47 protein-coding genes, 1 pseudogene, 2 riboswitches and 1 other annotated feature (1 of these 51 only partly in view) are annotated in these 55,124 nt (G+C 54.8%); of the genes and pseudogenes, 34 read left to right on the top strand and 14 right to left on the bottom strand.

The features are described from left to right. Positions 1-227 precede the first annotated feature (227 nt). Together KXG62_RS20325 and KXG62_RS20320 are read right to left on the bottom strand one after the other, a co-directional pair. Complete coding sequence (locus KXG62_RS20325) at positions 228-1,892, bottom strand: sensor histidine kinase (RefSeq protein ID WP_246627549.1); 1,665 nt, start codon at positions 1,890-1,892, stop codon at positions 228-230. A gap of 5 nt (positions 1,893-1,897) precedes the next feature. Then, positions 1,898-2,581, bottom strand: coding sequence for a response regulator transcription factor (locus KXG62_RS20320; protein ID WP_218093836.1), 684 nt, complete (start codon positions 2,579-2,581; stop codon positions 1,898-1,900). A gap of 110 nt (positions 2,582-2,691) precedes the next feature. Between KXG62_RS20320 and KXG62_RS20315 the strand changes: the two genes are divergently transcribed. The 8 genes from KXG62_RS20315 (at position 2,692) to KXG62_RS20280 (ending at position 11,708) form a co-directional block, all read left to right on the top strand. Further along, complete coding sequence (locus KXG62_RS20315; RefSeq protein WP_218093848.1) at positions 2,692-3,555, top strand: carbohydrate ABC transporter permease; 864 nt, start codon at positions 2,692-2,694, stop codon at positions 3,553-3,555. An 80-nt stretch (positions 3,556-3,635) separates the two neighbouring features. Further along, complete coding sequence (locus tag KXG62_RS20310; protein ID WP_218093835.1) at positions 3,636-4,493, top strand: carbohydrate ABC transporter permease; 858 nt, start codon at positions 3,636-3,638, stop codon at positions 4,491-4,493. A gap of 56 nt (positions 4,494-4,549) precedes the next feature. Next, a complete protein-coding gene (locus KXG62_RS20305) occupies positions 4,550-5,713 on the top strand; it encodes an efflux RND transporter periplasmic adaptor subunit (protein ID WP_218093834.1) in 1,164 nt (387 codons plus the stop codon). A 16-nt stretch (positions 5,714-5,729) separates the two neighbouring features. Beyond that, a complete protein-coding gene (locus KXG62_RS20300) occupies positions 5,730-7,070 on the top strand; it encodes an ABC transporter substrate-binding protein (RefSeq protein ID WP_218093833.1) in 1,341 nt (446 codons plus the stop codon). Between the two features lie 157 nt (positions 7,071-7,227). Next, complete coding sequence (locus tag KXG62_RS20295; RefSeq protein ID WP_218093832.1) at positions 7,228-8,682, top strand: amino acid permease; 1,455 nt, start codon at positions 7,228-7,230, stop codon at positions 8,680-8,682. Positions 8,683-8,842: 160 nt separating this feature from the next. Then, a riboswitch (SAM riboswitch) is annotated at positions 8,843-8,976 on the top strand. A 74-nt stretch (positions 8,977-9,050) separates the two neighbouring features. Next, positions 9,051-10,082, top strand: a complete 1,032-nt coding sequence (locus KXG62_RS20290; RefSeq protein WP_218093831.1) for a methionine ABC transporter ATP-binding protein — start codon at positions 9,051-9,053, stop codon at positions 10,080-10,082. Further along, positions 10,063-10,731: a methionine ABC transporter permease gene (locus tag KXG62_RS20285; RefSeq protein ID WP_218093830.1), complete on the top strand. Its 669-nt coding sequence runs from the start codon at positions 10,063-10,065 to the stop codon at positions 10,729-10,731. The genes KXG62_RS20290 and KXG62_RS20285 overlap by 20 nt, the downstream gene beginning before the upstream one ends. Positions 10,732-10,868: 137 nt before the next feature. Beyond that, on the top strand, positions 10,869-11,708 hold the full coding sequence (locus KXG62_RS20280; protein WP_218093829.1) for a MetQ/NlpA family ABC transporter substrate-binding protein: 840 nt from the start codon (positions 10,869-10,871) through the stop codon (positions 11,706-11,708). Between the two features lie 221 nt (positions 11,709-11,929). On the opposite strand, the gene KXG62_RS20275 is transcribed toward KXG62_RS20280, so the two are convergent. Further along, on the bottom strand, positions 11,930-12,556 hold the full coding sequence (locus KXG62_RS20275; RefSeq protein ID WP_218093828.1) for a CAP domain-containing protein: 627 nt from the start codon (positions 12,554-12,556) through the stop codon (positions 11,930-11,932). Between the two features lie 6 nt (positions 12,557-12,562). Beyond that, a riboswitch (cyclic di-AMP (ydaO/yuaA leader) is annotated at positions 12,563-12,698 on the bottom strand. Positions 12,699-12,962: 264 nt separating this feature from the next. On the opposite strand from KXG62_RS20275, the gene KXG62_RS20270 reads away from it, so the two are divergent. Further along, the gene (locus tag KXG62_RS20270; RefSeq protein WP_218093827.1) at positions 12,963-13,730 is read left to right on the top strand and encodes a sugar phosphate isomerase/epimerase family protein; all 768 of its coding nucleotides are present in this window, start codon (positions 12,963-12,965) and stop codon (positions 13,728-13,730) included. Between the two features lie 80 nt (positions 13,731-13,810). Here the strand turns inward: KXG62_RS20270 and KXG62_RS20265 are convergent, their stop codons facing one another. From KXG62_RS20265 to KXG62_RS20255, 3 genes are all read right to left on the bottom strand, one after another. Next, positions 13,811-14,236: a hypothetical protein gene (locus tag KXG62_RS20265; protein ID WP_218093826.1), complete on the bottom strand. Its 426-nt coding sequence runs from the start codon at positions 14,234-14,236 to the stop codon at positions 13,811-13,813. A 115-nt stretch (positions 14,237-14,351) separates the two neighbouring features. Next, positions 14,352-15,167 (bottom strand): glycerophosphodiester phosphodiesterase, encoded by an 816-nt coding sequence (locus tag KXG62_RS20260; RefSeq protein ID WP_218093825.1) that lies wholly within the window; start codon positions 15,165-15,167, stop codon positions 14,352-14,354. 90 nt (positions 15,168-15,257) lie between these two features. Beyond that, a complete protein-coding gene (locus tag KXG62_RS20255; protein ID WP_218093824.1) occupies positions 15,258-16,826 on the bottom strand; it encodes a glycoside hydrolase family 26 protein in 1,569 nt (522 codons plus the stop codon). A gap of 197 nt (positions 16,827-17,023) precedes the next feature. On the opposite strand from KXG62_RS20255, the gene KXG62_RS20250 reads away from it, so the two are divergent. Further along, positions 17,024-17,536, top strand: a complete 513-nt coding sequence (locus KXG62_RS20250; protein WP_218093823.1) for a metal-dependent hydrolase — start codon at positions 17,024-17,026, stop codon at positions 17,534-17,536. 59 nt (positions 17,537-17,595) lie between these two features. Here the strand turns inward: KXG62_RS20250 and KXG62_RS20245 are convergent, their stop codons facing one another. Continuing rightward, complete coding sequence (locus KXG62_RS20245) at positions 17,596-17,976, bottom strand: MmcQ/YjbR family DNA-binding protein (RefSeq protein WP_218093822.1); 381 nt, start codon at positions 17,974-17,976, stop codon at positions 17,596-17,598. Positions 17,977-18,003: 27 nt separating this feature from the next. Beyond that, positions 18,004-18,921 (bottom strand): SGNH/GDSL hydrolase family protein, encoded by a 918-nt coding sequence (locus KXG62_RS20240; RefSeq protein WP_218093821.1) that lies wholly within the window; start codon positions 18,919-18,921, stop codon positions 18,004-18,006. A 143-nt stretch (positions 18,922-19,064) separates the two neighbouring features. Here KXG62_RS20240 and KXG62_RS20235 point away from each other — a divergent pair, with 143 nt between their 5' ends. The 4 genes from KXG62_RS20235 to KXG62_RS20220 all read left to right on the top strand — a co-directional run bounded on the left by KXG62_RS20235 (position 19,065) and on the right by KXG62_RS20220 (position 28,220). Next, positions 19,065-19,580 (top strand): L,D-transpeptidase, encoded by a 516-nt coding sequence (locus KXG62_RS20235; RefSeq protein WP_246627548.1) that lies wholly within the window; start codon positions 19,065-19,067, stop codon positions 19,578-19,580. Positions 19,581-20,148: 568 nt separating this feature from the next. Beyond that, positions 20,149-22,206, top strand: coding sequence for an efflux RND transporter periplasmic adaptor subunit (locus tag KXG62_RS20230; protein WP_218093820.1), 2,058 nt, complete (start codon positions 20,149-20,151; stop codon positions 22,204-22,206). Then, on the top strand, positions 22,203-25,346 hold the full coding sequence (locus KXG62_RS20225; RefSeq protein ID WP_218093819.1) for an efflux RND transporter permease subunit: 3,144 nt from the start codon (positions 22,203-22,205) through the stop codon (positions 25,344-25,346). The genes KXG62_RS20230 and KXG62_RS20225 overlap by 4 nt, the downstream gene beginning before the upstream one ends. A gap of 48 nt (positions 25,347-25,394) precedes the next feature. Continuing rightward, complete coding sequence (locus tag KXG62_RS20220; RefSeq protein WP_218093818.1) at positions 25,395-28,220, top strand: RCC1 domain-containing protein; 2,826 nt, start codon at positions 25,395-25,397, stop codon at positions 28,218-28,220. 171 nt (positions 28,221-28,391) lie between these two features. Here the strand turns inward: KXG62_RS20220 and KXG62_RS20215 are convergent, their stop codons facing one another. Then, positions 28,392-29,654, bottom strand: coding sequence for a glucuronate isomerase (locus tag KXG62_RS20215; protein WP_218093817.1), 1,263 nt, complete (start codon positions 29,652-29,654; stop codon positions 28,392-28,394). 314 nt (positions 29,655-29,968) lie between these two features. Then, entirely contained in the window at positions 29,969-30,175 is a 207-nt protein-coding gene (locus KXG62_RS20210; protein WP_218093816.1) for a DUF1657 domain-containing protein, read from the bottom strand. A 169-nt stretch (positions 30,176-30,344) separates the two neighbouring features. Between KXG62_RS20210 and KXG62_RS20205 the strand changes: the two genes are divergently transcribed. From KXG62_RS20205 to leuS, 17 genes are all read left to right on the top strand, one after another. Then, complete coding sequence (locus tag KXG62_RS20205; protein WP_218093815.1) at positions 30,345-31,205, top strand: DUF421 domain-containing protein; 861 nt, start codon at positions 30,345-30,347, stop codon at positions 31,203-31,205. Between the two features lie 49 nt (positions 31,206-31,254). After that, positions 31,255-31,716, top strand: coding sequence for a stage V sporulation protein AC (gene spoVAC, locus KXG62_RS20200; RefSeq protein WP_218093846.1), 462 nt, complete (start codon positions 31,255-31,257; stop codon positions 31,714-31,716). Position 31,717: 1 nt separating this feature from the next. Next, positions 31,718-32,734 carry a stage V sporulation protein AD gene (gene spoVAD, locus KXG62_RS20195; protein ID WP_218093814.1) on the top strand — a complete coding sequence of 339 codons (1,017 nt, stop codon included), beginning with the start codon at positions 31,718-31,720 and terminating at the stop codon, positions 32,732-32,734. Positions 32,735-32,739: 5 nt separating this feature from the next. Further along, entirely contained in the window at positions 32,740-33,105 is a 366-nt protein-coding gene (spoVAE, locus tag KXG62_RS20190; protein WP_218093845.1) for a stage V sporulation protein AE, read from the top strand. Positions 33,106-33,371: 266 nt separating this feature from the next. Beyond that, entirely contained in the window at positions 33,372-34,331 is a 960-nt protein-coding gene (locus KXG62_RS20185; RefSeq protein WP_218093813.1) for an AAA family ATPase, read from the top strand. A 2-nt stretch (positions 34,332-34,333) separates the two neighbouring features. Next, entirely contained in the window at positions 34,334-35,581 is a 1,248-nt protein-coding gene (locus tag KXG62_RS20180; RefSeq protein WP_246627547.1) for a DUF58 domain-containing protein, read from the top strand. After that, the gene (locus KXG62_RS20175) at positions 35,578-37,803 is read left to right on the top strand and encodes a transglutaminase TgpA family protein (protein WP_218093812.1); all 2,226 of its coding nucleotides are present in this window, start codon (positions 35,578-35,580) and stop codon (positions 37,801-37,803) included. The genes KXG62_RS20180 and KXG62_RS20175 overlap by 4 nt, the downstream gene beginning before the upstream one ends. A 113-nt stretch (positions 37,804-37,916) precedes the next feature. Further along, complete coding sequence (locus KXG62_RS20170) at positions 37,917-38,411, top strand: YqeG family HAD IIIA-type phosphatase (protein WP_218093811.1); 495 nt, start codon at positions 37,917-37,919, stop codon at positions 38,409-38,411. A 7-nt stretch (positions 38,412-38,418) separates the two neighbouring features. Continuing rightward, positions 38,419-39,549 (top strand): ribosome biogenesis GTPase YqeH, encoded by a 1,131-nt coding sequence (gene yqeH / locus KXG62_RS20165; RefSeq protein WP_218093810.1) that lies wholly within the window; start codon positions 38,419-38,421, stop codon positions 39,547-39,549. A gap of 64 nt (positions 39,550-39,613) precedes the next feature. After that, a complete protein-coding gene (gene aroE, locus KXG62_RS20160) occupies positions 39,614-40,483 on the top strand; it encodes a shikimate dehydrogenase (RefSeq protein WP_218093809.1) in 870 nt (289 codons plus the stop codon). 55 nt (positions 40,484-40,538) lie between these two features. Next, positions 40,539-40,832, top strand: coding sequence for a ribosome assembly RNA-binding protein YhbY (yhbY, locus tag KXG62_RS20155; RefSeq protein WP_218093808.1), 294 nt, complete (start codon positions 40,539-40,541; stop codon positions 40,830-40,832). Positions 40,833-40,848: 16 nt separating this feature from the next. Beyond that, positions 40,849-41,436 carry a nicotinate-nucleotide adenylyltransferase gene (locus KXG62_RS20150; protein WP_218093807.1) on the top strand — a complete coding sequence of 196 codons (588 nt, stop codon included), beginning with the start codon at positions 40,849-40,851 and terminating at the stop codon, positions 41,434-41,436. Continuing rightward, positions 41,426-42,004: a bis(5'-nucleosyl)-tetraphosphatase (symmetrical) YqeK gene (gene yqeK, locus KXG62_RS20145; RefSeq protein WP_218093806.1), complete on the top strand. Its 579-nt coding sequence runs from the start codon at positions 41,426-41,428 to the stop codon at positions 42,002-42,004. The genes KXG62_RS20150 and yqeK overlap by 11 nt, the downstream gene beginning before the upstream one ends. A gap of 22 nt (positions 42,005-42,026) precedes the next feature. Next, positions 42,027-42,374, top strand: a complete 348-nt coding sequence (gene rsfS, locus KXG62_RS20140) for a ribosome silencing factor (protein WP_218093805.1) — start codon at positions 42,027-42,029, stop codon at positions 42,372-42,374. Then, on the top strand, positions 42,371-43,273 hold the full coding sequence (locus KXG62_RS20135; protein ID WP_218093804.1) for a CvfB family protein: 903 nt from the start codon (positions 42,371-42,373) through the stop codon (positions 43,271-43,273). Before rsfS ends, KXG62_RS20135 begins: the two co-directional genes overlap by 4 nt. A 184-nt stretch (positions 43,274-43,457) precedes the next feature. Then, positions 43,458-44,249 (top strand): class I SAM-dependent DNA methyltransferase, encoded by a 792-nt coding sequence (locus tag KXG62_RS20130; protein ID WP_218093803.1) that lies wholly within the window; start codon positions 43,458-43,460, stop codon positions 44,247-44,249. Positions 44,250-44,591: 342 nt separating this feature from the next. Next, positions 44,592-44,826 (top strand) — a binding site (T-box leader). A gap of 55 nt (positions 44,827-44,881) precedes the next feature. Further along, a complete protein-coding gene (gene leuS / locus KXG62_RS20125; RefSeq protein ID WP_218093802.1) occupies positions 44,882-47,332 on the top strand; it encodes a leucine--tRNA ligase in 2,451 nt (816 codons plus the stop codon). Between the two features lie 69 nt (positions 47,333-47,401). Here leuS and comER read toward each other — a convergent pair whose 3' ends face one another. Then, positions 47,402-48,235 (bottom strand): late competence protein ComER, encoded by an 834-nt coding sequence (gene comER, locus KXG62_RS20120; RefSeq protein ID WP_218093801.1) that lies wholly within the window; start codon positions 48,233-48,235, stop codon positions 47,402-47,404. 102 nt (positions 48,236-48,337) lie between these two features. On the opposite strand from comER, the gene KXG62_RS20115 reads away from it, so the two are divergent. After that, entirely contained in the window at positions 48,338-48,970 is a 633-nt protein-coding gene (locus KXG62_RS20115) for a ComEA family DNA-binding protein (protein ID WP_218093800.1), read from the top strand. Between the two features lie 68 nt (positions 48,971-49,038). Here the strand turns inward: KXG62_RS20115 and KXG62_RS34690 are convergent, their stop codons facing one another. The 3 genes and pseudogenes from KXG62_RS34690 to KXG62_RS20105 form a co-directional block, all read right to left on the bottom strand. Continuing rightward, entirely contained in the window at positions 49,039-49,908 is an 870-nt protein-coding gene (locus KXG62_RS34690) for an ATP-binding cassette domain-containing protein (protein WP_425517364.1), read from the bottom strand. 111 nt (positions 49,909-50,019) lie between these two features. After that, positions 50,020-50,580: pseudogene (locus KXG62_RS34685) on the bottom strand (ATP-binding cassette domain-containing protein); the annotation flags it as partial. A gap of 445 nt (positions 50,581-51,025) precedes the next feature. After that, on the bottom strand, positions 51,026-51,823 hold the full coding sequence (locus KXG62_RS20105; protein ID WP_218093798.1) for a helix-turn-helix domain-containing protein: 798 nt from the start codon (positions 51,821-51,823) through the stop codon (positions 51,026-51,028). A 130-nt stretch (positions 51,824-51,953) separates the two neighbouring features. Here KXG62_RS20105 and KXG62_RS20100 point away from each other — a divergent pair, with 130 nt between their 5' ends. After that, complete coding sequence (locus KXG62_RS20100) at positions 51,954-53,795, top strand: FAD-dependent oxidoreductase (RefSeq protein ID WP_218093797.1); 1,842 nt, start codon at positions 51,954-51,956, stop codon at positions 53,793-53,795. 28 nt (positions 53,796-53,823) lie between these two features. Further along, positions 53,824-55,124: the 5' portion of an ABC transporter substrate-binding protein gene (locus tag KXG62_RS20095; protein WP_218093796.1), read on the top strand. Its footprint extends 4 nt past the window's final position; only the first 1,301 of its 1,305 coding nucleotides appear in the window; its start codon is at positions 53,824-53,826; its stop codon lies beyond the right edge, outside the window.

Below are 55,124 nucleotides of genomic sequence, written 5' to 3'. Positions count from 1 at the left end.
TAGGGCGATTGCAACTTAACAGCTTACAAAAACCATATTTTACCATTAGGTCATCGCTTGGGTGGCTTGTTTGCTATGCCATTCTACTTGGGTGCGGTAAAGCAACGTCAATTTCAGACTTCCACCTCAGTTGTCCAAGTTATCGTGCGGCTGTTATCGTAACGCCGCTTTGTGACAACCGGGTGACAATTCGTTTCGTTTGTGCGATCAAGCGGCATCCATAGCCATTAGCGGCCTGCGCTCTTTAGGGGCAGCGTAAAGGTAAACCGTACGCCGCCGTCATCGTTGCTTACGCCGAAGTGGCTCCCGTGCCGCAGCAAAATCGCTTTGACGATGGATAGCCCGATGCCGGTTCCGCCGTATTCGCGACTGCCCGAGCGGTCAGCCCGATAAAACGTATCCCAAATATAGGGTAAATGCTGCTCCGGAATCGGAAGCCCTTCGTTGAAAACCTCGATACTTACGGCATCCGGCCCGGTCGTCACACGAAGCTCGACGCGCCCTTGCGCCGGAACATGGCGTATCGCATTGCCGAGCAGATTCATCAGTACTTGCTCCAGCCGCTGCCGGTCCGAGCGCACCCAAATTTCATCCCCGTCAATTCCCGCAAGCCGGAGCCGAATGTCCTTATCGTTCAAGAGCGGTGCCATCTTGCCGAGTACGGACCGAACGGTTTCCTGCACGGGGACGTCCGCCCAGTGCAGAGCGAACCGGCCGCTTTCCAGTTGGGACAAATCCAACAGATCGGAGACGAGACGAGCCATTCGCTCCGATTCCTCCATAATGATGCCTGCGTATTTATCTCTTTTCATACCATGACCGACGTTATCCTTCAGCGCCTCCGCGTACCCTTGGACCAGACTGACCGGCGTTTTCAGCTCATGCGACACGCTGGCGACGAATTGCTTGCGCAGCTGTTCGAGCTGCTTCTCTTTCTCAATATCGGCGAGCAGCTTGACATTCGCTTCCTGCAGTTCATCCATCGTTTGCCGCAAGTTAAGGGCCATCCGGTTCATTGTTCCTGCGAGCTGCCCGATCTCATCCTTGCGATCGATCTGTACGGGAGCAGTAAAATCCAGCGTCGCCAGCCGTTTGGCCGCATTGTTCAGCTGAACGAGCGGATGCGCGATCGTACGGGAGAAAATATAGGCAAACATGAGGACGAGCAATACCGCGAGTACGTACAAGAATGCATAAAACTGACTCATGACGCGGACGGCATCGCCGATAGGCTGGAGCGTGGCCAGCGCAATCAAGTAGGCGTCTCCCCCCGTATGATTTACCGCATTCGGAAGTTTTACGGCAGCCAGCAGCAAGTTCTCGGATGCATCGTAAGGAGACTTCATCTTGGTTACGATGACTTGTCCCTCCTGCGAGATGGAGGCGAACCGATCGTTGTCTTGCAGCCAGAAGTGTAAAATGGTGGCCATCCGGTTACTGTAGGTGTCTGCAAAGTTCGTCGAAGCGGAAGGGATCGCTGCTCGGTTTCCTGCGTTTTCAGGAGAGGACGGCACAGTCGAGGAGTATCGGTTATGGACGTTAATCTCATAAGCGGGAAGCTGCATCGACGGATACACCGGCACGACAGACATCGCCAGATAACCGCCAGTGTATATATCGATTCGGTTCCCTTGTCTGTACATTGCCGCCGTCAAACCGTAAAATCGCTGCTCGAATTCAAGGACTTCCCGCGGCTTCTCGTTCAATTCGTACCGGCCGTCGGCATACTTTGCATAGATCGCTTCGAACTGCCGTGTCCAATCTTTCGTTTTTTGATACGTGTAGAACGTACCGAAAAAGTTGGTTTGCAGCAATAGCCATACGACGATAAATAGCAACAGGCCAACTAACGTAACCCAAAATACTTTATAGGATAATTGTTCGCCACGCATCTTGTTCACCGCTTGTCCTGGTATTTGTATCCGTTGCCGCGCACGGTTTGAATGCAATCCGCCGTCGTTCCGAGCTTTTTGCGAAGCCGTTTGATGTGCGTATCGACCGTGCGCACATCGCCGAAATAATCCATCCCCCAGACGCGGTCGAGCAGCACATCGCGCGTCAGCACGACATTCGGGCGCTGAACGAAGAACAGCAGCAGATCGTATTCTTTCGGTGATAATTCCAGCAGCGTCCCGCGCAGTCGAACTTCATGCGCTTGCTCGTCGATCTCCAGATCGGAAGCGTGAGCGGTCATGCCGGAATCGTCCTGCGCAGTCCAGCGGTTCAGGAATGCTTTGATTTTGGCGATCAGCACTTTGGGGCTGAACGGCTTCGTTACATAATCGTCGGCGCCCAACTCGTATCCGAGCAGCTTGTCTTCTTCCTCCGATTTGGCGGTCAGCATAATCACGATGGCTTGACAGTGATGACGGATCTGCTTGCATACCTCATAACCGTCCATGCCGGGCATCATCAGATCGAGCACGACCAGATCCGGCGGACTGCTGCGGACTTGATCCATCGCCTCGTACCCGTTGGCGGCTTGACGAATGTCAAAGCCCTCCTCCTCCAAATAATCCGCGATCAGCTCTCTCATCCGTCTTTCATCTTCCACGATTAAGATTAAGGGCCGCTTGTTCATCGATGGGGTCTCCTTGCGCCGTTGTCACCTGGTTGTCACATTGGCGCTCTATATTCATATTTGCTCGCTGCTCGTAAGTTACAACCATTATGGAGGAAAGCATGATGAGAATGCAACGATTGGCGCGGAAGGAACTTCTGGCAGCCTTTTGTTTTCTTGCTCCCAGTCTGGCCGGATTTCTGCTGTTTTATATGATTCCGTATGGCGCAAGCATACTGTATTCCTTTCAAGACGGGCTTGGCGGCGCCGGTTGGACGGGCTCCAACTATAAGGCGCTGCTGCACAGCGCCTCCTTCCGGAAAGCCGCCGCCAATTCGCTGCGGTTTACCGCAATCAGCGTGCCCGTTCTGGTTGTGCTGTCGCTGGCGCTTGCCTTGCTGCTGAATCAACGCGTGCTGTTCCGTAACTGGCTGCGGACGGCCTATGTGCTGCCGCTCGTCGTGCCGGTAGCGTCTATTGTGCTCGTATGGCAGATCCTGTTTGATTGGAACGGAGCGATGAATGTCATGATGAACGCTTTCGGCTGGGGGCGGATCGACTGGATGAAGTCTGATTGGGCCGGATATGTCGTCGTCTTGATCTATGTTTGGAAGAACATTGGCTACAACGTCGTTTTGTTTTTGGCCGGGCTGCAAAATATTCCCGCACAATACTATGAAATTGCCGATCTGGAGGGTGCTGGGGTAGGACGCAAGTTTTTCGGCATCACCTTGATGTATTTAACCCCTACGATGTTTTTGGTCGTGCTGATGTCCATTCTGAATTCGTTCAAAGTGTTCCGGGAGACGTTCCTTGTAGCGGGGGAGTACCCGCATGACAAGATCTATATGCTGCAGCACTATATGAACAATATGTTTTTGTCGCTTGACATACAGAAGCTGTCGGCGGCGGCCGCCATGATGTCCGTATGCATCGTCGCGCTCGTGCTCGTTCTGTTCCGTACGGAGAAAACATTCCGCTCCTTTATGGAGTAGAAGCAGGCTTTCTCACGAAAGCCGAGCAGATGCTTACGAAGCCAGTTTTCCTAAAGGGAAACTCTCGGGAGATGAACCCCATGAAAAAAGGAAATGTAATGTACATGCTGCGGTCGGCGGTATTGCTGGCGGCTGCCGGGCTGATGCTGCTGCCGGTCGTATTGACGGTCGTGAATTCCTTCATGACCGAACGTGAAATCCTAAGCAATTACGACATGCTCGGAAAAAACAACGTCAGCGATTTTGTAAATATGAAGTGGATTCCGGACTGGGTATCTTTCGCGCAATATTTCAAGGTATTGATAGCGACGCCCCAATTTCTGTACATGTTCTGGAACTCGGTCTTTCTGGTCGTGCCGATCATTGTCGGGCAGGTCATCGTCGGCTCGCTTGCGGCGTTTGCCTTTGCCAAGCTGCGGTTTCCGGGCAGAGAGCCGATATTTTTGATGTACCTGATTGCAATGCTGATGCCGTTTCAGGTCACGCTCGTGCCCAATTACATCATGGCCGACTGGCTTGGGCTGATCAATACGCCCGGCTCGGTCATCTTGCCCGGCATCTTTGCCGCGTTCGGCGTATTTTTGCTGCGGCAGTTTATGCTGCATATTCCTAGCGCCTATATGGAGGCGGCGAAGATGGACGGAGCGGGTTACGTCGCGATATTCGCTAGGATCGCGCTGCCGATGGTTGCGCCGGGAATAGCCGCTTTGGTCGTACTGCTGTTCGCGGATTATTGGAATATGGTCGAACAGCCGCTTATTTTTTTACAGGATGCCGAGCAGCAGCCGTTATCCGTCTTTTTATCGCGCATTCAAAAAGAAGCGTTCGGCGTTTCGTTCGCCGCTTCCGTTCTCTACATGATGCCAATGCTGCTTTTGTTTGCATGCGCGGAGAAATATTTTATTGAAGGCATTCAACTATCCGGAATTAAGGGTTAGCCGATAAGACCGGTTGCGCCGGGCTGCTGATGGAAGGAAAGAAGGAGATAGGGAACATGGTGATGACGCGCCAAAAAATGGTCAATACGCTGTTTGTTATGTTTTTTGTCGTGCTGGCGGGACTTACTTTTTTGAGCAATACGTTTCAAGCGGCGATGCTGCCCAAAGTGACGACGGAAAAGCCGGCGCAAAACTCACTGACCCACCGCATGAAGGGGAGCGGCACCGTGACCCCGCGGGAGAAAACCGATCTGACGAGCGATAGCGGGTGGAAGGTCGCCAAAGTGCATGTGAACAAAAACGATGGGGTCCAAAAGGGGCAAATCCTTGTTACTATTGATGATTCTGTCGCTAGAGCGCAGCTGTCGGACGAAGAGGACCGGCTGAAAAAGCAAGGCTTGAACCGGGAATTGCTGAAGGAACAATTTGTTGCCGCTCAGCAAGAAGGGGATGAAGCAAAAATCCGGAAAGCGAAGCGCGACTTGGAAAGCGATCAGCTGGATATGGATATAGCCCGCCGCAAAATCGACGGCATGCGCAAAGATTTGGCTGAAAAAGCGGTTCTGAAAGCGCCGTTCGACGGAAGGGTATCCGAGCTGAAAGCGAAGGAGGGTTTGGCGGCGTCGCCGGGGCAACCGCTGATGACGCTTGTCAATAGCGGGGAGGGCTACTCGTTCTCCTTTTCGGTGGACGCGGATTTGGCCGCAATGCTGCAGATCGGAGAAGCGGTCCATCCCATAGTGGTCAAAGACGGGAAGCCGCTGAATGTCAAAGGCACGATTGCAGAACTCAATGATGCGCCGTCAAGCTCCGGCGGCAGTACAGGAGGCATTGCACAAGCGGGAGGCGGAAGCGGGGAAACGGCAGGCACATCCGGCGGGGGAGCCAAGCCGCAAAAAACGGTCGTCATCGACGTCACCGGGGACAGCATACAGGGAGGTGAACAAGCGACCGTCCAAATCGAGAGGCAGTCCAGCCAAAAGGGTCTTGTCATTCGCAAGGAGATGCTGCGGCAGGATGGCGCCGGAAGCTACGTCTTCATCGTTCGGGAGAAGAAAAGTCCGCTCGGCAACACGTACTACGCCCAGAAGGTGAAAGTGACGACCGGTGAGGAAACGGAGGAAGGAATCATCGTTTTGTCCGGTCTTGCGCTGAAAAGCGACATCATTACTGAGTCAAGCGAGCCGCTCCAGGAAGGTAACCGGATTCGATTACAATAGAAGGGATGGAACCAATATGATGAAGAAAAAGTACGCTATTGCATGGTTAGGCGCATTGACGCTTATGACGGCATGTTCCGGGAAACAGATGTCTACTGCCCCCGAGGACTTGGGTGAACCATCGCCGGGAGGCCCAAAGAATGTTGTCATCGCGGTGCAGCGATCGGACCGTTTCCTCGAAATGGCTGTTGAAAAGTTCGAAGCGCTGCATCCGGATATTCATATCGAAATCAAGCCCTATATGGCCGTTCCCGATACGGGAGGCAATATGATGGCAGCGGTCACACAAGCGGATATCGAAAAATACGTGCAGACGGTTACGACGGAGGTCATATCGGGCAAGGGAGCCGACTTAATCGCCATGAACAGCTTGCCGCAAAGCAAATTCGTCGAAAAAAAGCTGCTGGCCAATATGAACGATTGGATCGCAAAGGACGCTTCCTTTGATAGAAGCAAGTATTACGAACACATTCTACAAGCTTCCCGTAACGGTGACGGGTTATACTCGATGCCATTTTCGTTTGCGCTTGAAATGATGCAGGGGAATACGGATCAATTGAAAAAAGCGAACCTCACGATCGAAGACACGGCTTGGACTTGGGAACAATTCAAGGAAATCGCAGGACAGCTGAAGCGGCAGGAGGGGCCGGATTATGTGGGAATCATCAATTTATTTCCGAATCAGCTGATTGCGGATTTTATCTGTAGCAATTATTCGAAGCTTGTGCAGCAGGGCCGCGCCCAGTTCGATTCCGAGTTGTTTCGCGGCATGATGCGGCAAGTGAAGGCGATGTATGACGAGGGGATTTTAAGAGCGGAATTTTCGTATGATTACAGCAAGTCGCTGTTCAAAATGTCCAGCCTCGCCAATGCGGAACAAATTTTGACGATGCCTTCGAACGCGCAGCTTTTTTTGAAACCGACGGTGGAAGGGCAGTCGCAGGGAGCTTCCTTTTATACTTATTTCAACCTTGCTATCAATAGCAAATCGAAGGTACAACAGGAAGCGTGGATGTTCATCAAATTCCTACTCTCGGATGAAATCCAAGCTTCGCCCGAATTGAGCGGATTGCCCATCAATAAGGCCACTGCGCTCCAAAAGTTCGATCAGGTAAAACAAAACATCGAGAACGGCAAGCTGCAGCTGCCGAAAGATAAGCCTGACGCCCATATGACGGAGGAACGAATTCGCACGGTTCAAAAGCTGATTGAGGGCGTAAGCACGAAACAATATATCGACACGAAAGTGCTCATGATGGCAATGGCGGAATTCGAATCGTACATGAGCGGCCAAAAGTCCGCAGAAGAGGTAAGCAGGCTGATTCAGAACAAAGTGACCACGTATTTGAACGAATAGGAACGATGCGGCAGAACGTTGACGGCGATACAATTATATCCATTGATTAGAACTTTGTTTTTCCGTACACTAATATAGGTTTGTCAGTATAGGTCATCGAAACCGCGTTTCGTTGGCCTCTTTATTTTTTCGAAGCGAGGGAAAGGAAATTATCCGGATGAACAACAAGATGGGAACAGCGCCGCAGCAGCTGAAGCGGGGATTAAAAGCGCGGCATATGATGATGATTTCCTTGGGCGGCTCGATCGGCACCGGCTTGTTTCTTGCAAGCGGCGGTGCGATTCATTCCGCCGGACCCGGAGGGGCGCTGGCTGCGTACGCCGCGATCGGGATTATGGTTTATTTTTTGATGACCAGTCTGGGTGAAATGGCTGCCTATATGCCGGTAGCGGGCTCGTTCAGCACGTACGCAGGGCGATTCGTCGATCCGGCGCTCGGCTTTGCGCTGGGCTGGAATTATTGGTTTAACTGGGCAGTGACGATCGCCGCGGAATTGTCGGCCGCCGGACTGATCATGAAGTTCTGGTTCCCGGACAGTCCTTCGCTGCTCTGGTGCGTCCTTTACTTGATCCTGATGTTCGCGATCAATTATTTATCAGTTCGGGGTTACGGGGAATCGGAGTATTGGTTCGCTTTCATTAAAGTGGCAACGGTCATTATATTTATCGTTGTCGGTCTCATGATGATCGTCGGCATCATCGGCGGACAGGCAGTCGGGTTCAAGCATTTCACGGAAGGCGATGCGCCGTTTCACGGTGGATTCATGGCGATGCTCGGCGTGTTTATGGCTGCGGGCTTCTCGTTCCAAGGCACGGAGCTGATCGGCGTTACCGCCGGGGAGAGCGAAAATCCGCGCGTCAACGTACCCAAAGCGGTTCGCCAGGTGTTCTGGCGCATATTGCTGTTTTATATATTGGCGATTCTCGTGATCGGTCTGCTAATCTCGTACACGGACCCGGTATTGATCAATGCCGATGTGGATAACATAGCGGTAAGTCCGTTTACGATCGTATTCGAACACGCGGGCTTTGCATTTGCGGCATCGGTCATGAACGCGATTATTCTGACCTCCGTGCTGTCGGCCGGCAGCTCCGGCATGTACGCGTCGACGCGAATGCTGTGGGTGCTTGCCAAGGAAGGCAAGGCGCCTCGCTGGCTGTCGGGCTTGAACCGCCGCGGCGTACCCGTGGCATCGCTGCTGGCAACGGCCGCCGTCGGGATGCTCGCCTTCTTCACTTCGCTATTCGGCGACGGAACGGTATATATATGGCTGTTGAATTTATCGGGCATGTGCGGTTTTCTGGCCTGGCTTGGCATCGCCATCAGCCATTACCGGTTTCGCAAGGCATTTGTGCTGCAGGGGAAGACTCTGGAGGATTTGCCGTATCGCGCCCGCTGGTTTCCGTTCGGACCGATCTTTGCTTTTGCTCTTTGTCTCGTCGTGATGATCGGGCAGGGGTTCTCGGCCGTTTCCGGAGGAGAGACGGATTGGTACGCGCTGTTGTCTTCTTATATCGGGCTGCCGCTGTTTGTCGCGATGTGGGCGTGGTACAAGGTCAAGCACGGCACGAAAGTCATCGCGTTGGAAAACTGCAACCTCGATGAGCAGTGATTCTGTTCTTTTCCCAAAATTTGCATCGCAATATCCGGGAGCGGAACAGGTTCAAACCTATTGACGGAATCATCATAATTTTATACACTTACCGAGTGCCTTTAATTAACCTTTGGTTAAATAATGGAAACATGAATGGAATACAACGGAATATTGAATCTTCTTATTAAGAGAGGCGGAGGGATCAGGCCCTGTGAAGCCCGGCAACCGTTCCAACTGTTAAGAGCCGCAGCGTTCTAACCTTGGAAGTCCGGTGCCAATTCCTCCAGAACCGTCGGTTCTGGGAGATGAGAGGGACGCGAGTTAGCTTATAACCCCTGGACCTCTGCGTCCGGGGGTATTGTTGTATGGGGAGGAGGTGCCGCACCATGATAGAATTGCAGCAAATCGTCAAGGAATATTCGTCCGGCCGCGGGAAGGTGACGGCGCTGAACGATATTAACCTGAGCGTGAACAAAGGAGAAGTGTTCGGCATTATCGGCCACTCCGGTGCAGGGAAAAGCACGTTGATCCGGACCATTAATATGCTCGAGCGCCCGAGCTCGGGCAAGGTATTCATCGACGGCGTCGATATGACCGGACTTGCAAGCCGCAGACTGCAGGAGGAACGGCGTACGATCGGCATGATTTTTCAGCATTTCAATTTGCTCAGCTCAGCGACCGTGGCCGAGAACATCGCGTTTCCGCTCCGGCTGGCGAAACGCTCCAAAGCAGCCGTGGCAAGCCGAGTCGCCGAACTGATCGGACTTGTCGGACTGGACGGTCACGAGAACAAATATCCGGCCCAGCTGTCCGGCGGGCAAAAGCAGCGGGTCGGCATCGCCAGAGCGCTGGCAACGAATCCGAAGGTGCTTCTGTGCGACGAAGCGACTTCTGCGCTGGACCCGCAAACGACAAGCGCCATCCTTGCCTTGCTGCTGCGAATTAACCGGGAGCTTAACATTACGATCGTCCTGATCACACACGAGATGCAGGTGATTCGTTCCATCTGTGACCGCGTTGCCGTCATCGACGGCGGTAAGATTGTGGAGACGGGACCTGTATCGGAAGTGTTCCTGAAGCCGCAGCATCCGACCACACGAGAGTTTGTGGAGCAAGTATCCGGCGAAGCGGATAGAAGTGTATCGTTCACGGAAGAGGCACGACAGCCGCAGACGCTTATTCGGATTACGTTTATCGGGGCGCAGGCGTACGAGCCGGTCCTGTACGAAACGATGCGGGATACGAACGTTCCGTTCGTCATCCTGCAGGGCACTGTTTCGCGGTTGAAGCATACGCCGTATGGACAGCTTGTACTGGAGCTGCACGGCTCGCAAGCGATAACCGGGCAAGCGATCGAAAGGCTGCGCAGCCGCGGCCTCGATGTGGAGGTGATTCGACATGGATCTGACCGCGCTTAAGGAGCTGGATTGGGCGGAAATCGGACAAGCCAGCTATGATACGCTGATGATGCTGGGTGTGTCGACCTTATTTACCGTGCTGATCGGGCTGCCGCTAGGGGTAATCCTGTTTGTGACCGCCCGCGGGCAACTGCTGCAGCAGCCGGTCGTCTATTCGGTGCTATCCGTCATCGTCAACGTGCTGCGGTCCGTACCGTTCATTATATTGATGATTTTGGTCATCCCGTTCACCAAGCTGCTTGTCGGTACCTCGATCGGCGTTCCGGGGACGATCCCGCCGCTTGTGATTGCGGCTGCGCCTTTTTTCGCCAGGCTGGTGGAGACATCGCTGCGCGAGGTAGATCGTGGCGTTATTGAAGCGGCGCAATCGATGGGCGCGACCTATTGGCAGCTCATATGGCGCGTACTGCTGCCGGAAGCGCGTCCGGGCCTGATTGCCGGCATTACGATTACGGCGGTCACGCTTGTTTCGTACACGGCGATGTCCGGGGCGATTGGCGGCGGCGGGCTGGGAGATTTGGCGATTCGCTACGGCTATTTGCGTTTCCAAATGACCGTCACGATTGTGACTGTGCTCATTTTGCTTGTACTGGTACAAGTGCTGCAATCGCTTGGCGACCGGATCGTGCGAAAGTTTCAGCGGAAGTGAGCAAGTTTGATTAACTTTGGCCCGCAACTGCTGATCATTTTGAACGGTTGCGTCGGTAAAGACTGAGTCAAATCGGACGCTTTTCTTTAATCATAGAAGCACTTATATAGAAACACTTATAATGGAGGGAACCCATCATGAAAAAAATTACAATAACTGCTTTATCGATCGTTCTTGCTTTGTCGCTGTCCGCTTGCGGTAAAAAGGAAGCCCCGGCTCCCGGGAATGCAGCCGGCGGAGCACCCGCCGCAGCAAAGGAAGTGACATTAAAGGTCGGCGCATCCAGCGTACCTCATGCCGAAATCTTGAAGTCGATCAAGCCGGCTTTAAAGGAGCAGGGCGTCAACCTTGAAATCAAGGAGTTTACCGATTACGTTCAGCCGAACGTGCAGCTGTTCGAGAAGCAGCTCGACGCCAACTATTTTCAACATGCACCGTACTTGGAACAGTTCAATCAGGACAAAAGCATGAATCTCGTCAAGGCAGCCGGTGTGCATTTGGAGCCGTTCGGCGCCTATTCGCAAAAAATTAAAAAAGCCGATGAGCTGAAGGACGGCGCAACGGTCGCCATCCCTAACGATCCTTCCAACGGCGGTCGCGCGCTTGCACTGATGGAGAAAAACGGTCTGATCAAGCTGAAGGACGGCGTAGGCGTCAAAGGCACAGTGAAAGATATTGTCGAGAACAAGAAGAACCTGAAATTCAAGGAGCTGGAAGCCGCCATGCTGCCGCGTGCGCTGTCGGAAGTCGATATGGCGCTGATCAATACGAACTATGCTTTGGAGGCAAAGCTTTCCCCGACGAAAGACGCGATTTTTATTGAAGATAAAAACTCGCCTTATGTAAACATTTTGGTTGCACGTCCGGATAACAAAGATTCCGAAGCGATGCAGAAGTTGATCAAAGCATTAACGTCGCCGGAAGTAAAGAAGTTTATTGAAGACAAATATCAAGGCGCGATCGTGCCGGCGTTTTAATTGCTTCTATCCTTTATCATCGTTATCGCATAAAGAAACGGGACCGTTCGTTAATTCGAACGATCCCGTTTCTTGTAAGCGGCGGAACTAAGCTAAACGGAAAGCCGTAGCCTGAGTCCGCCGGCACATCGGCACATTATTGCCGAATGGAAGGAATAATGGAGGAAGAATGTGATAAGTCAGAGGAGAAAATATTTCCGGGGAAATGCCGATTTATGCCGTTAATTGCGGATAAACTCTTGCACCCATTCGCCGTTGTAGTAGGCAACGCCGATTTTGGTATAGTTCGGGTTCAATATGTTTTGCCGGTGACCTGCGCTGTTCATCCACGCAGTCATTACTTCCTGCGGATTACGCTGTCCCTTTGCGATATTTTCACCAGCATACGTGTACTTGATCCCGTAAGCTTTCATCATATCGAACGGGGACCCGTAAGTCGGCGACGTATGATCAAAATATCCGTTGTTGTACATATCTTTGGCTTTATCCACAGCCATTGCCGTCAAAGGACCGTCGCTCGTGAGCGGCTTAAGCCCCGCCTTGGCGCGTTCCTGGTTTACCAGTGTCACGACTTGATTCGCATAGGACGAAGAAGGCGTCGACGGGGAGGACACATTCGACCCCGAGCCCGGTAGGTTCAATACCATCCCCGGCCAAATGATGTTCGGATTGGCCACTTGCGGATTCGCCGCGATCAAGGAATTCAAGCTGACTCCTTGCTTTTGGGAAATGAGCCACATCGTATCGTTACCGCTGACGGTATACGAAGCGGCGGACACGGCTCCTGCACCCAAGATTGGTCCGAGCGCGAGCACGCCGGTCATGACGATTTTTTTAACGCGATTCAATGAAAATCCTCTCCTTTATACGGCCTGCGAGGTTAGCTGACGGATTCGGGTCAAAGAGCAATCACCCGGCCACATGAAGTGGCTTCACCCCAAAAATGAGGGTCCCCCGCGCTTCCGTAGGAAGCTTCGGCCTTTGCATGAAATGAACCTCAATAGAGTCGTCCATGAGGTTCCCCCATTGTAGCATGCGAGGAGGAGCGAATCATTCGATAATGTTTTCCAGTGTTTCCATTCTGCAGGATGATTCGATCGCGTTGGTTGTAGCGGGGACACCGATAACATGAACGAATTTCCTTGAAATAAAACGTTTCAATTTTCATTTTGTTTTCATATGAAAACGTGTGCATTCTTCCAAAAGTTGTGTTAGTATCATACTGTACTTATTTTATCCAATGGGGTGATAGGGATGAGATTGGCGGCACAGCTCTACACGCTTCGGGAACATCTGAAGACGCCGGAAGATATTGCATCGACCTTAAAAAAGGTGAAAGAAATCGGTTACAATGCGGTTCAAGTATCGGGCGTCGGTCCGATCGACAACCAGGCATTGAAGGAGTTAGCGGATCGGGAAGGCTTGACGATCTGCGCAACCCATATCGGGTACGGCGATTTGACGGAACGGCTCGACGAAGTCATCGCCAAGCATAAATTGTGGGGCTGCCAGTACGTAGGACTCGGCGGATTGCCGGGAGACTACCGGAAAAGCGCGGAGGGGTATTCCGAGTTTGCCAAGATCGCATCGGATATCGGCCGCAAGCTGAAGGCGGAAGGACTTACGTTTATTTATCATAATCACAGCTTTGAATTTGCCAAATTCGGCGCCAAAACCGGGATGGATATTTTGTTCGATGAAACCGATCCGGCCGCGGTCGATTTTGAGTTGGACGTTTATTGGGTGCAAGCGGGCGGCGCGGATCCGGCCGACTGGATTCGCAAAGTAAACGGACGCATGAAGGTTGTCCATTTGAAGGACATGGCCGTGATGGGAGATCGCGAACAGCGGTTTGCCGAAGTGGGAGAAGGGAATATGAACTTCACTCGCATTCTGGAAGCTTGCCGCGAAATCGGCGTAGAATGGGGAGCCGTCGAGCAGGATCAAACCTACGGCCGCGATCCGTTCGAAAGCTTGGCGATTTCATTTAACCATCTGCGCCGCATGGGTGTGGACGCGTAAGCATAAGCTGTGTCCATGCAAAAAGAGATTCCCGCTTCGATAAGCGAACGGAATCTCTTTTTTTGTCTGGCGGACAACCTCTAGCGGACATATCTTGTGCGATGAGCGTAAATCCAGTTTTTTTTCATATCGCGGACCAGGCCGCTTTCCTTGGCAAGCACCCGTTCCGCGTATAGATCGAAGGTGGAGAATGTGTGCGGTTCCGGCTCGATGAGCCGGATCGTTCCTTGCGCCTCGTATTCAAGGAGCTGTCCATGTTGGGAAGCGAGCCGATGCGTCATATGCATCAGCAAAAAATCTTCCCATGTCGTCGCATCCGCCTCGCGCCAAAACCGCCATCCGTTCGCTTCTTCGTCGATATGAATACCGTGAATACGCATCATGTATTCCGGTAAAAACCAGTACCCTTCCGGAATGCGGCGGCATTCGGCATTCCATTCCGCGGCGAGCTGCTGCAGCTGCTGTTCCATATTCAACGGCTTCGCGCCTATAAATATTGTGGACATCGTACTTCCAATCCCCGTTTCCTGTCAGGCGTTTCGTTGCCTTTGCGACTCGCGCAATCGTTCATCGACGTTCCGGCATTCGGCTGGACTCGTCCGCGCGGCCTAAGGCGCCGGCTTATGGCCTGGGAATCGTCTTCAACAACCGGACCAATCGATCGGGTTCGTTCGTAATGACACTATCCACTCCAAGAGAAACCATGCGTTCCATCGTTTTCTTCTCATTTACCGTCCAGGCGTATACTTCCTTATGATGCTTCCGCGCTTCGCGCATGAACGTTTCGTCGATCAGCGGATAAGCGGCGCTGATTACCTCATAATCGCCGGATGCATACATCTGCGCATTGACGTCGGTTTTCTCGCCGATAATGCGCCCGGTCTTAATGCCGGGCCGCAGCTTCTTTACCTTCCGCAGCAGTTCCGGGTCGAAGGAGGTGATGGTGCAGTCGTTCTCGAATGTATGCTTTTGCAGCAGGGCGACCGTTTTTTCCGCAAGCTGTTTCTGATGGCCATTATTTTTCAGCTCGATATTGAGCCGGATGCGTCCTTTGGACGTCTGGATCGCTTCATCCAGCGTAGGGACGCGCTCGTCCTCGAACGGCTTGCCGAACCATGCGCCTGCGCTGGCGTTCCGCAGCTCCGCCGAATCGATTTCCCAAACGGGCTTGTCGATGCCGGCCGTTCTTCGCGCCGTATTGTCGTGCATCAGGATGACGACCCCGTCGGCGGTTTCCTGCACGTCGATTTCGGCGTAGCCGGCACCGTCGCGAATCGCTTTGCGGATGGAGCTCAGCGTGTTTTCCGGCGCGGCGGCGGAACTGCCGCGATGCGCAGTGACGATATTTTTGTTTTCTGCAAGCGTTTTCGGCGCGGAGCCGGTCGAGGCCAGGTTGGCGGCGACAAGGAGGGTGAATACCATCAGAACTTTATGCATGGGGCGTGTCTCCTGCTCATGATGTGGTGTGTTCTCTATGAATATATCATACTATGTTTCGCTCAGGTGATAGATTGTTTTTCGGGAAAATCATGGAGAGCCGCTGTTGGATTTATCGGGCGACGCTGCGCGGACAACTGCGGTACCCGGCGTCGCGGCGATCGGCTCCATCTGTTTGTTGAAAGCTACGATGCGCCATGGCTTTGCTGCGTCTGCAGCCGGAATGTCGACGTCGATTTCCCAAGGCATTTCATAGCTGATGCCGAGCCTGCGTTCGCCTTGATACAGCGCAACGGCGAAAGGTGTGCTGACATCCTTCATTCGGGCGTACATCATGATCCTTTGTTTGCCTGCAGGCAAGTGCGAGCCGGACAGCGGCACATATTGTTGCGGAGCCGCGTTCACGCCTTGCTCGACGCCGTCCAAAAACAGATCGCTGCGGGTCAGCCGCTTGTAGAAGCCGTCCATCAGCGCGCTTTCTCCGAGATCGTACACATATTCCATGTTCGAACGCTGCGCCTGCGCGCGGCCGAAATTAAAGTACGTCATCGCCTTAACCATGGGGAACATCCGCGGCAGAAAGCCGTACATATAGCCGAGCTGTCCTTCACCCCACGCATGGTACGATTGATTTGTTTTTAGAACCGTATGCCCAACGGCCCCTTCGGCGATCATGATCGGCTTGTGACTGTATTTGGCGTACAGGGGCGCGAAATATTCAATGACCGTATGCTCCAAGTCTTCCTCGCCTCCGGTAAGCGGCGTGGCATACAAGGAAAATCCGACCCAATCGACATATGCGTCCCCCGGGTAATACTCGTCGATGTTGTTGGCCGGCGCGTAATTCGGAGACCAGACCATCGCCACGTTCGGCGCTTCCTCCTTCATGATGTCATGGATCAGACGGAACTTTTCGATATACTTTTGCGGATCGCCGTACCATGGTACCCAGTTGCCGTTCATTTCGGAGGCGTAACGAAGAAAGATCGGGATGCCGGAGGCTTTGGCCTCGCGCGCGAACGTGCGCACGTACTCGTCGTCCTTCACGTCATCCAGTCCGTACCGGGGCTCCCAGCCGATTTGGAGCGCTCCGCCCAGCTCCTTCACCCTGTCAGACGTCCGTTTCGGGAAATACGTGCTCGTATCGGTCTGAAACTTGCGCCAGCCGACGTAGGCTAAATACATGGCATGCTTTTTCTCATAGACACCTTCAATTTTGGAAAAATCGTAGCCGACTCGCTTATCTGCGCCGAGCATACCCAGGTAGACGCCCGATGCCGGTTCGTGCTTGGCCAGCTTCGGCGCCGCGCCGCGAGGCGTTTGTACGTACAGCGCCGCCTCCGCCAGCGGGGGCAATGCGGAAGCAAGGCTGCTGCCCGGGCCGGCAGCTGCTTTTTGCGCTTGCAGGCTGCTGGCATACGCGATCGCGCGGGCCCGGAATTCATGCGCCGCGTCGGGCTGGCCGGACCGTTCGGCCGCTTCGGCTTGGCCGGTCCACCATGCGTCGGGGCCGGGCACCCGGGGAGCGGCGGCAGGCACGGCCGCTTCTTCGCCGGTTTCTGCTCGAAACGAAGGGCACGCTGCGAACGTGGCGGCAACGGCGACGAGCAGAATGGACGTAAGGGGGATCAACAAGGTTCGTTTGGACTTTGTTATCATGGACAGGATCATCGCTCCAAATGGGGAAAATGATTACGCTTACATCATACGAATATGCGCGTATAAAGTTTCAAATGAACAAAAAACAAAACAGATATTTCGTAAGGTAGCGATGCGATCATATGTTTGGTATAATGGAGGCTGCACTTTTCGACGTTTCGATTGCTGCACACATGAAACCGGAGGACTTCTTAATTATGCTTCAGAAGACGCACAGCTTCGCAGGGCTGCTCGCCGCCGAAGGCGCGGTATTGTACATGCAAAACTCGCCATTCTCATGGGAATCCGCGGCCGCGCTGCTGATCGGCTGTCTGGCGGGACCGCTCGCGGACATTGATAAACAGGGATCGACCATGGCTAAAATTTTTTTTCCGCTGTCAGCCCTTTTGCGGCTGATCAAAGTGCGGCACCGGACGATGACGCACTCCATATTGTTTATTGCCGCGCTCGGAATGCTGTTCTCGTCGCTTCCGCCGCTGCTGTATTGGAGCTTTCTGCTCGCGTACGCCTCGCATCCGCTGATCGACCTGTTCAACGAGCAAGGCGTGGAGCTGTGCTGGCCGGTCAAAATCAAATTCCGGCTGTTGCCGAAATTTGCCGCCATTGATACTGGTTCCGTATCCGAAACCTTGTTCCGGTACATCCTGGCGCTGTTCACTTTGCTGCTGCCCGCGCATTATGTATGGAACCATCTGATTCATGCGGTTTAACATCAAGGCAATTCCGGTCTGTGTATGCGACAAGCATGCGGAAGAGACGATCGGGAGCGCTATGATCTGACTTGCTTCGGCTGCGTGGAGGCAAGCTGTTCCCTTGCGCGCTTCGGGAGCTTGGCGACGACAAGCTGATACGATTCGTCCACGAAATCACGCAGTTCGTTCCAGGGCACCGTACCGTTCAGCAGCACCGTATTCCAGTGGCGCTTGTTCATATGGTAGCCGCCGAACACGGTGTCCGGATATTGCTCGCGCGTAAGCCATGCGCCGTCCGGATCGCATTTCAGGTTGACGCTTGGCCAGCCCTGGTGGGAGCCGAGCAGCGCGAACATTTTATCGCCGACATACAGCACCGGCATAGCAGGATCGAATGGATAACGTACTGATGTGCCGGGCTTGCCGAGGCCGTACGTCATAATTTGTTCATGATTCATTGCATTCACCTCGCTTCCCGCAGGTTCTCATCCGTTATCCCGCGTGCTCTGCAGCAAGTCGCGGATTTGCCGTTCCCATTGTTTGCCGCGAGCAACCGCCTCGTCCAGCGGCAGCGCTTGCGATTTATTCGGATTCGTATGGCCGACATGCTCTTTCCAGGCGCTGCTTAGCAAACGGTGACGTTGCAGCGTCAGCGCAAACCATGCCGACGGCTCCGTATCTTCCATATATGTCGGAATGGCATCCAGATCGGCTTCGAACAGATGCGTTAGCAGCGTTCGGGCGATAATCCAATGGCCGCGGGGATTAGGATGAATGCCGTCGCTCGTCAGCGAGGGCTTGCCCTCTTTCGCGGCGGCGCACAGTTCCGTCCATAACGGATCGTAAATATTGATCACGGCGTCGGCTTCCCTACGTAACGTCATAATCCAATCCGCATAAATTTTCAGCACATCATTGTAGCGGACGTAAGGCGCTTTCCAGCTGTACGCTGCCTTCGTTTCCGTTTCAAACGTCTTGGACGCCGCGTCAAAGGGCGGCGGCGTAAGCGCGATCGTTTTGGCCCCGGCTTGTTTGACGGCTTGTATTGCGCGTCTCATGCCTTCTTGATAGGCTTGAAACCGCTCTTCCGCGAACGGATGGTAGATGCCGTCGTTCATTCCGTAACATAAAGCCACCCAGTCCGGCTTGCTTTGTTCCAGCGCACGTGCCAACCGGTCGTGAACGCAAGGACGGGGAAACGGATGCTCCGGCTCGCTTAGCCCCGAAGCCGTTTCGCTGCTGACGCCAAGATTGATCAGCGTAAAGCTGGACTCCGGATGCCGATACCGCAAATAAGCGTCGATATAGGCTATATACAGTCCGTTGTCCGTGATGCTATCCCCTAAAAATACAATGCGCGGCGCATCGGCCGGCCCTGCTTCGTTCCGAATGGGTATGATCATCCGCAGTGCCCTCCTGACCTATGTAACGTGTTCATCGAAATTATACCATCTCCCGGCAGTCCGCGAACGAAAAAAATCGAATATCCCCGGTACAGAAGCGCAAACTAAAACCATTGAACATTTTCCATGACATGAGGATGACTATGAACAATTTGATGTATCGTCTCAGGGGCCTGATCCTGGTCATTGCGCTGTTCTTGGCATTGCCGGCAAACGCTCAAGCGCTGGCGCCTGGCGCGACGCCTCCGGCTGTGCCGTCCGGACTGGAGGAAGAGGGCGTTTATCTTGTAATCAATAAAACGTCGAATCGCCTCACGGTATTCGTCAACGGCCGCCCGATCTACTACTTTGCCGTCGCGACCGGAAGAACCAAGGCTTTGACACCGACGGGGCAGTTCCATATCGTCACGAAGATTGTAAAGCCGTGGTACGTGCGCAAACAAGTGCCCGGAGGACATCCCCGCAATCCGCTGGGATCGCGCTGGATGGGGCTCAACGTGCCCGGTACGGGAGGGTATACGTACGGCATTCACGGTACGAATCGGCCTTATTCCATCGGCAGCAGCGCATCTTCCGGCTGTATTCGGATGCATAACCGCGATATCGAATGGCTGTACCGCCACATTCCGCTCGGAACGGTCGTCATCATCCGGGAATAAAAAAATCAAGTAGGGCGTGTATAAACAGAAGGATTTGTGTGAAATATAATATCAACGGTGAAACAAGAGAGGTGTGGTTCCGTTGAGCCAATCAACGAGAAATACCGGGGAAGTTGTTACTGAATCGAGATAGAAGCGGAGGGATGTGCCAAAGACACGTTAGCGTAGTACCTGTACTGCGAGTAGTGTGGTTGAGGTAAGACCCGAGCTTTTCGCAAGGTTCATGTGCATAAGTACCATCAATTGAAATTCACCGTTGAGAAGGATCCCGCAAGGGGTCCTTTTTCTATTTTTATATCGCTGCTGCAACTCGCTCCGGTGCTTGAACCGAGCTTCAACAGCTATTCCTTTGTTAAGCCACCCTTTCGTTTAGGAGAGGGTGACTTTTTTGAAGATTTTCACACTTTTTTCACATTTAGATCACAATTTGATCATGAATGTAGGCTAATTTGATCTTAGGACAGCGCGCTCAAACGGGAAAAGCGGCTGAAATTTTGATGTCCAACATCCGTTTATGGGATCGGAAAGCGTTTACTTTACCGCAAGTAGAGCACATGGAGGAATGGTCATGATCAGGTGGATGCAAAATGTATCGAAAAAGTGGTTGATGGTCACGATCGCGGTCATTGCAATCGTTGCCGTTGCCGGTGTTACGCTGCTGAACGGAGGAGTGGGAAAGCCGAAGCAGGGTGCGGCCGGACAGCCTAATCAGCAGCGTTCGGGCCCTCGCCAGTTTGCGGTTGAGACGCAGACGGTTAAGATGCAGGAGGTCGGGGGCGGACAGGTGTTTACCGGATCCATCACGCCTCAATATACGACCAATATTTCCTCCCGGGTGACAGGCCGGGTTACCGATATTATGGTCAAGGTGGGCGACCACGTTAAGAAAGGGCAGCCGCTCGCCCAGATCGATACGACGCAGCTGCAGCAGCAAATCTCGCAATCGCAAGCCAGCCTCGCCGTCACCAGCGCCCAGTACGAAAAAGCGCAGAGCGATCAGGTGAACACCGTCGCTTCGACAGAGAAGCAGCTTGAATTGCAAAAGGCGAATTTGGCCAAAGCGATCCAGGATCAGCAAAATTCCGTCGCCGCCGCGCAGCAGCAGGTCGCCGTTTCGCAAGCCAACTATAATAAAGCGGTCAGTGACCAGATGAATACGATCGCTGCGGCCAAGCAGACGGTCGCCCTGGCGCAGCAGACGCTGAATACGCAAATCAATACATATAATCAAAACCTTGCTGCGGCCCAGAATACCTTGAGTCAGCAGCAGGACAGCCTGCAGGGGCAGACGGCCACTTCGTCCAATACGCTGCAGAGTCGTCAACTGGAAGTGCAGCAGGCGGCCATCGCTTACCAGAACGCACTTTCGAAAGGCGATAAGGCAGGAATCGACAGCGCGATCGCCAAGCTTCAGGCCGCGCAGCTTGCCTATGACCAGTCGCAGCAGACGCCGACCACGGCACTGGTCAACGCGCAATCCGCACTGACCAAGGCGGAAGCGGATCTCGCGGCGGCGCAAAGCTCCCAGATTGTACAAACGGCGCAGGAGCAGCTGAACCGCGATTTATTGACGCTTACCAACGCGCAGAATAACCTCGCCGTCATTATGGAATCGAACCAGCAATCGTTGAAGAAAGACCAGCTTTCATTGCAGAATACGCTGGCATCGCTCGAGACGAACTTGAACGTTACGAAAGCGCAGCTGGCGCAAACCGAACAGACGCTCGAAAACAATAAAAACGCAAGCATGGCGGTGAACGAAGCCCAGCTGTCGCAGGCGCAAAACAACCTGCGCGTACTCGAGGAGCAGCTGCAGGATGGCGTGCTCTCTTCGCCGGTCGACGGCGTCGTTACGGCGATTAATACACCGATCGGGCAAAATGCCGGAAACAACGGCAACATCGTGTCCATTGCGGCGCTGGACCCGGTTCAGGCGACAGTCAGCATTTCCGAGGCGAACGTAGGTAAAATCAAGGTCGGAATGGAAATGAAGGTTAACGTTCCGACACTTGGCAAAGCGTTCGACGGTATCGTTACCGTCATTCGCCCGACGCTCGATTCCGTTACGAAATCGTACGGCGTCGATATTCAGATCAACGATCCGAAGAAAGAACTGCTGCCCGGCATGTTCGCATCGTCCAGCTTGAAGAACGAGGGACGCAAAGCGATTATGGTTCCGGCCGATGCCGTCATCAGCCAACCGAGCGGAAACGCGGTGTTCATCGTACAGGAAGGCCGCGCGAAGAAAGTGAACGTCAAGGTCGGAGCGCTGACGAGCTCGCTGTTTGAAATTACGAGCGGACTGAAGGAAGGCGACGAAATCGTCGTCAAAGGACAGGAGATGCTGTCCGACAAGGCCGCCGTTCAAGTTGTACAGCCCGGTCAGGAAGGCGCGGCTCCGAAGCAGCAGCAGGGTCAAGGCCAGCAGAACGGTCAGCAGAACGGCCAGCGTCAGCAAAACGGTCAAAACAACCAGCAAAACAACCAACAAAACGTCCAGCGTCAGCAAGGCCAAACGCAAGGCCAGACGTCGGCAGGTGGTCAGACGCAGCAGCAGGGTCAAGGGCAGCGGCCGGCACAAGGTAACGCTCCGACCGGCGGTGCGCAAGGTGGTGGAGGCCAGTGAATTTAGCTAATTTTTCGGTCAATCGGCCCGTCACAATATTAATGCTCATGATTGCGCTTGTGATCGTCGGTTCGATCGCAGCGCCTCTGCTTCCGGTTGACTTGTATCCAAATATGGAAATTCCGACTGCAACCGTATCGGTCAGCTGGTCGGGAGCTTCGCCGGCGCAAGTGGAAAGCCAGGTGACCAAAAGAGTCGAGGCGTCGATGGCGACCATAGCCAACGTCACCTCAGTCACCTCAAACTCACGAACCGGTTCAAGTAACGTTACTTTACAGTTTAATTACGGCACGGACATTGAGCAGGCGACTCTGGAAATGCGCGACAAGCTGGACCGGGTACGGCGCCAGCTCCCGGCTGACGCCGACGCGCCGGTCGTGTCCCGCGCCGACCCGAACAGTGCGCCGATCATGAGCCTCTCGCTGTATGGCAGCGATATGGACCTCATTTCGCTGCGGGATTTGGCGGACAATATCGTTAGCCCGGCGATGCAGCGTATCGAAGGCGTCGCCTCCGTCGGAGTCACCGGCGGACGTGTAAGACAGATTCAAGTGCTGCTAGACCAGAATAAACTGGCCCAATACGGACTCACCTTTAACCAGGTGACGCAGGCGCTGTCCAACGACAACCAGTCGACCGACGCCGGCCTCGTGTACAAGGGGGAGCAGCTCGTTCCTTTGCGAATCGACGGCGAGTTCAAATCGACCGGTGAAATTGAGAAAGTGCGTATTCCGCTTTCCCGCGGTCAATCGATTCCGGTCTCGGAAGTTGGAACGATCGTCGACAAGTATCAAGATGTAACCTTCGATGCGCGCCGCAATGGTGAGACGAGCGTGAGCTTGTCGATATTAAAGCAGTCGGACGGCAATACGGTTTCGGTGGCGGACAATATCCGCCAGTCGCTGGTGGACATCCGGAGCAAGCTTCCGGAAGGCGTCAAGATCGACGTGCTGAACGATACGTCGCGATTTATTAAAAACTCGGTTAATACCGTCATCGAGCATACGCTGCTTGGCGCCGTCTTCTCGATTATCGTGTTAATGCTGTTCTTGAACAGCATTCGCGCGACGCTCATTATCGGCGTCGTCATCCCGATCTCGGTTGTCAGCACGTTCAGCATGATGTATTTCGCCAATCAGACGATCAACACAATTACGCTCGGTGGACTTGCGCTCGGTCTCGGCTCGCTCGTCGACTTTGCGGTCGTCGTGCTGGAGAGCATATTCCGCAAGAAAGAAGAAGGATTATCGCCGGTAGAAGCAGCCAAACAAGGCACCGCGGAGGTCGGCACGGCTGTACTCGCTTCCGCGCTTGCGCAAATCGCGGTGTTCGCGCCTACCGTATTCATTAACGGCATTATCAAAAACTTCTTCGCACCGATGGCCTTGACGATCAGCTTTTCCCACATCGCTGCACTGTTTGCGGCGATCACGCTCGTACCAATGCTCGCAGCCAAGCTGCTGACGAAGCATCATTCCGAAGAACTGCCGGAAGGAAGATCGTACAATCCGGCCGTATGGTTCGGCCGCGGGATGAACCGCTTCACGAACGGCTACACGGCGCTGCTTCGCTGGTCGCTGGGTCATCGCTGGACGATCGTACTGCTTACCGTTGCGATGCTCGGCGGCAGCGTGTATTTGTCCCGGTTCGTCGGCTCGGAGATGATGCCGCGGACGGACGAGGGGCAATTGAACATTAACATTAGCTTGCCGCAAGGCACGAAGTTTGAAATTACGAACGACATCGCCGGTAAGGTGGAGGAAAGACTTAAAGACATTTCCGACATCGAAACGGTATTCACGACCGTCGGAAGCAGCGGTGGCGGTTCGTTCCAAACGGCCTCGACGAACTCCGCCAACATCGCGATCACACTGAAGTCGATCCATGAGCGGAAGCTGAAAACCGAACAGGTCGTCGAACAGATCCGTACATTCACGCAGAGCTATCCCGGGGCGCAGATCAACGTCAACGCCCGTTCTTCCGTCCGGCTTCCCGGACTCGGCGGCGGAGGCGGCGCGGATATTACCGTCAGCTTGAACGGTCCGGATATGGCGGTGCTCGGCAAACTGGGCGACATTGTCGCCGAGGAGCTGCGCACGCTTCCAGAGCTGCGAAGCGTTCAAAATACGCTGGAACGCAGCGTGCCGGCGTTTGACCTGACGATCGACCGCGACGCCGCTTCCTATTACGGCGTGACGAGGCGGGAAGTAATGACCTCGCTGCGGACGGCGTACCAAGGTTCCGTCGCGACGCAGTTCAAAACGGGAGATACGCAGATTGCGGTCGTCGTAAAGTATCCGCAGGAATTTACGAACAATTTGGAAAATCTCAATCAAATTATTATTAACGGCTCCGGCGGCGCGCAAATTCCGCTTAGCGCCATTGCAAAAGTCCAACCGAGCTACAGCCCGATCCAGATTCGCCACATTAACCAGCAGCGTCTGACGACCGTGCAAGCGTCCGTTAGCGGGGCGGCGATCGGCGATGTGGAGAAGCTGGTGCAAGAGCGGCTCGATACGATTCAGGCGCCGGACGGTTACTCGATCTCGCTGGCGTCGAAGAGCAGCACCAACGATACGTTCAAAAGCTTGTATATGATGCTGATTCTTTCGGTCGTGCTTGTATACATGGTTATGGCGAGCCAGTTTGAATCGCTGTACGGTCCGTTTATTATTATGTTCTCGCTGCCGCCGACGTTTATCGGCGCGATATTGGGACTTTGGCTGACCGACCGGACGATTAACATGAACTCTGTCATGGGGATGATCATGCTCGTCGGGATCGTGGTTAACAATGCGATCGTGCTGATCGACTATACGAACCAGCTGCGCAAACGCGGCTATGCGCTTCGCGAAGCACTGCTGGAAGCGGGAAGAATCCGGCTGCGTCCGATCATGATGACGACGGCGACAACCGTACTCGCGATGCTGCCGCTCGTTATCGGATTCGGAGAAGGCGCCGAAGCGCAAGCGTCGATGGCCACCGTCGTCGCATTCGGCTTGACGCTTTCGACGATGATCACGCTCGTGCTCGTACCGGTTGTCTACATGCTGATGGATGGCGGTATCGATGTCATCCGCCGCAAATTTAAACGGCAAGGCCCTCCATCCCTACAGACGGACCATACCCCTAATGCCTAGACAGGTAGGGCGAACCTTATGAAAAAAGCATGGAGGAGAAGCGGAACTATGAACGCAATCATACACACCAAATTCAATCTAGCGCTGCTGCTGAAGATCGGATTGGCTTTGCTCGTTATGCTCGGCTCCTTTGCAGCGGCAGGACCGGCCTGGGCGGACACATCGTCCGCTCAGGGGGATGCCGGTATCGCGCAAATCGCCGGCGGCCTTGGTCATACCGTCGCTTTGAAAACCGACGGAACCGTGTGGACCTGGGGTGACAATCAGCGCGGCAAGCTGGGCGCAGGTAAACTGGTCAACCGCTACACGCCAAGTCGGATGACTGATTTGACCGACGTGAAAGCGATCGCGGTGGGAAACAACCATACGCTGGCCCTCAAGAAAGACGGGTCGGTCTGGGCTTGGGGCGCTAATAACTCTGGACAGCTTGGCGACGGCTCCAGAACCGATCGCGGTAACCCGGTGCATGTTGAAGGCTTGAATTCCATTATGGCGATCGCGGCAGGCGCGAATCATTCCGTCGCGCTTCGCGAGGACGGCGTTGTATTTGCCTGGGGTGACAACGATTACGGCCAGCTCGGCGACGTGACGACGGAAGATCACGATACGCCGAAGGAGGTTGTCGGATTACCCGAAATTACGAGCATCGCATCCGGCGTCAATCACATACTGGCCGTTACGAAAGAAAAGACGGTTGTCGGCTGGGGAGATAACAATGGCGGACAGCTGGGCTACGGGACAGTAGGCGGCAAGCGAACGTACCGCGTATTCGTCGAGTTCATTCAGGACGTCAAGGCGGTTGCGGCGGGCAACAACTTTTCGCTGGCGCTGAAGGAAGACGGCTCCGTATTCGCCTGGGGCTCCGATACGACGGGACAATTAGGGAGTTCGTATGGCTCCTATTACATTAACGTGGCTGCCAATCCGAAAGTCGTCACCGGCTTAAGAGGCATTACCGCGATTGCGGCGGGCAACACGCACGCGATGGCGATGTCCAAGGATGGGGATTTGTACACTTGGGGCGGCAATCAATTCGGACAGCTGGGTATCGGCAATACGGACAATAAGATGATTTTCAGCAAAATTGACGGCTTCGAGCATACGCAGCTCATCGGCAGCGGTTCCTTCCATGGGATGGCCATGAAGTCCGACGGTTCGGTCTGGACATGGGGCTCTAACGCGATGGGGCAGCTTGGGGACGGTTCGACCACGAACCGGACCTCGCCTGTCATGCTGCCACGGTTTTCGCTGTTCGTCAATAAAACCGATACTCCCGAGAGCACGTTGTCCTACAAGAACGAACTCACGCCGCTTCCGATTGCTGCCGGCGACGGTTTTACGGCAGTGATCAAGGATGGACAACTATGGACCTGGGGGGAAAATACGTATGGACAGCTCGGGACAGGGTCGAACGTATTTGCAAATTCCCCGCAATTCGTAAGCGGACTTCGGGATGCGGCGCAGCTGTCGGCGGGACTGACGCAAGCGGCATCGCTTCGGAAGGACGGGACCGTCATGGCGTGGGGAAGCAATATGGCAGGTCAGTTCGGAGACGGATCGACGGAGAACAAAAGCACGCCAGCGGCCGTGCCGTCCTTGAAAGATGTCGCATCGATCGGCGTGGGCAACAATTTCAGCGTCTTTATGAAGGCGGACGGCTCGGTGTGGACTTCGGGCGACAATTCATTCGGCCAGCTCGGCGACGGGCTGGGTGAAGACCGCACGACTCCGGCTAAGGTCGAAGGGCTGCCGCTTATTCAAGCGGTCGCAGCCGGAGGATATCATGTGCTGGCGTTAACGCCGGACGGACATGTATGGTCATGGGGAGACAACAGCTCCGGACAATTAGGCGACGGGACGACGATGCCGCGCCGCAGTCCGGTCGCCGTTCCCAAGCTGGAGGAAGTGACGGCGATCGCGGCCGGACGCAATTTCTCGCTGGCATTGAAGGCGGACGGCTCGGTGTGGGCTTGGGGCTACAACGCGTTCGGCCAGTTGGGTGACGGGACGACGTCCAGCCGTAAAGATCCGGCGCCGGTCAGCGGTTTGTACGGGGTTAAATCGATCGCAGCCGGCACTTACCACGCCCTTGCGGTCAAATCGGACGGTACCGTATGGGCATGGGGCAATAACTTGTTCGGCCAGTTGGGCGACGGCACGACGGACAACCGGAACACGGCCGTTCAGGTGAAGGCGCCGGCGGGCATTCAATTCGTAGCGGCAGGCACTTATCATACGGCGGCAATCGACAAGAATGAGGATGTGTGGACGTGGGGTTCCAACGGCGGCGGACAGTTGGGGGATGGAGGCTATAAGAGCCGTTCGACCCCGCAAATGATTGCCGGGTTCAATCCGGTGTTCGGCGACTTGGCCGGGCACTGGGCGCTAGACGCCATCAACGAGGCGGTGGCGCAAGGCATGGCGGACGGCTATCCGGACGGCTCATTCCGTCCGGACCACTCCATTGCGCGCAGCGAGCTTGTGAAGCTCCTTGCGTCGGCGTTAAAGCTCCATGTCACTGAACCAGAGGCTGGACAGCCGTGGTATGCGCCGTATGAGAAAGCATTGGAGGCTGCAGGCATACTGCTGCCGGGCGATCTTCAGGGCGAATGGGACGGCGCGGCGACGCGAGGCGAGCTGGCACGATGGGCTGTCCGCGCTGCAACAACGGCTCCGGCAACGATTGCAGATACCGCCGGTGCGATGAAGGAAGCGGTCAAGAAAGGCATGATGCAAGGGCTGGAAGGCGGCAATCTCGCTCCGGAGGAAACAACGACGCGTGCGCAAGCCATCGTTGTCGTGCAGCGTCTTCTTTCCGTGAAAGCCGGGAACGTGCTGTCCGTTGACGTTGAAGCGATCGTAAAGTTGCATTAACGATATAGCAATGAAATAGCAATGCATAGCCCAAAAACCTCTCTTTCCGAAATCGGCAGGAGAGGTTTTTGGGCTGAATAAGGGAGATAGGACGCCATCATTCCGCTCAGCCGGCAATAAAACAACAGCCCCCCATTCAACAGGGAGGCTGTTCGTCTGTATACGATAGAATCAAGCCGCAGGATCGGGTTTTCCAAGGAATTTCCAGAAAACACCGCCCAGCAAATCCTCTACGTCCCGGCGAATTTCTTCTTCCGTGACGCGCCAGCCGGCATCGAATAAATCGCCGTATTTGTCGCACAGCACTTTGGCGATTATGCCCCGGGAATGATCCCATTTGTACAGCAGTTGATCAAGGATGCGGCAATCGGAATGCTGCGGGATTATACTGCCGCCGAGAAGCTCCAGCCGCATCCGCGTAATTTCCTCGATCAGGCTCGGGTTGTTCAAAAACCACCAGCAGCCGAATACGAGCAAATTGCGGTTTTTCCGCGCGGTTACGGCGAGTTCGTGCTGATTCTCGCGGGATAGCATCGTGACGAGGAATTTGACATCCTGGTATTTGCTGACGATCCGCTCCACCGTCCCGATATCGCTTTTGCCTACGCTGTCGCCGGCGTCTTTAAGAGAAGGATTCACCTTCCGTTTCACGCCGATCATCATCGCAAATGGGATGTCGGCTTCCCGCGCGACCGGGATAATACACTCATCGATAATACGGACGCGAACGGAATCCTCGGGATAGGCAAAATCGTTAGGCAAAGACACGGCCATATAAAGCGGGTTCATGCGGGCGATCCAGTCCTTGAGGAAACGGCGTATTTCCGCGATCGTGTCTCCGGAAAGATCCGGATTCACCCGATAGCCTTGCTCCACAAGCTTCGACCACGAAGTGTCCCACAAATTGAGCAGCGGGTCGATCCGGAGCGCGGCCAGGAAACGGGAATCGACGCTCTCGCCTTGATCCCATATGCCTCGTTCATAGGCGTCGAACGGATCATTCGTCATGACAACCGTCTTAACCTTCGCGAGTCCGAGAATACGGTCGATGTAATCGCTTGCCTTCACGTTGCGGAAATAAGCGCGGTATTCTTCCAAATCCCGCTTGGATACATCAAAGCCAAGACGGTTCAGGACGGTGATAACCCCGCGGCATGCTTCGCTGTAAGGCGTGTGCTCGATGAACAGCGTTTGCCAGATCAGGTCGGCCTGCTCCTGCTTGGACATTTGCCAAAAAACGTCGTAAGACAGATCCGGCCGGAAGCGGAACGTCTCGGCGATCAAATAATGGTAAGTGAGCAGTTCGTCGACGCCCCACAGCAGCAAATCGCCGAACGATTCCGCGAACAAATGCGTATGAATGTCGGTGACCGGGGTCGTTTTAACCGTCTCCGAAACAAAAGAAAGCAGCTGCTCTTTCGATTGAATAGTCATGAAAATGAATCGCCTCTTTCCGCAAGAAAAGTTTATGTTAACGTGAACAATGAACATATTATAACATCGATTTCAAAAAACGCCTATAGGCTGGGCGAAAGCACAGGCTAATTTTTTATGCAGGTCATATGATGCACCAGCGAGCCGACTTCCCGGATGGAGGAACTTGTATGGAATCATTGCATTCTGAGGTTTTGCTGATTCTTGTCCTGTTTGTACTGCTGCTGATCGTCATATCGTTTGTATAGCGCGCCCCAAAGCAAACAGCCTTTCCCCGCGATCGGGAAAGGCTGTTTTTGCTGCGTCGAGACGAATTAGAAACCTTTGTACTGCGGCTCCTCGCTTTCGAGCTGCTGCACGCGGCCGCTTACTTGATCCACGATTTGCTGCGTTTGCTTCGCGCAGTTTTCAAAAATCGATTTCGCTTCCTGGTTTTGCGTGCTCAGCGCGAACGTTTCAAGGCTTGCTTGCGCGCTTTTCAGGGAAGCCAGCGTCGTTTTGACTTGGGATGCAACTGTCATTGTCCTCACCTCCACCTCGATAATATGTACATTCTATTTTTGTGCAATGAATGTAAAAAATATCCAATAAATAACAAAATCGCTTTTGGCAAATAATTTATATGTTCCAGCTGCCGCGTGCGCATGATCATGAACGATCATGCTTTGAATACAAAAGGAGTTGAGTACAATGCCGGAGTGGACGCACATTGCGGTTCGGTCGATAGTCGCTGTCGCTGTATTGTTTTTGCTTACCCGTATTTTGGGAAAAAAACAAATTTCCCAGCTCACCTTCTTTGAATATGTAGCGGGCATTACGCTCGGGGAGCTTGCCGGATTCATTTCTACAGATATTGGAGCCCACTTTATGCTGGGCATCGCGGCTATAGCGGTCTGGTTCTCCGTTCCGCTCCTATTCGAGCTGATCTCGCTCAGAAGCAAAAGAATCAGGGAGCTCGTCGAGGGCAAAGGCACGATCTTTATTAAGGAAGGCAAAGTGCTCGAGGAGAATTTGAAAAAAGAACGCTATTCCGCCGATGAGCTGCTGGGGCGGCTTCGTAAAAAAAACGTCTTCAATATGGCTGACGTTGAATTCGCCGTACTGGAAACGACGGGGGAATTGAGCGTGCTGCTTAAACCGGAACATCAGCCGCTGACTCCGAAAAAGCTGGGGATTGCAGTCGGTCCGGAACGGGAGACGCAGACGGTCATTATGGACGGCAGCATATTGGACGAGCCGCTGGCTGCGTACGGTTTGAGCCGGGAATGGTTGCTCACCGAGTTGGAGAAAATAGGCGTAACCTTGGAGAATGTATTTCTCGGACAAGTGGACGCCTACGGCCAGCTTCGGGTCGATGTGTTTGACGACATGCTCCAGCTCCCGCAAGCGTCTCAGAAAGAGACGCTGTTCGCTACGCTAAAAAAATGCGAGGCGGATCTTGCGCTATTCAGCCTGGCGACGGAAAAGTTTGCAGCCAAGCGCATGTACGGCCGCTGCTCGGAGCAAATGGCCAAGGTTGTCGAAGCCGTTACGCCGCTGCTCAAGCGTTAAATTAACGATCATTCCAAAGGGGGAATCGCAGTTGTCAACGAAGACGAAGATGCAGAAGCTAACCTGGACGCAGCAGGAATATCAGGAGCTCGCCAAAACGCGGGAACCGGCCCGCCCCGTATTCAAAAATTGCCTCCGCGCGTTTCTGGTCGGCGGTTTTATTTGTCTTATCGGCCAGTGCTTGATGCAGTTGTTCATCAACGTATTCGGCTTCACGCAGCAGACGGCAGGCAATCCGACAGTTGCGGTGCTGATCTTTATTTCCGTCGTGCTGACATGCTTCGGCGTTTACGATAAAATCGCGCAATGGGCTGGCGCCGGCTCGGCCGTACCGGTCACCGGCTTCGCCAACTCGGTATGCTCCGCGGCGCTCGAGCACAAGAGTGAGGGCATCGTTCTCGGGGTCGGCGGCAATATGTTCAAGCTGGCCGGCTCCGTTATCGTCTTCGGCACGGTCGCTGCGTTCATCATCGGTTTGATTCACCTGGCGTTTGGCGTGGGGGTGAAATAAGATGCTGAAAGGGTATCAAAGCTGGGAGTTTACGAATCGTCCCGTCATCATTGGTACTGCCACCGTCGTGGGACCGGATGAAGGCTCAGGTCCGCTGGGAGACCAGTTCGACATCGTGCATGCCGATTCGCTCGTCGGGCAGGACAGCTGGGAGAAGGCGGAGAAGAGGCTGCTGGAGGAAGCAGCCAAGCTGGCGATCGAAAATGCCGGTACGACGAAGGATCATATTCAGTTTTATGTCGGCGGTGATTTGCTGAATCAAATTATAAGCAACAGCTTCGCTGTCCGGACGATGCAAATCCCGTATTTGGGCATATTCGGCGCTTGCTCCACCTCGATGGAGGGACTTGCGATCGCCTCGATGATCGTCGATTCCGGCTTCGGCCATCGGGTCATGGCCGGTACGTGCAGCCATAACAGCACGGCGGAGAAGCAGTTCCGCTACCCGACGGAATACGGCTCGCAGAAACCGCCTACGGCGCAGTACACGGTGACGGGAGCGGCGGCGGCCGTCGTAGCGAAGGAAGGCAAAGGACCGGTCGTCACGGGAGCGACGATCGGGCGGGTGATCGACATGGGCATCAAGGATCCGTTCAATATGGGAGCGGCCATGGCGCCGGCGGCGGTGGATACGATGCAGTCCCACTTCCGCGACTTCGGGCGCGAGCCCGGCTACTATGATCTGATCGTGACCGGAGACCTGGCATCGGTAGGCTATCAGATTGCTTGCGATTTGCTGGAAAAGCATAATATTCCAATCCACCAGACGAATTATTACGATTGCGGACTGATGATCTACGATTTGGAAAAGCAAGACGTGCAGGCGGGAGGAAGCGGCTGCGGCTGCTCGGCTACCGTCACGTACGGGCATATATTGAAACGGATGAGCAAGGGCGAATTGAAGCGCGTGCTTGTCGTGGCGACGGGAGCGCTCTTATCCCCGCTGTCGTTCCAGCAGGGTGAAAGCATCCCGTGCATCGCGCATGCAGTTGCCATAGAAAGCGAGGGAACGAAATGAACTGGATGCAGTTTTTCTGGGCCTTTGTCGTCGGGGGAGCCATCTGTGTTGTAGGTCAGCTGCTGATGGATGTATTGCGGCTGACGCCTGCGCATACGATGAGCACGCTCGTCGTGGCCGGCGCCGTGATCGACGGCATCGTGATCGGCAACAAAAGCTTGTACGAACGCTTTATCGAGTTCGCCGGGGCCGGCGCCACCGTTCCGATTACGAGCTTCGGCAACTCGCTGGTGCATGGCGCGCTGGCCGAGCTGAAGACGAACGGCGCGATCGGAATCATTACTGGTATTTTCGAGGTGACGAGTGCGGGGATTTCGGCCGCGATCATCTTCTCTTTCCTGGCGGCGCTCGTGTTCAAACCGCAAGGATAATACGGATTTCACAAGAGAAGCACCGGGATATTCCCGGTGCTTTTTCGGCGTTCCGCCTGGAGCTGAACGGCGATTAGTAAAAATAATCTGAAATGTGTAATTATACAAACAATTTCAGCATTTTTACAAGTATACGGCGAATTTGGAATCCTGTACAATGTAAATAAGCTGCTTACTTTCTGTTTGTTGTCATAAACAAGAAGATAGAACTTTAGACCTCTTGTTGCGTATATAATACGAGCCCACTACTCAAGGAGGACCGGAACATGGAGACAATGATCAGAGAAGAAGTTCAAGCGTTAAAGCGGATACAAGAAAATTTGGAATCATGCATTTTAGGCAAAACCGATGAAATCAAACTGCTGCTTACGGCGATGCTGGCCGGAGGCCATGTGCTTCTGGAAGACGTGCCGGGAACGGGCAAAACGGTTTTGATCAAAGCGCTTGCTAAATCCATTCGCGGCCAGTTCCGCCGCATACAATGCAATCCTGATCTTCTTCCTACCGATATTACCGGCGTATCCATTTATCACCCCCGGGATGAAGTGTTCATGTTCCGGCCGGGTCCGATTATGACCAATATATTACTTGCCGACGAAATTAACCGCGCGACGACGAAGACGCAGTCGGCCTTGCTCGAAGCGATGGAAGAACGCCATATTACCGTAGACGGGGAGACGCATGAGCTGCCAAAGCCGTTCCTGCTGCTCGCGACGCAAAACCCGATCGATTTCGAGGGAACTTACATTTTGCCGGAAGCGCAGCTCGACCGTTTTATGATGAAGTTCAGTCTGGGCTATCCCGACGAGCAGACCGAAATGCGCATGATCGTTTCGCAGAGCATAGTGCACCCGCTGGACGCGCTCGAGCCTGTTGCGGAAAGCAACCAAATTCTCGCGATTCAACAGCTGGTCAAGCAGATCCATCTGGAAGAAGCGGTAGCGGCTTATTTGGTTGCCATTATTCGTATGACGCGGGAGCATCCCGCAATCTTTTTGGGCGCGAGTCCGCGGGCTACCCTGGCACTCGTACAAGCGGCCAAAGCGTATGCGCTGCTCAATGAGCGTGATTTCGTAATCCCCGATGACATCAAGTTTTTGGCGCCTTACGTGTTGGGCCACCGGATTTTGCTCCAGGCGGAAGCCAGAATGGAGGGAGCGACGGTGCAGTCCGTGCTTCAATCCGTATTCCAGCAGGTGAAAGTGCCCGTACGTTGGGAGAAGTGACGATGATGAAATCTTCCTATGCCCACAAGCTGGCGGAACGGCCGCGGTACAGCCGCAAATTTTGGGCGGTGCTCCTCACGTTTTTGTGTAGTCTGGGATTTTTATTGTTCCAGGGCGGGAAGCTGGCTTTCATGCTGTTTATTATTATATCCATTCTTAGCGTCTACTTGCTGCTAGGGCAATGGAGCGGCATTCGAAGAACCCAGGGCAACCGCACGCTGTCCAATGTCGACTACGGGTCGACGGTGGAAGCGGGTACGTCTCTGACGGTTTCGCTGCAACTGCAAATCCCCGGCTTCTGGCCGATGCCGTATATATTCGTGAAGGACCGTTTGTTCCACAAGACCGGGCGGGAGCTCACGTTCGAGGCAACGCTTGTGCCGGACTGGAGGCGGAGGGCCCACTGGGAGTACAAGACGCCGTCCATGCGCCGGGGGCATTATTATTTCGGCCGGACAGAATGCGTGACCGAAGATATATTCGGCTTGTTCGAGCATAGCGGCACAATTGATTTGCCTCAGAGCATTTCCGTGCTGCCGCAAATGGTCCCGATCCGCGAATGGCAGCAATTCCACCATATGCTGAAAGGAACGAACCACCATTCGACGACGACGCGGGCTTCCCGGGAAACGACGCAAATTAACGGGGTGCGCGAATATATATACGGCGACCGCATCTCGCGGATTCACTGGAACGCTACGGCCAAGACAGGCACGTGGAAATCGAAGGAATTCGAGCGCGAATCGCTCCCGAAATCGTACCTGGTGCTGGATCGCTTCGCGAAAGGATACGGCGGGGAAGAAACGTTCGAGCTGGCCGTTTCGGTGGCGGCGTCCTTGTTCCAATACGGCTCGACTCGCGATCTCTCCTTCGGCCTCGTTTCGCGGGGAAGCGATGACGTATACTTCGAGCCCCGTTCGGGGCAATCCGTCTATAACACGGCGATGCAGCATTTTATCGACGTGGAGGCCGACGGTCCGGTCGGGCTGAAGCAAGTGCTGCTGGAGAAGGTGCCGCAGCTTGTGCCCGGCAGCTTTATGGCGATCGTCAGCCCGCTCTCGGGCGAACCGATGCTGCAAATATTGACATGGCTGAAGCAGCAGCAGATGAATCCTTGCCATCTTTGGATCGTTAGCGATCCTGCCGCGAAGGATAGCTGGATGCTGCAGCTGAAAGCCAAAGGAATTGCCGGCTACGCGATCCAGACGCTGCCGGAGCTTCCGACCCGGTTAGGGGGGCGGAGCGGATGAGCAAAACGATGACATGGTGGAGAAGACTGCTGTGGGAAGGGTGGACGCACCGGCTTGCAGTGCTGCTGTGCGGTATTTTCCTGCTGCAGTTTACGATCTGGTTCAGCAAGGAAGAGGGCATGTGGCTGCCGGAGACGGTCGTCATCGTACAGCTCGCCTTGCTGGCGACCGCGCTGTTCGAGCACTTGCCGAGGCTTCACTGGCTTGTACGCGGGGGACTGGAGCTGATTGCCATCGTGGCGATCAACGTATGGGTGCTTGAACACTATAACGTGATCGATTCAATGGATTTGCAGAGCTTCTTTTCATCGCAATTATTTTTGAATTTATATGAGCTTACCCCTTATCTCTGGTTCGGGCTTGGCGCCTGGGTCACGTATTTGACCGTCATTTGGTTCGCGGAAGCGAAGTGGCGCATTTATTTGCTGCTGATCGTCAGCGTGCTCGCCCTCTGTGTACGCGATTCCTTCTCGTCCATCTATTTGTGGCCTCAAGTGGCCATCGTCGTAGGCTGCGGATTGTTTCTGCTTATTCTCAGCCACTTCAGCCGCCTGCGCCGCAAAGATCCGGAAGCCTGGAGCCGGCTTGCGGATTACCCGGCTTCCATCGCGGTTCCGGTGATCAGCCTGATCAGCATGACCGTGGCTGTAGGGGCGCTCATGCCCGAAACCGGGCCGCTGCTGACCGATCCGTACACCGCATGGAGGCAATTTCGCGGCGAACCGGTGAATTTCACCACAGGCAAAGGCGTTCAAGTGTCCGCCGCCATCGATGGTTACGATTCGTCGTCCGGCTACAGCCGCAGCGACACGATGCTCGGCGGCGGGTTTCAGTTCGATTACACGCCGGTCATGACCATCGATACGACGCATCGCGGGTATTGGCGGGGCGAGACGCGTTCGCTGTACACCGGCCGCGGCTGGGACGAGAGCGACAGCGAACGCCGGGGCGCCTGGAGCGCGGTTCGGCCGGATGCGGCGGTTGTGCCGGACCCGAGACAGGCGGCCGGCAAAGTGAAAACCGTGGAAGTCGTCCAGACGGTGACGCTGCTGACGGACCAGCGCTATCCCGTATTATTCGGCGCTTATGCGATGGAGAAGATTGCGGACATTAACGGCGCGAAGAGCGGGTTTGAACCGCTGCAATGGAACGCGCCGCAGTCCGAGCTTCGCTACAGTGAGCGGCAGCCTTACCCGAAGATGTATACCGTCGTGTCGCAAATGCCGGTCATCGACGAGGAAGCGCTGCGCAAGCTGCCGGCCGAGTCGCCGAGACCGGACATGGCCGACTTTCTGCAGATTCCCGACAACTTGCCAGAACGCGTACGGAAGCTGGCGGCCGACATTACCAAGGATACGGTAAATGCATACGATAAGGCCAAAAAGCTGGAGCAGTACTTGCAAACGGCGTATCCGTACACGAATAAGCCGGATTTGTCCAAAGGACGCAGCCGCGACTTCGTGGATCGGTTTCTGTTTGAAATCAAGGAAGGGTACTGTGACTACTATTCTTCCGCCATGGTCGTCATGGCGCGTACGCTCGGTCTTCCGGCCCGCTGGGTAAAAGGGTACGCCTCCGGCACGAGCGCGTACGATGAAGAGATGCTCGGCCTCACGATGGATGAGGGCTTACTCGATCCGGATGTCGGCGGGCTGTATACCGTGCGCAACTCGGATGCGCACTCGTGGGTGGAAGTATATTTTGCCGGATACGGATGGATTCCGTTCGAACCGACGGCCGGCTTCGTGCTTCCGCGCGCCGTACCAGAGGAAGAATTGGCTGTCGATACCTCGGCAATCCCGGCGACTGCGCCGGATTTGACCGAAACGGACAGCGGCTGGATTACCGGGAAGCATATCGGCTGGAGCGCCGCTGTCCTTGTCGTGATTGCCGTGCTGGCTTTCCTGGCGCGCCGCTTCCAGTTGATCGATTTGATCATGGAATGGGCCCGCCGCAGGCGTGCGCTGCTGCTGAAGCAAAAAATCATCTTCGAGTGCGAACGGCTGCTGCGCATATTCCGGCGTTACGGCTATGTGCGCGAAGAGCATGAGACGCTGCGTGAAGCGGTACGCAGATGGACGAAGCAGAGCAACTGGATGGCTGCGGAGCTGGATACGGTGCTGTTCCAGTTTGAAAAAGCCAAATACAGCAAAACGGACGTTACGGAAGAAGATTGGAAGCAAACCGCGCAAAGCGTGGAGAAGCTTCGTTCGCAAATGTAATGCAGGAGAAATAGGCATGCGTCCGGCGCGGCCTATTTCTTTTTGCAACAAAAAGGACATATATGGTATAGTTTGACGTAGATAGGTCCGTCCAAATTCACGAGGTGAACGTTTTGCTGAAAAAGCTCATTCCGCAACAACAGGTGAACTCGATTTACGAAATTGATCTGCACGCATTGTTCAAGCAGGGATACCGTGGCATTATTACGGATTTGGATAACACGCTGGTTGGGGCGAAGGCGCCGCTTGCCACGCCGGAGCTGATCGATTGGCTCAAGGTCGTCGGGCAAATCGGCTTTCAGATCGTCATCGTTTCCAATAACCAACGCGAGCGCGTCACCCAATTCGCCGAGCCGCTGTCCCTGCCTTTCATTTATAGAGCGAAAAAACCGACCAATGCATCTTTTCGCAGGGCGCTGCACATCATGAATTTGGAAGCGGGGCAGACGGTTGTCATTGGAGACCAGATGCTGACCGACGTGCTCGGAGGCAATCGGATGGGATTATACACGATATTGGTGCAGCCGATTTCTCCGGCAGACGAAGGTTTCTTTACGAAGGTAAACCGAAGGCTGGAGAAAGCCGTCCGGATTATGATGAAAAGGTAGGGAATGTATGTCAGACAGGAAAGATACGACGGCCGCGGATATCCGCTGCGCCGGCTGCGGCGTGCTGCTGCAGCACGAGGACGCATCGCTTCTCGGCTATACGCCGGAAAAGGCGATGTCACGGGAGCCGATCATATGCCAGCGCTGCTTCCGCATCAAAAATTATAACGAGGCTTCGGGCATTACGCTCAATCAAGATGATTTCTTGAAACTGCTGACGCATGTCGGCAGCACCCAATCGCTTGTCGTGAACATCGTCGATCTGTTCGACTTTGAAGGCAGCATGATTTCGGGCTTGCCGCGCTTTGTAGGTAATAACCCGATCGTGCTTGTCGTCAACAAAATCGATCTGCTGCCGAAAGTGACCAATTACAACCGGATCGTGAATTGGGTGCAGCGCCAGGCCAAGGAAGCGGGGCTGAAGGTCGTAGAGGTCGTTCTCTGCTCGGCCAAAAAAAATATGGGCTTCGAGCGCGTCATCGAGGTGCTCGACCAGCATCGGCACGGACGCGATATTTATGTGGTAGGCGCAACCAACGTCGGCAAATCGACGCTGATCAACCGGCTTATCCGTGATTACAGCGACCTGGACGCCGAGCTGACGACGTCGCAATACCCGGGAACGACGCTCGATCTGGTGCGTATTCCGTTGGACGACGGCTCGTCGATTATCGATACGCCCGGTATCGTCTACAAGCACCGGCTTACCGAGCTGGTGAACAAGAAAGACTTGATGAAGCTGATGCCGGCGGGCCCGATCAAGCCGGTCGTATTTCAGCTCAACGAGAAGCAGACGATTTTCTTCGGCAGCCTGGCACGTTTCGATTTCATTCAGGGAGAACGGCAGTCGTTCACGTTCTACGTATCCAATGCCGTAACGGCTCACCGCACGAAGCTGGAGCGCGCGGATGCGCTGTACGACGAGCATAAGGGTGAGCTGCTGTCGCCTCCGGTGAAAGCGGATCTGGACGAATTGCCCAAACTGACGAAGCATGCGATACGCATTCCAAAAGGCAGCGATGTGGACGTTTCGATTTCCGGGCTCGGCTGGATTAAAGTGAACAGCCAAGCTGGAGCGGAGCTGGCCATTCATGCGCCCAAAGGTGTCAAGGTCGCTGTGCGCGAGTCGCTCATTTAACGCTGGGCAGGCGCCGTTGCGGGACATTCGCTCCTTAACGGAGGAACGGGAGAGGAAGAGAGCCATGGGGAAGCACAAGCTGGACAGTCATACGATTCTTTACGGCGTATTCGGTGATCCGGTACGTCACTCCAAGTCGCCGATTATGCTGAATCGGGCCTTTGAGTTCGCCGGACTGAACGCGGCTTATGCGGCGTTTCATATTTTGCCGGGCACGCTGAAGGATGCGGTCGCCGGTATTCGGGCGCTGCAATTTCGCGGGGTGAACGTGACGATCCCGCATAAAATTGAAGTGATGTCCTACCTGGATGAAATCGACGAGGGCGCGCGCGTCATCGGCGCCGTCAATACGATCGTCAACGACAACGGACGGTTGATCGGCTATAATACGGACGGCATCGGTTACGTCCGTTCGTTGAAGGAAGAGACGGGCGTCGAATTGAAAGGCCGGAAGGTGCTCATGATCGGCGCCGGCGGGGCAGCCCGAGGCGTTGGTTACGCACTGGCCAAGGAAGGCATCGAGCATATGTACATCGAGAACCGCACCCGCGAGAAGGCGGAAGAGCTGGCTAAGTCGATGTCCTCCTTCTGCAGCTTATCGGCCATCGGAATGGACGAGGTCGACCGGGTATGCGATGAAGCGGTGCTGATCGTGAACAACAAGTCCGTTGGCATGTACCCGAACGTGGACGAGGTGCCGATGGATACGTCGCTGATCCGCGCCGGCACCGTTGTCAGCGATCTGGTGTATACTCCGCCGTTGACCCGCTTTTTGCGCGAAGCGCGCGACCTTCGCGGCGCCACGATCCACAGCGGGCTGGGGATGTTTATTTATCAAGGCGCTTACGCGTTCGAGTACTGGACGGGGCAGCCCGCTCCGATCGAAGCGATGCGCGAAGCCGTCGTACAATCTTTTGCGGAATCGTCTTCTTAAGACGGTTCTGTTTCGCTTCAAGAACAAATTAAATGAATAGAGGTAAACGCTTAGCATGCTGACAGGTAAACAAAAAAGATACTTGCGCTCAATGGCCCATCATTTGAACCCGATTTTTCAGGTCGGTAAGGGTGGGGTAAACGATCATCTGATTCGACATATTAAAGAGGCGATCGAGGTAAGAGAGCTGATGAAAGTCTCGATATTGAATAACAACATGGACGACCGCAACGAAGTAGCGCAGCAGCTCGCAGACGGGGCAGACGCGGAGCTCGTGCAAATCATCGGCAAGACGATTGTGCTGTATAAGGAATCCAAGGATCATAAAACGATCGAGCTGCCGGTCTAAAAAGAGGTGAAGCAGGATGAAGGTCGGCCTGATGGGAGGCACCTTTGATCCGATACATATCGGTCATTTGCTGGCGGCGCAAAGCGTGTGCGAACAAGCGGAGCTGGACGAGATCTGGTTCATGCCGGTCAACGTGCCGCCTCATAAAGAGGCGGCGCCGGGGGCTACGGCGCAGCAGCGGTGGGAGATGGCGAATCTCGCCGTGGAGCATCATCCGAAGTTTCGAACGACCAACATCGAGCTTCGCCGAGGCGGTGTCTCGTACAGCATCGACACCGTCACCTTGCTTCGGCAGCAATATCCCGGCCATCATTTTTATTATATTATCGGGGCTGACATGGTTCGGTATTTGCCCAAATGGTATAAGATCGACGAGCTGATCAAGCTGGTCACCTTCGTCGGTTTGGAGCGTCCGGGCTTCGATAGCGGATTGGCCGAGCTTCCGCCGGCGATCCGCGAATCGCTCTTGCTGGTGGAGATGCCGCAAATCGAATTGTCCTCCACCCGGATCCGGGAGCGCCGCGCAGCGGGACAGCCGGTGCGTTACATGGTGCCGGATCGGGTAAACGATTATATCGAGGTGAACCGGTTATATGAATCGTGAACAGCTGATCGAGTCGGTGCGGTCGCAAATGCCGCCGCAGCGCTGGACGCATACCGTAGGTGTGATGGAAACGTCGGTTATTCTCGCGGAACGCTTCGGAGCCGATCCGGTGAAGGCGGAGCTGGCCGCCATCCTGCATGATGTGTGCAAATATTGGCGCGTGGACGAACAGGCGCAAATCATACGGGAGAACGGGCTTCCGGCGGATTTGCTTGATTACGATAAGGAATTATGGCATGCGCACGCGGGGGCATGGATTGCCTCGAGCCGTTACGGCGTGATCGACGAAGAAGTGCTTGATGCGATTCGCTATCATACGTCAGGCCGCCGCGGCATGACGCTGCTGGACAAAGTCGTATGCCTGGCCGATTATATGGAGCCGGGACGCGATTTCCCCGGTGTGAATAATATTCGCGAAACCGCCGAACATAATTTAGAGAGAGCGTTGCTCGCCGGGTTTGACGGTACGATTCGTTTTTTGCTGGATAAAGGCAGAAAAATATATCCGCTCACGCTCGAAGCCCGCAATGGGCTGCTGGAAGAGCTGGAGCGGGGAGAAGCAAAGTAATTACGATTTGGGAGGAAACCTAATGACCATTCAACCGGATGATCTCATGTCCATCGTCGTCGATGCGGCCGAAGACAAAAAAGCAATGAACCTGATCGCGCTGAATCTTCAAGGAATTTCGCTGATATCCGATTATTTCATCATCTGTCACGGCAATTCCGAAACGCAGGTACAGGCCATCGCTACGGAAATCCGCAAACGGGCGGAGGAGAACGGGGCGCGCATTCGAGGCATGGAAGGGATGGATACGGCCCGCTGGGTCCTAGTCGACATGGGCGATGTCGTGGCTCATGTGTTCCATCGGGATGACCGGGAATATTACAATATCGAGCGTCTGTGGTCCGACGCGAAAGTGGTCGAACGGGTATGAAGCTGGAAGCCGGTACGTTTACGAAATTGAAAGTCGCAAGGGAAGTATCGCCGTTCGGTTATTTTTTGACGGATGGCCTGGTCGACGTGCTGCTTCATTACAGCGAAACGACGGACAAAATCAAACCGGGCGATGACGTGGAAGTGTTTCTGTTCTACGATACGGAAGACCGGCTGGCCGCGACGATGCGCAAGCCGCTCGTTACGCTGGGACAGGTTGCGCTGCTGGAAGTGATGGACATTCATCCGCGCTTCGGCTGTTTTCTCGAGATGGGGTTGGGACGGCATTTGCTGCTGCCGTTTCGCGAGCTGCCCGAGCTGAAGGAGCTGCGTCCCGTCGTAGGGGACAAAGTATTCGTCGTGCTCGCTCACGACCGCCAGGGCAGGCTGGTCGCCAGGCTGGCGGGAGAAGAAGAGCTGAAGCCTTTATGCTTTCAAGCGCCGTCCAGCTGGAAAAACCTCCGGGTCGAGGCGCGGGTGTACAAGCCGCTGCAGTTGGGAACGTTCGTCGTCTGTGATGGCGGCGTGCTCGGCTTCGGAGCGATCGGCATGATTCATTCGACCGAGCGCACCCGACTGCTTCGTCTCGGCGAACGGGTGGAAGCGCGCGTTATTTTTGTCCGCGAGGACGGCAACGTGAACTTGTCGATGCGCGAACGGAAAGAAGTCAGCCGTGACGAGGATTCCGAGAAGCTGCTCGCATTCATGCGGGAGCGGCCGAATGGTGCGATGCCGTATTCCGACGAGACGCCGCCCGAGCTGATCGTCCAGCGGTTCGGCATGAGCAAGTCGGCGTTCAAGCGCGCGATCGGCAAGCTGATGAGAGAAGGCGTCGTACACCAGGAAGGCAGCTGGACGTACTTGAACAATACGGAAAGCACCGATTCGGAGAAGAACTGATACCGTGAAGAGAGCATGGCTCGCAAGCTCCGACCAGCAAACATTCATGCTCGCATGAATGAATTGTGTCGTCATCAAGATGAGCGGATAGATGTAAGTCAATAAAGCGTGAAACTGCTCAGCCGGTTGCCGAATGAAACCGATTCGGACCCGGCCTTCATTTTGATTAAAGGAGAACGAATCGATGGCATATCAGCAGTTTTCGTATTTGTACGACCGGCTCATGGAAGACATGCCGTACGACGAATGGATTCGGTTTGCCCGACAATGCTGGGATAAGTACGGATTGCCGAGAACCGTCGTTGACTTGGGCTGCGGCACGGGCAGCACGGCGATTCCGCTGGCTAGGCAAGGCTTTGAAGTGATCGGGATCGATTTGTCAGAGGATATGTTGGCCATTGCCGATCAGAAGGCGGCGGACGAACAGCGCAAGACGCCTTTCGCAGGCGGGGGAAGCGTACAGTGGCTGCAGCAGGATATGCGGGAATGGAGCATCGGTCGTCCGGTCGATGCAGTCGTCTCCTTTTGCGATTGCTTTAACTATTTGCTGGAAGAAGAAGATCTAGCGCAAGCGTTTGAGCGGACGTTTGAAGGGCTGGCCGCGGGCGGCGTTTTTTTGTTCGACATGCATACGCCTCAGCAGCTTCACAATTATGCGGAATCGCAGCCGTTTTTCTTGAACGAGGAGGATATCGCCTATATTTGGACGAGTGATTTCGATTCATCCCGGTGCGAGATCGAGCATGCGCTGACGATCTTTTGCCGTGAAGGAGATCGTGAGAGCGGATCGGACGATGCGTTGACGGATCGCTTTCAACGGGTGGAAGAAACCCACGTACAGCGGGCGTACCCGATCGATCGGGTGGAAGAAATGCTGCGGCGGGCAGGCTTCCGCGACGTATCTTGCTATGCTGATTTTTATTGGAAAAAGCCGTCGGAAGACACGGAACGCGCGTTTTTTGTCGCGTTGAAGTAGAGGACCGTCGATCCTTTAGCGAATCCGCAGCAGCAGCTGGATCAGGCATAAGATCATGCCCCATAACGGAAGCGAGAGCGCGATCCCGTTGATTAAGCCTTTCATGGAAACCGACCCCCTTGGTTGTGCGTGCTGACTTCTGCGTCGGATCAGCCGCAGCATCAGTATGGCCAAAAGGGACAATTCATAAACCGGAGAGGCGAGGCTAATCCAAGACTGCGTATCTTGTCACCGCATATCGTCGTCTGCCGAACCCGGGAAGCGATCGGTACAAAGCGATCGGTACGGACTTGACAGCGGGGAATGCTTTTTCATATAATGATGTGTAAAGTTGGATACATTTACAAGGCTGTGACAGGAAGTAGTAGCTTTTACGCCCAATTCTCAGAGAACCGGTGCATAGGTGGAAGCCGGTAATTGGCGCAAGCGAACTCGTCCAGGAGCCAGAAGGTGACGGATTGCCATATCCCAGCCGGATCGTGACCTCGCGTTAAGAGGTTCGAGTGGACGCAGGCAAAGCATGCCTGTCGTCAACTAGGGTGGTACCACGGGAAAGTCAAAGCTTCTCGTCCCTAGCGTAAGCTAGCGGCGAGGGGCTTTTTTTGTTTACGAATTGAAGGAGGCAGTTGGACATGGCGCAAGAGAACAGAGACCAACAAGGGTATAACCCGCTTGCAATCGAGCCGAAATGGCAAAAGTTTTGGGATGAACGGAAGACGTTCAAGGTGCTTGACGACGAGAGTAAACCGAAATTTTACGCGCTGGATATGTTCCCGTATCCTTCGGGCGCCGGGCTTCATGTCGGCCATCCGGAAGGCTACACGGCGACGGACATCGTGTCCCGTTACAAAAGAATGCGGGGCTACAACGTGCTTCATCCGATGGGCTGGGACGCGTTCGGCCTGCCGGCGGAGCAGCATGCGCTCGATACGGGCCAGCATCCGCGGGACATTACGGTGAAAAACATCAATAACTTCCGCCGACAGATCAAGTCGCTCGGATTCTCGTACGACTGGGACCGCGAAGTCAGCACGACGGACCCGGACTACTATAAATGGACGCAATGGATATTCATCCAGCTGTATAACAAAGGGCTCGCTTATGTCGACGAAGTTCCGGTCAACTGGTGTCCGGCATTGGGTACGGTGCTGGCCAACGAGGAAGTCATCGACGGCAAGAGCGAGCGCGGCGGCCATCCGGTCATCCGCAAACCGATGCGCCAATGGATTTTGAAAATTACCGAATACGCGGAACGGCTGCTCGAGGATTTGGAGGAGCTGGACTGGTCGGAAAGCATCAAGGATATGCAGCGCAACTGGATCGGCAAATCCAAAGGCGCGGAAGTGACGTTCGCCATCGAGGGGCATGACGGTGAGAGTCTGATCGTATTTACGACGCGTCCCGACACGCTGTTCGGCGCGACGTACTGCGTGCTGGCGCCGGAGCATGAGCTGGTGAAGCGCATTACGACGCCGGAGCAATCGGCTGAGGTTCAAGCGTACCAGGATCGCGCGGCGCGCAAGAGCGATCTCGAGCGGACCGATCTGGCGAAGGAGAAGACGGGCGTATTTACCGGCGCTTACGCGATCAATCCGGTGAACGGCGCGAAGACGCCGATCTGGATCGCCGACTACGTGCTGGCCGGCTACGGTACAGGCGCGATCATGGCGGTTCCTGGTCACGACCAGCGCGACTGGGAGTTCGCCAAGCAGTACGACATTGCGATCATTGAAGTGGTGCAGGGCGGCGACTTGAGCCAGGAAGCGTACGCCGGCGACGGCGAGCATGTCAACTCCGGCTTCCTGAACGGGTTGAACACGGCGCAGGCGATCGGCACAATGATCGAATGGCTGGAGCAGAACGGCAAAGGGCAAGGAAAAGTGACGTACCGGCTGCGCGATTGGCTGTTCAGCCGCCAGCGCTACTGGGGCGAGCCGATTCCGATCCTTCATCTCGAGGATGGCACGATGAAGACCGTTCCGGAAGACCAGCTTCCGCTGCTCTTGCCTGATGTGGACGCGATCCAGCCGTCGGGTACCGGGGAGTCGCCGCTGGCGAACGTAACGGATTGGGTGAACACGGTCGATCCGGAAACCGGCATGAAGGCGCGCCGCGAGACGAATACGATGCCGCAATGGGCCGGCAGCTGCTGGTATTACTTGCGCTTCATCGATCCGAAGAACGATAACGAGCTGTGCTCCAAGGAGCTGCAGCGCAAATGGCTGCCGGTCGACCTGTACATCGGCGGTGCGGAGCACGCGGTGCTTCACTTGCTGTATGCGCGCTTCTGGCATAAAGTATTGTACGATATCGGCGTCGTCGATACGAAGGAGCCGTTCCACAAGCTGGTGAACCAAGGCATGATTCTCGGCGAGAACATGGAGAAAATGAGCAAATCGCGCGGCAACGTTATCAACCCGGACGAAATCGTCAACGTGTTCGGCGCCGACACGCTGCGGATGTACGAAATGTTCATGGGGCCGCTGGAAGCGACGAAGCCTTGGAATACGAACGGGGTAGAAGGAACATACCGTTTCCTGAACCGCGTATGGCGGTTGTTCGTGCAGGAAGACGGAGAGCTCAGCGCGAAAATCAGCAGCGACGAGACGCTCGGCAGCGAGGCGTTCAAGCGCATTTGGCACCGCTCGATCAAGAAAGTAACGGAAGATTACGATGCGCTGCGCTTCAATACGGCGATCAGCCAGCTGATGATTTTCGTTAACGAAGCGTACAAAACCGACCGCCTGCCGAAGGCGGCGATGGAAAACTTCGTGCAAATGCTGTCCCCGCTTGCTCCGCATTTGGCGGAAGAGCTGTGGGAGAAGCTCGGACATACCGATTCCGTGACGTATGTAGAGTGGCCGGCATTCGACGAAGCGTGGACGGTAGACAACGAAGTGGAGATCGTCGTGCAGGTAAATGGCAAAATCGCCGAGCGTATCAGCATTGCCGCGGACGCGGATGAAGCGACGATGCAGGAGCTTGCGATGGGGCTGGGCAAGGTGAAGGATGCGATTGCCGGCAAAACGGTGCGCAAAGTCATTACGGTCAAAGGCAAGCTGGTCAACATTGTCGTAGGATAACCCATATAAATAACCGCACAGCTGCCACGGCGCTGTGCGGTTCATAGAGGAAAACGTGAAAGCATCGCGTTAATCGACCTTCGTTCCGTATAACCGGCTTTCCACTTTTTCCACATCTTCATTGTACTTCGCATGAGTTGCGCGGATCAGGTCGTGAAAGACCCCGTGCAGCTCTTTTTCCATTAGTCGGAGTCCTTCGGCTGTAATGCCGCCCGGTACGGCGACCCGTTTTTGCAGCGAGGCGGGCGAGAAGCCTCCGGTCGTCAGCAGCTTGCCGGTGCCCAGCAGCATTTCGCTGGCCAGCACGGTCGCTTCTTCCTCGGCGATGCCCGTTTCCTCGACGGCGGCTTCCACGAACTTCTGCACAAAGTAGGCGAGAAACGCCGGTCCGCAGCTCGACAAGTCCGAGGAGATCCGGGTGTATTGCTCGGATACCCGAATCGGGCTGCTGATGTGAGACAATACATTTTCAAGCAGTTCCTTGTCTTCCGGCGTGCACCGATCGCTGTAAATACATAGCGTCACACCGCTCAGCACATAGTTCGTGATGCTGGGAATCACTTTGGCGATTTTACAAGGAAGATGATCTTCCAGATGTCTTAACAGCACCGGACTCGTGATCGAGACGAGCAGCTGGGAAGGCGAGAGGTGCGCCTGAATTTCTTCAATGACCGGTTTGAATTCCTGGGGCTTGACGCAAATGAACAGCAGCTCGGTAAGGGAGGCGACTTCCTTATTGGATCGGGCGACCTGAAGGCCCGGATAGCTATCCGCCAGAAGCTCGGCTTTGCCGATCGTGCGATTGGTCACCAGCATTTGCTCCGGGTTAATCGCGCCGGAGCGGATGAACGCTTCGATGAGCACACTGCCCATGCTGCCTGTTCCAATGATTCCTACACGCATAACCATCCCCCCTGAATAGATCGCAGCTTTTTCAATTATATGAGCGCAGCTCAAAGATATGCATAAATATTCCCAAATCGATCCGGATACAGGAGGCTCCAGATGAGCAAAGGACTGATGAATGCCGCCGTATATGTGGCGTTCGGCTTGATCTGCTGCGTGCTGCTGTGGCGGCCGTGGACGCCGGACGAAGCGTCACTCGGCTTCAAAAGCGCCGATGAGGAAATGCGCGTACTGCTGCAAAAGCAAGCAGATGAGCGGCAAACCGGCGCGAAAGCAAGCGGCAATACGAAGGAGCCGGCATCTGGGACGACGGCGGGTTCCTCGGAGAAGGCGAAGACGAAGGAGGCACAGGCTGGAAGCGCGACGGCGATGCCTGCCGCGGCGAGCGGGGCCGCGGGATCGAGCGCGTCCGCTGTGCAGGCTGCAGACGGCGCGCAAGCAGGTGCCGGTCAGGCGCAGCCAGCGGAGACGGCAGCAGCCCCGGACCCGAAGCAGCCGCCTCCGGCAGAGGCGAAAGCACCGGCTCAGCCGGGGAAAATCAACCTGAATACGGCGACCGCCGAACAGCTCGATGAGCTGCCGGGCATTGGCCCAAGCCGGGCCCAGGCGATTATCGCCGTAAGGCAGAAGCTCGGCGGCAAGTTCACTTCGGTGAATCAGCTGCTGGAGGTCAAAGGCATCGGCGACAAAATGCTGGAGAAAATTGCGCCGCTCGTTACTGTAGGACCTTGAGCCGGCCGGTATAAGCGCAGCAGGCTGCCGATTCCGGCAGCCTGCATTAGGTTACGTCACTATTCTTTTTATTTGCCGTACCACTCCTCGACCTGCCACAGACGGGTTACCCAATCCTCGTAAAAAGCCGGCTCGTGCGAGACGAGCAGAATCGTTCCCGGGTATTGTTTCAGCGCCTCCTTGAGCGCTTCTTTGGCGCGAGTGTCCAAATGGTTCGTCGGTTCGTCCAATACAAGCACATTGCTGGATGTCAGCATCAGCTCGCACAGGCGGACTTTTGCCTGCTCGCCGCCGCTCAATGCGTTGAGCGGCTGCCGAATATGCTTATCATTCAGCCCGGCGAACGCCAGCTTTTGGCGAATTTCCTTGTTCGTCAGATCGGGACGAAAGGACGTCAATTTCTCCAGCGGCGTTTCGTCCGAAGTCACCCGTTCCTGGGCGTAATATGCCGTCAAGACATGCTCGCCGAGCCTTACGGTGCCGCTCGCAGGCTTCATGCGGCCGAGCAGCGTCTTCAGCATCGTCGATTTGCCGATGCCGTTGGAGCCGACGATCGCGATTTTATCGCCGCGGTTGATGTGCAGATCGACCGGACCGAACAGTGGCGCGTCGTAACCGACCCATAGCTGCTTCACTTCCGCTACCCGGGTGGACGACCCGGCTTGGAACGGGAATGCAAACCGCGGCGGCGGCGAAGCTGCCGGCTTCTCGATCCGTTCGATTCGCTCAAGCATCTTTTCGCGGCTTTTCGCCTGCTTCGCTTTGCGAACCCGGTTTTTTTGAATGAACAGTTCCAATCGGTCCATTTCCTTTTGCTGCCGGTCATAGGCGGTCTGGAGCTGCTGTCGGCTCTGTTCATAGCCGCTGCGAAACGCCGCGTAGTTGCCGGCATACCGTTTGATCGTTTGATGCTCCAGGTGAAACGTCGTAGACGTCACTTCGTTCAGAAACGCTTCGTCGTGTGAGACGACCAGATACGCCTGCTCATATCGCTTCAAATAACCGGTCAGCCATTCGATATGCGTGTCGTCCAAATAGTTGGTCGGTTCGTCGAGCAGCAGGGCATCCGGTTCTTCAAGCAGCAGCTTGCCGAGCAGCAGCTTCGTGCGCTGACCTCCGCTGAGCCGGCTGACGTCCCGGTCGCGGCCCAACTGTAAAATGCCGAGTCCCGCAGCCACTTCTTCGATCTTCGCGTCCAGCTGATAAAACCCCGCATGCTCCAGCCGGCTTTGCATCTCTCCGTATTGATCCAATAAGCGCTCCTGATCTTTAGCGCCCGCAGCGGACATGGCCTCGGCCAGAAGCAGCAGGCGCCGCTCCGTCTGGTACAAGTGCGCGAAGGCGCCTTGCAATACTTGCATCACCGTCATTCCGGCCTTCAAATCGATATGCTGCTGCAAAACGCCGATCTTGACCTGCGGAAGCCAGTCGACGGTTCCGGCATCGGGGATCAGCTCTCCCGACAAGATGCGAAGCAGCGTCGATTTGCCGGCTCCGTTGCTCCCGACGAGCCCCGCATGTTCTCCGCGCAGCAGACGAAAGCTGATGTTCCTGAAAATAGGCTTATCCCCATACGTATGGGTTATTTGCTCTACGTTAACGATACTCATTTTTTGCTCGCTCCTTTAGCTTTCGGATGGAAGCCAACCGGAGGAACAGCCAATAAAGCTCATATTCGATTATGGAGTTCCTGTCGCTTCATGAAAAATAGGCAAGGCGAACTCGCCTTACCCATGACCATGTATCGTCGCAAGCGTGGGAAAAGAGTTCTTTATCTTCTGTTCTTCGGTTGGCTTACCGTTAAAAATGGGCAGACTTCTCCCGTTTAAGCCAATTTCCGAATGAGAACAGTCGATAAAAAGAACATGTGTTTCCCGCCTTTTCGATTATTTTTGAAGTGTTGCAATGTTCAGTTTATATGCAGCATCGCAGTCATGTCAAGGATGCCGCCAAATGGCGGCGACAACTTGCCGTGAAGCTTTTGCTGAGAGAGGCGTGCGGAGAGCGTGCGGGCATAGATCGAATACATGCATAATGAACTCGCACTCCCCCATATCAGAGCCGGTTCTGTTTGCGAAATGAGGAAGGGCTGATCCCCATATGCTTGCTGAATACCCGGCTCAAATAATAGCCGTTCTCGTAGCCGCATTCGCCGGCGATCGCATCGAGCTTCCAGTCGGTTTCAAGCAGCAGTGAACAAGCGCTTTTCAAGCGGATCGAGGTAATGAACTGCAGCGGATTCATCCGATAGGCCGTTTTGAATCTTCGGATCAGCTGCACCGGGGTTAGTCCGAACGTGAAAGCGATTTGCTTGAGTTCGAGCGGACGGGATGCGTTCGCCTTCAAATACATCGCAACGCGGCGGATCAGCTCATCCGCCCCCGGATTCGAATCGTCGTCAGCAAAAGGACGGAACGGGCTTCTCATCATCAGCCAAATGTCGTCGAAATAATGCTGCTTTAGCTTTTGTTTGCTCATTTGAAGGTCGAGCATTTGGTCGGCGAGCCGCAAATGCCGGTAGTTTTCGGACAGCCGCGCGGTTTCGGAGAACGTTATTTTGCGCTCGGGCAGTTCGTCGTCCAGCGTCCGCGCTGCCGATTGTTCGGAAAAATCGAACGTGATCGCATGGAAGCTTAGCGTTGATATCGTCTTGCGGTGAAATGCGGTATACGGAGGGCATAACACGATATCGCCGAACCCGGCTTGCCCTTGCGCGTCTCCGATCCGGTATTCGAACGTCCCTTCCTCCACAGCAAACAATACCCAGCTGATATACATATCGCGGTCCAGCAAAAACTGCTCTTTTCTTTCCCAAAAGATGTGTGCAATCAGATCGGGTATTTGCTCCGGCATGCTGTGGTGAACTCCTTTGCTAATTTGAAATTTTGGATATGATGTTGTAATTATCTGAATTCACGGCGGTTTATGGGAGGTACTATGATGTAATTAAAGATATCACAGTAAATAAAGGAGTCAAGCAACGATGGAGAAGCGAGAAAAAATCATGCTGCGCACGCAAATTTTAATTGCCGGAGGGGGACTTGCAGGAGTGTCGGCGGCGATCGCCGCAGCGCGAAACGGAGCAGCCGTTATGTTATGTCAGGATCGGCCCGTGCTCGGAGGGAACGCTTCTTCCGAAATTCGGATGAACGTATCGGGCGCTTCTGTGAAAGGGAAGGCGCTCGAGTCGGAACGAAGAGAAAGCGGCATTATCGAGGAGATTATGCTGGAATGCTCGGTTCGCAATCCGCAGCGGAGCGCCAGCATGCTGGACCTGATCTTGTACGAAAAATGCCGTGCCGAGCCGAATTTGACGCTGATGTTGAACACATCGATCGTCGGAGCGGCGGTGGATGGTTCGCGAATCCGCTCCGTACAGGCGTCCAGGGAGAGCACGGAGGAGCAATTTGAAATCGAGGCGGATCTTTTCATTGACTGCACGGGAGATGGACGGTTGGGATTTGAAGCGGGCGCCGCATTTACGACAGGGCGCGAGGCGTCGCACGAGTACGGCGAATCGGCTGCGAACCTGAACCGGGATGCATACCGGCTCGGTTCGTCGCTATTATTCACAGCGAAGGATATGGGGTGCCGCATGCCCTTTACTCCGCCTCCGTGGGCACGCAAGTTTACGGAAGAAGATTTGAAATTCCGCGATCACCGCACATGGGAGTACGGGTACTGGTGGGTCGAATTCGGCGGCTTAATGGATACGATCAAAGATAACGAAACGATCCGCGACGAACTGCTGGCGATCATGCTTGGCGTATGGGATCACATCAAGAACAGCGGGAATCATCCGGAATCCGCCAACTGGGCGCTCGACTGGTTCGGATTTATCCCTGGCAAACGCGAGTCGAGAAGATTCATCGGCCAGCATGTATTGACGCAGAACGATATCCAGCAGGCGGTTCCATTCGAGGATACGATCGCTTACGGCGGCTGGTCGATGGATACGCATCCGCCGGCGGGCATCGACGCGAAGGAAGACCCGCCTTGCCATCAGCCGTATACGCCGTACATGTACGCCATTCCGCTGCGGTCGATGATCAGTCAAAACATCGCTAACCTGATGTTTGCCGGCCGCAACCTGTCCGCAACGCATATCGCCTTTTCCAGCACGAGAGTAATGGCTACGTGTGCGGTCATGGGGGAAGGGGCGGGTACGTTCGCGGCGATCGCCGTCCAACGAGGCATTCCGTTGGAGCGGGCCTGGAACGATGCGCGTATCGTCAAGCGAGCCCAGCAGCAGTTGTTGCGCCAGGGCGTCTACTTGCCGGGATACCGGCTTGAGATGAACATCGCCGGGAAAGCCCGAGTGACGGCTTCCTCTGAGCAGGAAGCAGGAGAAGCAAACAATGTAGTAGACGGCCATACTCGTTCCGTGCACGGCGCCAAGGGAGTGCGTCCCGAGCTGACCCGTGCCGGTACGCACCGCTGGATGTCCCGTCCGGACGATCCGCAGCCATGGCTGGAGCTTCATTGGGATGAGCCGGTTGACGTAACCGATATTCGGATCGTGCTCGACACCGGGCTGCATCGCCGCTTAACGTTATGCCATCTGGACTGGATTCAGGATCGCATGCAGTGGGGGCGCGCCCAGGAGGAGACTTTGAAGGAATTCAAACTCATTGCTGCGGATGCCGGTGGCGAGAGAGAAATTGCCCATGTCACGAACAATTACCAGCGCGTGCTGTCTTTCAAGGTCGATTTGAAGAAGCTCTCCCGATTGCGTCTGGTGGCGATTGCAACAAACGGCTTGGACCATGCCAGAGTGCTAGAGATCGAGTGCGAGTCGCATGCGACAGTGTGCGTGCAACAATAACGACAATGAATCGAAAGGATGAAGGCAAATGAAGACAAAAGCAACGGCCGCTTCTGCGGCGGTATTGGCGGTCGCCTTGATGACAGGCTGCAGTGCGGCCGGTTCGGGCAAAAAGCTGACGGAGCAAAAGCCCCCCGAGATCGATTGGTCGAAGCCGGTTACTTTAAAAATTTTCGATGCGAACAGCACGCCCGAAGCACAGTTCAACAAACAAATCATCGAGCCGATCCAGGCGAAGTTCCCGAACGTAAGCTTCGAGGTCATCCACCCCGGCAAAGGCTCTTATATTACCGAACTCGCAGCCACGGGCAACCTTGCCGATCTGTATTTGATGACGACATGGGATTTCCCGAAGCTGATCTCGAGCAAGCTGATCAAGGAGCTCGGCGATCCGATCCGAACGTCGCAGCTGGACTTGAACGGTTACCAGCCAACGCTGATCGATACGATCAAGAAATTCAGCCCGAACGGCGACCAGATTTATGCGCTGCCCTATAAGTCCTACGCTTCCGTTCTGAACTACAACAAGGACATTTTCGATAAATTCGGCGTGCCTTACCCTAAAGACGGAATGACCTATGAAGATGCGATCAAGCTGGGAAGAACGATGACGCGCATGGACGGCGGCACGCAATTCATCGGATATTTTCCCGGAAACTACAGCTTTTTGTACAGCTATTTCAACAAAGGCTTTATCGATCTGAAGAACAAGAAAGCGACGATCAACAATCCGGAAATGGAACGCGTGTTCAAAATACTGCAGGACGGCTTTAACGTACCCGGCATGACTTACTTTGATTACACGCAGGCGCATAAGCTGTTTTATACGAGCAAGGCGCTTGCCATGTATCCGTTCCATTACGATTTGTCTCGTCTGGAAGCGGCCTCCAAGCAAGGGGACAAGCTCGGCTGGTGGGACATGGCCCAGACACCTACGATCGACGGCTTTAGCCGCAGCGCAGCTCCGAGTCTTGTGTCCGTTTCAGCGCACGGAGAACATCAGGCCGTCGCTTTTCATATCGCGAAGTTTTTATCGACGTCACTCGAATACCAGACCAAGCTGTCCCGGGAAGGGCTGCTGCCCGCATTGAAGGACAAAGCGGTGGAGCAGGCGTTCGGGAGCGAGCTCGGCATTCTCAAAGGCAAGCATATCGAAGCGCTATTTAAGCAAAATCCGCAAAAGCTGGCCGAATCGTCGGAATATGACCGTATTCCGAACGCTTACTTGTTGGAAGCTTCCAAATCGGTCGCTACCGGCGCGCTGGACATCAATTCTGCGCTGCGCAAAGCGGAAGAGCAATCGAATCAGAAGCTGCTGGAGGAATGGCA

This window comes from Paenibacillus solanacearum, assembly GCF_910593845.1.
GTDB lineage: Bacteria > Bacillota > Bacilli > Paenibacillales > NBRC-103111 > Paenibacillus_G > Paenibacillus_G solanacearum.
The sequence above is the reverse complement of the archived record's forward strand: the minus strand, read 5'-3'. Positions and strand labels throughout refer to the sequence as shown.

Bases quoted from the DNA above. Each gene is read 5' to 3' on its own strand.
- KXG62_RS20240 (WP_218093821.1), bottom strand. From the start codon at position 18,921: ATGATCATACCCATTCGGAACGAAGCAGGGCCGGCCGATGCGCCGCGC.
- KXG62_RS20305 (WP_218093834.1), top strand. From the start codon at position 4,550: ATGGTGATGACGCGCCAAAAAATGGTCAATACGCTGTTTGTTATGTTT.
- KXG62_RS20180 (WP_246627547.1), top strand. From the start codon at position 34,334: ATGATGAAATCTTCCTATGCCCACAAGCTGGCGGAACGGCCGCGGTAC.
- KXG62_RS20320 (WP_218093836.1), bottom strand. From the start codon at position 2,581: ATGAACAAGCGGCCCTTAATCTTAATCGTGGAAGATGAAAGACGGATG.
- KXG62_RS20100 (WP_218093797.1), top strand. From the start codon at position 51,954: ATGGAGAAGCGAGAAAAAATCATGCTGCGCACGCAAATTTTAATTGCC.
- KXG62_RS20150 (WP_218093807.1), top strand. From the start codon at position 40,849: ATGAAGGTCGGCCTGATGGGAGGCACCTTTGATCCGATACATATCGGT.
- leuS (WP_218093802.1), top strand. From the start codon at position 44,882: ATGGCGCAAGAGAACAGAGACCAACAAGGGTATAACCCGCTTGCAATC.
- KXG62_RS20215 (WP_218093817.1), bottom strand. From the start codon at position 29,654: ATGACTATTCAATCGAAAGAGCAGCTGCTTTCTTTTGTTTCGGAGACG.
- KXG62_RS20290 (WP_218093831.1), top strand. From the start codon at position 9,051: ATGATAGAATTGCAGCAAATCGTCAAGGAATATTCGTCCGGCCGCGGG.
- yqeK (WP_218093806.1), top strand. From the start codon at position 41,426: ATGAATCGTGAACAGCTGATCGAGTCGGTGCGGTCGCAAATGCCGCCG.
- KXG62_RS20175 (WP_218093812.1), top strand. From the start codon at position 35,578: ATGAGCAAAACGATGACATGGTGGAGAAGACTGCTGTGGGAAGGGTGG.
- KXG62_RS20185 (WP_218093813.1), top strand. From the start codon at position 33,372: ATGGAGACAATGATCAGAGAAGAAGTTCAAGCGTTAAAGCGGATACAA.
- KXG62_RS20235 (WP_246627548.1), top strand. From the start codon at position 19,065: ATGAACAATTTGATGTATCGTCTCAGGGGCCTGATCCTGGTCATTGCG.
- spoVAD (WP_218093814.1), top strand. From the start codon at position 31,718: ATGCTGAAAGGGTATCAAAGCTGGGAGTTTACGAATCGTCCCGTCATC.
- KXG62_RS20245 (WP_218093822.1), bottom strand. From the start codon at position 17,976: ATGAATCATGAACAAATTATGACGTACGGCCTCGGCAAGCCCGGCACA.
- KXG62_RS20220 (WP_218093818.1), top strand. From the start codon at position 25,395: ATGAACGCAATCATACACACCAAATTCAATCTAGCGCTGCTGCTGAAG.
- KXG62_RS20205 (WP_218093815.1), top strand. From the start codon at position 30,345: ATGCCGGAGTGGACGCACATTGCGGTTCGGTCGATAGTCGCTGTCGCT.
- KXG62_RS20270 (WP_218093827.1), top strand. From the start codon at position 12,963: ATGAGATTGGCGGCACAGCTCTACACGCTTCGGGAACATCTGAAGACG.
- KXG62_RS20255 (WP_218093824.1), bottom strand. From the start codon at position 16,826: ATGATAACAAAGTCCAAACGAACCTTGTTGATCCCCCTTACGTCCATT.
- rsfS (WP_218093805.1), top strand. From the start codon at position 42,027: ATGACCATTCAACCGGATGATCTCATGTCCATCGTCGTCGATGCGGCC.
- KXG62_RS20265 (WP_218093826.1), bottom strand. From the start codon at position 14,236: ATGTCCACAATATTTATAGGCGCGAAGCCGTTGAATATGGAACAGCAG.
- KXG62_RS20280 (WP_218093829.1), top strand. From the start codon at position 10,869: ATGAAAAAAATTACAATAACTGCTTTATCGATCGTTCTTGCTTTGTCG.
- yqeH (WP_218093810.1), top strand. From the start codon at position 38,419: ATGTCAGACAGGAAAGATACGACGGCCGCGGATATCCGCTGCGCCGGC.
- KXG62_RS20315 (WP_218093848.1), top strand. From the start codon at position 2,692: ATGCAACGATTGGCGCGGAAGGAACTTCTGGCAGCCTTTTGTTTTCTT.
- KXG62_RS20135 (WP_218093804.1), top strand. From the start codon at position 42,371: ATGAAGCTGGAAGCCGGTACGTTTACGAAATTGAAAGTCGCAAGGGAA.
- KXG62_RS20325 (WP_246627549.1), bottom strand. From the start codon at position 1,892: ATGCGTGGCGAACAATTATCCTATAAAGTATTTTGGGTTACGTTAGTT.
- KXG62_RS20300 (WP_218093833.1), top strand. From the start codon at position 5,730: ATGATGAAGAAAAAGTACGCTATTGCATGGTTAGGCGCATTGACGCTT.
- spoVAC (WP_218093846.1), top strand. From the start codon at position 31,255: ATGCAGAAGCTAACCTGGACGCAGCAGGAATATCAGGAGCTCGCCAAA.
- aroE (WP_218093809.1), top strand. From the start codon at position 39,614: ATGGGGAAGCACAAGCTGGACAGTCATACGATTCTTTACGGCGTATTC.
- comER (WP_218093801.1), bottom strand. From the start codon at position 48,235: ATGCGTGTAGGAATCATTGGAACAGGCAGCATGGGCAGTGTGCTCATC.
- spoVAE (WP_218093845.1), top strand. From the start codon at position 32,740: ATGCAGTTTTTCTGGGCCTTTGTCGTCGGGGGAGCCATCTGTGTTGTA.
- KXG62_RS20130 (WP_218093803.1), top strand. From the start codon at position 43,458: ATGGCATATCAGCAGTTTTCGTATTTGTACGACCGGCTCATGGAAGAC.
- KXG62_RS20260 (WP_218093825.1), bottom strand. From the start codon at position 15,167: ATGCATAAAGTTCTGATGGTATTCACCCTCCTTGTCGCCGCCAACCTG.
- KXG62_RS20250 (WP_218093823.1), top strand. From the start codon at position 17,024: ATGCTTCAGAAGACGCACAGCTTCGCAGGGCTGCTCGCCGCCGAAGGC.
- KXG62_RS20230 (WP_218093820.1), top strand. From the start codon at position 20,149: ATGATCAGGTGGATGCAAAATGTATCGAAAAAGTGGTTGATGGTCACG.
- KXG62_RS20285 (WP_218093830.1), top strand. From the start codon at position 10,063: ATGGATCTGACCGCGCTTAAGGAGCTGGATTGGGCGGAAATCGGACAA.
- KXG62_RS20105 (WP_218093798.1), bottom strand. From the start codon at position 51,823: ATGCCGGAGCAAATACCCGATCTGATTGCACACATCTTTTGGGAAAGA.
- KXG62_RS20210 (WP_218093816.1), bottom strand. From the start codon at position 30,175: ATGACAGTTGCATCCCAAGTCAAAACGACGCTGGCTTCCCTGAAAAGC.
- KXG62_RS20115 (WP_218093800.1), top strand. From the start codon at position 48,338: ATGAGCAAAGGACTGATGAATGCCGCCGTATATGTGGCGTTCGGCTTG.
- KXG62_RS20295 (WP_218093832.1), top strand. From the start codon at position 7,228: ATGAACAACAAGATGGGAACAGCGCCGCAGCAGCTGAAGCGGGGATTA.
- yhbY (WP_218093808.1), top strand. From the start codon at position 40,539: ATGCTGACAGGTAAACAAAAAAGATACTTGCGCTCAATGGCCCATCAT.
- KXG62_RS20310 (WP_218093835.1), top strand. From the start codon at position 3,636: ATGAAAAAAGGAAATGTAATGTACATGCTGCGGTCGGCGGTATTGCTG.